Annotated in this window: 46 protein-coding genes and 1 riboswitch (1 of these 47 cut by a window edge); of the genes, 15 read left to right on the top strand and 31 right to left on the bottom strand. The window is 62.2% G+C overall.

Going from position 1 to position 50,825, the window contains the following annotated elements:
* Positions 1-989: 989 nt before the first annotated feature.
* From fba to tkt, 6 genes are all read right to left on the bottom strand, one after another.
* Positions 990-2,054 (bottom strand): class II fructose-bisphosphate aldolase, encoded by a 1,065-nt coding sequence (fba, locus tag AB4Z20_RS10180; RefSeq protein WP_003177554.1) that lies wholly within the window; start codon positions 2,052-2,054, stop codon positions 990-992.
* A 270-nt stretch (positions 2,055-2,324) separates the two neighbouring features.
* Positions 2,325-2,657: an MliC family protein gene (locus AB4Z20_RS10175; RefSeq protein ID WP_003206388.1), complete on the bottom strand. Its 333-nt coding sequence runs from the start codon at positions 2,655-2,657 to the stop codon at positions 2,325-2,327.
* Positions 2,658-2,713: 56 nt separating this feature from the next.
* A complete protein-coding gene (locus AB4Z20_RS10170; protein ID WP_214509942.1) occupies positions 2,714-2,938 on the bottom strand; it encodes a hypothetical protein in 225 nt (74 codons plus the stop codon).
* 31 nt (positions 2,939-2,969) lie between these two features.
* A complete protein-coding gene (locus AB4Z20_RS10165; protein ID WP_442089828.1) occupies positions 2,970-4,133 on the bottom strand; it encodes a phosphoglycerate kinase in 1,164 nt (387 codons plus the stop codon).
* A gap of 24 nt (positions 4,134-4,157) precedes the next feature.
* Positions 4,158-5,213: an erythrose-4-phosphate dehydrogenase gene (epd, locus tag AB4Z20_RS10160; protein WP_442089827.1), complete on the bottom strand. Its 1,056-nt coding sequence runs from the start codon at positions 5,211-5,213 to the stop codon at positions 4,158-4,160.
* Positions 5,214-5,364: 151 nt separating this feature from the next.
* A complete protein-coding gene (gene tkt / locus AB4Z20_RS10155) occupies positions 5,365-7,362 on the bottom strand; it encodes a transketolase (protein ID WP_253470115.1) in 1,998 nt (665 codons plus the stop codon).
* A 293-nt stretch (positions 7,363-7,655) separates the two neighbouring features.
* Here tkt and AB4Z20_RS10150 point away from each other — a divergent pair, with 293 nt between their 5' ends.
* A complete protein-coding gene (locus AB4Z20_RS10150; protein WP_253470117.1) occupies positions 7,656-8,651 on the top strand; it encodes an ArsR/SmtB family transcription factor in 996 nt (331 codons plus the stop codon).
* 19 nt (positions 8,652-8,670) lie between these two features.
* A complete protein-coding gene (metK, locus tag AB4Z20_RS10145) occupies positions 8,671-9,861 on the top strand; it encodes a methionine adenosyltransferase (RefSeq protein ID WP_258689595.1) in 1,191 nt (396 codons plus the stop codon).
* Between the two features lie 254 nt (positions 9,862-10,115).
* Here metK and AB4Z20_RS10140 read toward each other — a convergent pair whose 3' ends face one another.
* Positions 10,116-10,736, bottom strand: coding sequence for a LysE family translocator (locus AB4Z20_RS10140; RefSeq protein ID WP_014340629.1), 621 nt, complete (start codon positions 10,734-10,736; stop codon positions 10,116-10,118).
* A 206-nt stretch (positions 10,737-10,942) separates the two neighbouring features.
* Here AB4Z20_RS10140 and ligB point away from each other — a divergent pair, with 206 nt between their 5' ends.
* Together ligB and AB4Z20_RS10130 are read left to right on the top strand one after the other, a co-directional pair.
* A complete protein-coding gene (ligB, locus tag AB4Z20_RS10135; protein ID WP_442089826.1) occupies positions 10,943-12,616 on the top strand; it encodes an NAD-dependent DNA ligase LigB in 1,674 nt (557 codons plus the stop codon).
* Positions 12,617-12,706: 90 nt separating this feature from the next.
* Positions 12,707-13,102, top strand: a complete 396-nt coding sequence (locus tag AB4Z20_RS10130) for a DUF1090 domain-containing protein (protein WP_212797954.1) — start codon at positions 12,707-12,709, stop codon at positions 13,100-13,102.
* Positions 13,103-13,184: 82 nt separating this feature from the next.
* On the opposite strand, the gene AB4Z20_RS10125 is transcribed toward AB4Z20_RS10130, so the two are convergent.
* Complete coding sequence (locus AB4Z20_RS10125; protein WP_003206409.1) at positions 13,185-13,634, bottom strand: c-type cytochrome; 450 nt, start codon at positions 13,632-13,634, stop codon at positions 13,185-13,187.
* 125 nt (positions 13,635-13,759) lie between these two features.
* Between AB4Z20_RS10125 and mltA the strand changes: the two genes are divergently transcribed.
* Positions 13,760-14,947, top strand: coding sequence for a murein transglycosylase A (mltA, locus tag AB4Z20_RS10120; protein ID WP_214509949.1), 1,188 nt, complete (start codon positions 13,760-13,762; stop codon positions 14,945-14,947).
* 136 nt (positions 14,948-15,083) lie between these two features.
* Here mltA and AB4Z20_RS10115 read toward each other — a convergent pair whose 3' ends face one another.
* Positions 15,084-15,467: an MAPEG family protein gene (locus AB4Z20_RS10115; protein ID WP_253470121.1), complete on the bottom strand. Its 384-nt coding sequence runs from the start codon at positions 15,465-15,467 to the stop codon at positions 15,084-15,086.
* 52 nt (positions 15,468-15,519) lie between these two features.
* Positions 15,520-16,353, bottom strand: a complete 834-nt coding sequence (locus AB4Z20_RS10110; protein ID WP_214509951.1) for an EamA family transporter — start codon at positions 16,351-16,353, stop codon at positions 15,520-15,522.
* Between the two features lie 329 nt (positions 16,354-16,682).
* On the opposite strand from AB4Z20_RS10110, the gene AB4Z20_RS10105 reads away from it, so the two are divergent.
* Positions 16,683-17,843, top strand: coding sequence for an MFS transporter (locus AB4Z20_RS10105; RefSeq protein ID WP_253470125.1), 1,161 nt, complete (start codon positions 16,683-16,685; stop codon positions 17,841-17,843).
* Between the two features lie 55 nt (positions 17,844-17,898).
* On the opposite strand, the gene AB4Z20_RS10100 is transcribed toward AB4Z20_RS10105, so the two are convergent.
* A complete protein-coding gene (locus AB4Z20_RS10100) occupies positions 17,899-18,780 on the bottom strand; it encodes a formate/nitrite transporter family protein (protein ID WP_253470127.1) in 882 nt (293 codons plus the stop codon).
* A 189-nt stretch (positions 18,781-18,969) separates the two neighbouring features.
* Positions 18,970-19,371 carry an acyl-CoA thioesterase gene (locus tag AB4Z20_RS10095; RefSeq protein WP_057449563.1) on the bottom strand — a complete coding sequence of 134 codons (402 nt, stop codon included), beginning with the start codon at positions 19,369-19,371 and terminating at the stop codon, positions 18,970-18,972.
* 192 nt (positions 19,372-19,563) lie between these two features.
* Positions 19,564-19,671: riboswitch (S-adenosyl-L-homocysteine riboswitch) on the top strand.
* Positions 19,672-19,694: 23 nt separating this feature from the next.
* On the opposite strand from AB4Z20_RS10095, the gene ahcY reads away from it, so the two are divergent.
* From ahcY to AB4Z20_RS10070, 5 genes are all read left to right on the top strand, one after another.
* The gene (gene ahcY / locus AB4Z20_RS10090) at positions 19,695-21,104 is read left to right on the top strand and encodes an adenosylhomocysteinase (RefSeq protein ID WP_258689597.1); all 1,410 of its coding nucleotides are present in this window, start codon (positions 19,695-19,697) and stop codon (positions 21,102-21,104) included.
* Between the two features lie 184 nt (positions 21,105-21,288).
* Positions 21,289-22,134, top strand: coding sequence for a methylenetetrahydrofolate reductase [NAD(P)H] (gene metF / locus AB4Z20_RS10085; protein ID WP_018605035.1), 846 nt, complete (start codon positions 21,289-21,291; stop codon positions 22,132-22,134).
* 84 nt (positions 22,135-22,218) lie between these two features.
* Positions 22,219-23,301, top strand: a complete 1,083-nt coding sequence (locus AB4Z20_RS10080) for a hypothetical protein (RefSeq protein WP_253470132.1) — start codon at positions 22,219-22,221, stop codon at positions 23,299-23,301.
* An 89-nt stretch (positions 23,302-23,390) separates the two neighbouring features.
* Entirely contained in the window at positions 23,391-24,167 is a 777-nt protein-coding gene (locus tag AB4Z20_RS10075; protein ID WP_408980826.1) for a substrate-binding periplasmic protein, read from the top strand.
* 266 nt (positions 24,168-24,433) lie between these two features.
* Complete coding sequence (locus tag AB4Z20_RS10070) at positions 24,434-26,308, top strand: DEAD/DEAH box helicase (RefSeq protein ID WP_442089825.1); 1,875 nt, start codon at positions 24,434-24,436, stop codon at positions 26,306-26,308.
* A 247-nt stretch (positions 26,309-26,555) separates the two neighbouring features.
* Here the strand turns inward: AB4Z20_RS10070 and AB4Z20_RS10065 are convergent, their stop codons facing one another.
* The 3 genes from AB4Z20_RS10065 to AB4Z20_RS10055 form a co-directional block, all read right to left on the bottom strand.
* The gene (locus AB4Z20_RS10065) at positions 26,556-27,152 is read right to left on the bottom strand and encodes a YceI family protein (protein ID WP_003206427.1); all 597 of its coding nucleotides are present in this window, start codon (positions 27,150-27,152) and stop codon (positions 26,556-26,558) included.
* A gap of 32 nt (positions 27,153-27,184) precedes the next feature.
* Positions 27,185-27,736 carry a cytochrome b gene (locus AB4Z20_RS10060; RefSeq protein WP_253470136.1) on the bottom strand — a complete coding sequence of 184 codons (552 nt, stop codon included), beginning with the start codon at positions 27,734-27,736 and terminating at the stop codon, positions 27,185-27,187.
* 1,083 nt (positions 27,737-28,819) lie between these two features.
* The gene (locus AB4Z20_RS10055) at positions 28,820-30,574 is read right to left on the bottom strand and encodes a flavin monoamine oxidase family protein (protein WP_253470140.1); all 1,755 of its coding nucleotides are present in this window, start codon (positions 30,572-30,574) and stop codon (positions 28,820-28,822) included.
* Between the two features lie 247 nt (positions 30,575-30,821).
* Between AB4Z20_RS10055 and AB4Z20_RS10050 the strand changes: the two genes are divergently transcribed.
* Positions 30,822-32,228, top strand: a complete 1,407-nt coding sequence (locus tag AB4Z20_RS10050) for an adenosylmethionine--8-amino-7-oxononanoate transaminase (protein WP_253470141.1) — start codon at positions 30,822-30,824, stop codon at positions 32,226-32,228.
* A 206-nt stretch (positions 32,229-32,434) separates the two neighbouring features.
* Positions 32,435-33,154, top strand: coding sequence for a 16S rRNA (uracil(1498)-N(3))-methyltransferase (locus AB4Z20_RS10045; protein WP_442089824.1), 720 nt, complete (start codon positions 32,435-32,437; stop codon positions 33,152-33,154).
* Positions 33,155-33,265: 111 nt separating this feature from the next.
* Here the strand turns inward: AB4Z20_RS10045 and AB4Z20_RS10040 are convergent, their stop codons facing one another.
* Both AB4Z20_RS10040 and AB4Z20_RS10035 read right to left on the bottom strand, forming a co-directional pair.
* The gene (locus AB4Z20_RS10040; RefSeq protein WP_214509965.1) at positions 33,266-34,168 is read right to left on the bottom strand and encodes a transporter substrate-binding domain-containing protein; all 903 of its coding nucleotides are present in this window, start codon (positions 34,166-34,168) and stop codon (positions 33,266-33,268) included.
* Positions 34,169-34,189: 21 nt separating this feature from the next.
* Positions 34,190-35,431 carry a D-amino acid dehydrogenase gene (locus AB4Z20_RS10035; protein WP_442089822.1) on the bottom strand — a complete coding sequence of 414 codons (1,242 nt, stop codon included), beginning with the start codon at positions 35,429-35,431 and terminating at the stop codon, positions 34,190-34,192.
* Between the two features lie 105 nt (positions 35,432-35,536).
* Here AB4Z20_RS10035 and AB4Z20_RS10030 point away from each other — a divergent pair, with 105 nt between their 5' ends.
* The gene (locus AB4Z20_RS10030) at positions 35,537-36,460 is read left to right on the top strand and encodes a LysR family transcriptional regulator (RefSeq protein WP_442089821.1); all 924 of its coding nucleotides are present in this window, start codon (positions 35,537-35,539) and stop codon (positions 36,458-36,460) included.
* On the opposite strand, the gene trhA is transcribed toward AB4Z20_RS10030, so the two are convergent.
* Positions 36,457-37,074: a PAQR family membrane homeostasis protein TrhA gene (gene trhA, locus AB4Z20_RS10025; RefSeq protein WP_018609564.1), complete on the bottom strand. Its 618-nt coding sequence runs from the start codon at positions 37,072-37,074 to the stop codon at positions 36,457-36,459. The genes AB4Z20_RS10030 and trhA overlap by 4 nt on opposite strands.
* Positions 37,075-37,251: 177 nt before the next feature.
* On the opposite strand from trhA, the gene AB4Z20_RS10020 reads away from it, so the two are divergent.
* Complete coding sequence (locus AB4Z20_RS10020; protein ID WP_014340651.1) at positions 37,252-38,166, top strand: LysR family transcriptional regulator; 915 nt, start codon at positions 37,252-37,254, stop codon at positions 38,164-38,166.
* Between the two features lie 113 nt (positions 38,167-38,279).
* On the opposite strand, the gene madM is transcribed toward AB4Z20_RS10020, so the two are convergent.
* From madM to AB4Z20_RS09955, 13 genes are all read right to left on the bottom strand, one after another.
* Entirely contained in the window at positions 38,280-39,044 is a 765-nt protein-coding gene (madM, locus tag AB4Z20_RS10015; protein WP_253470149.1) for a malonate transporter subunit MadM, read from the bottom strand.
* A gap of 1 nt (position 39,045) precedes the next feature.
* Entirely contained in the window at positions 39,046-39,462 is a 417-nt protein-coding gene (gene madL / locus AB4Z20_RS10010; RefSeq protein ID WP_072405887.1) for a malonate transporter subunit MadL, read from the bottom strand.
* 67 nt (positions 39,463-39,529) lie between these two features.
* On the bottom strand, positions 39,530-40,450 hold the full coding sequence (mdcH, locus tag AB4Z20_RS10005) for a malonate decarboxylase subunit epsilon (protein ID WP_442089820.1): 921 nt from the start codon (positions 40,448-40,450) through the stop codon (positions 39,530-39,532).
* The gene (locus tag AB4Z20_RS10000) at positions 40,447-41,067 is read right to left on the bottom strand and encodes a malonate decarboxylase holo-ACP synthase (protein ID WP_442089819.1); all 621 of its coding nucleotides are present in this window, start codon (positions 41,065-41,067) and stop codon (positions 40,447-40,449) included. Before AB4Z20_RS10000 ends, mdcH begins: the two co-directional genes overlap by 4 nt.
* Positions 41,064-41,867 carry a biotin-independent malonate decarboxylase subunit gamma gene (gene mdcE / locus AB4Z20_RS09995; RefSeq protein WP_253470152.1) on the bottom strand — a complete coding sequence of 268 codons (804 nt, stop codon included), beginning with the start codon at positions 41,865-41,867 and terminating at the stop codon, positions 41,064-41,066. The genes AB4Z20_RS10000 and mdcE overlap by 4 nt, the downstream gene beginning before the upstream one ends.
* Positions 41,864-42,715, bottom strand: coding sequence for a biotin-independent malonate decarboxylase subunit beta (locus AB4Z20_RS09990; protein ID WP_442089818.1), 852 nt, complete (start codon positions 42,713-42,715; stop codon positions 41,864-41,866). The genes mdcE and AB4Z20_RS09990 overlap by 4 nt, the downstream gene beginning before the upstream one ends.
* Positions 42,708-43,007 carry a malonate decarboxylase subunit delta gene (locus AB4Z20_RS09985; protein ID WP_003206454.1) on the bottom strand — a complete coding sequence of 100 codons (300 nt, stop codon included), beginning with the start codon at positions 43,005-43,007 and terminating at the stop codon, positions 42,708-42,710. Before AB4Z20_RS09985 ends, AB4Z20_RS09990 begins: the two co-directional genes overlap by 8 nt.
* On the bottom strand, positions 43,007-43,882 hold the full coding sequence (locus AB4Z20_RS09980; protein ID WP_258689607.1) for a triphosphoribosyl-dephospho-CoA synthase: 876 nt from the start codon (positions 43,880-43,882) through the stop codon (positions 43,007-43,009). Before AB4Z20_RS09980 ends, AB4Z20_RS09985 begins: the two co-directional genes overlap by 1 nt.
* On the bottom strand, positions 43,883-45,553 hold the full coding sequence (gene mdcA / locus AB4Z20_RS09975; RefSeq protein WP_258689609.1) for a malonate decarboxylase subunit alpha: 1,671 nt from the start codon (positions 45,551-45,553) through the stop codon (positions 43,883-43,885). It abuts the gene before it with no gap.
* A 223-nt stretch (positions 45,554-45,776) separates the two neighbouring features.
* Positions 45,777-46,202: a hypothetical protein gene (locus AB4Z20_RS09970; protein WP_253470157.1), complete on the bottom strand. Its 426-nt coding sequence runs from the start codon at positions 46,200-46,202 to the stop codon at positions 45,777-45,779.
* Complete coding sequence (locus AB4Z20_RS09965; protein WP_442089817.1) at positions 46,165-46,794, bottom strand: nucleotidyltransferase domain-containing protein; 630 nt, start codon at positions 46,792-46,794, stop codon at positions 46,165-46,167. Before AB4Z20_RS09965 ends, AB4Z20_RS09970 begins: the two co-directional genes overlap by 38 nt.
* 772 nt (positions 46,795-47,566) lie before the next feature.
* The gene (locus AB4Z20_RS09960) at positions 47,567-48,049 is read right to left on the bottom strand and encodes a chemotaxis protein CheW (RefSeq protein ID WP_253470161.1); all 483 of its coding nucleotides are present in this window, start codon (positions 48,047-48,049) and stop codon (positions 47,567-47,569) included.
* Positions 48,042-50,825: the 3' end of an Hpt domain-containing protein gene (locus tag AB4Z20_RS09955; RefSeq protein WP_442089815.1), read on the bottom strand. It continues 3,144 nt past the right edge of the window; the window shows 2,784 of its 5,928 coding nt (coding positions 3,145-5,928); its start codon lies off the right edge, out of view; it ends in the stop codon at positions 48,042-48,044. The genes AB4Z20_RS09960 and AB4Z20_RS09955 overlap by 8 nt, the downstream gene beginning before the upstream one ends.

Here is a 50,825-nt window from a genome sequence, read left to right as displayed (position 1 = left end):
TGTGCCCTCACTCCGGCATTGCTCCGTGGGCCCGCCGCGAAGGGCCATCCATGGCCCAGCGCGGCTAACCCGGCATCCATGCCGGGTTGCCCACTCCACAATGCCTGCGTTCGGCCAGCGTGGTTAACGGGGCGCCGAGATCAACGTCCTTTCCGAGGCGGCCTAGTAGCCGACCTGGCTCTCCCGGTCGTACACCCATCAGATCTGTTTGAGCAGGACCTGTGGGAGCAAAGCTTGCTCGCGAGGCGGCCTAGCAGCCGACCTGGCTCTTCGGCCGTGCCTCGATCCTATTGTGGGAGCGAGCCTGCTCGCGAAGAGGCCGACAAACCCAGCATCCATGTGACTGAACCACCGCTATCGCGAGCAAGCTCGCTCCCACAAGGTTTACCGTTGATCAATCTGTGGCGTGATGGCTGGGCAGCTTTTGTGGCGAGGGAGCTTGCTCCCGCTTGAGTGCGCAGCGCTCATCGCTTTTGGGGGCCGCTGCGCGACCCAGCGGGAGCAAGCTCCCTCGCCACAGGACCGTGCCGCTCCCAAAAAGCTTGTGGTATCCAACATCACCTCAAACTGACCCTACGCTTTCGCGAGCAAGCTCGCTCCCACAGGAGGAACGCGATCTCACCAAGAGCCAGGTCGGCTATCAGGCCGCCTCGTGGTGGACGTTGATCTCGGCGCCCCGTTAACCACGATGGCCGAACGCAGGCATTGCGCAGTGGGCATCCCGGCATGGATGCCGGGATAGCCGCGCTGGGCCATGGATGGCCCTTCGCGGCGGGCCCACGGAGCAATGCCGGAGTGAGGGCATGCCGAGCCCTAGCGAGGCACCGAGTGGTGGGGCAAAAGCGTTTTGCTTACTTTTGCGCTTCTCAAAAGTGAGCCGCCGTAAGGGCGGAACCATAAGCAGCCGTTACCCAAAAAACGGATATACCCCCAAATCCCAAACATAAAAAAACCCGCATCACTGCGGGTTTTCTCACAACGCTAAAACATCAATTAACCTTAGCGTTCAACTCACCTTTCAGATACCGCTGATACATAGCCTCCAGAGAGATCGGCTTGATCTTGGAAGCATTACCCGCAGTACCAAACGCCTCATAACGCGCAATACACACATCACGCATCGCCGTCACGGTCGCACCGAAGAACTTACGCGGATCAAACTCGCTCGGGTTGGTCGCCATCAAACGACGCATGGCACCAGTAGAAGCCAGACGCAGATCGGTATCGATGTTGACCTTGCGCACGCCGTACTTGATGCCTTCGACGATTTCCTCAACCGGCACGCCGTAGGTTTCCTTGATGTCGCCACCGTACTGGTTGATGATCGCCAGCCACTCTTGTGGAACCGAGGAAGAACCGTGCATCACCAGGTGGGTGTTCGGGATGCGCTTGTGGATTTCCTTGATGCGGTCGATCGCCAGCACGTCGCCGGTTGGCGGCTTGGTGAACTTGTAGGCGCCGTGGCTGGTGCCGATGGCGATGGCCAGGGCGTCGACCTGGGTCTTCTTGACGAAGTCCGCCGCTTCTTCCGGATCGGTCAGCATCTGGCTGTGGTCCAGCACGCCTTCGGCGCCGATGCCGTCTTCTTCACCGGCCATGCCGGTTTCCAACGAACCCAGGCAACCCAGTTCGCCTTCCACCGACACGCCGCAGGCGTGGGCCATGGCGACGGTCTGCTGGGTGACGCGTACGTTGTACTCGTAGTCGGTCGGGGTCTTGCCGTCTTCGCCGAGGGAACCGTCCATCATCACCGAGCTGAAGCCCAGCTGGATGGAACGCTGGCAGACGTCCGGGCTGGTGCCGTGGTCCTGGTGCATGCACACCGGGATGTGCGGGAATTCTTCGATCGCAGCCAGGATCAGGTGACGCAGGAACGGCGCGCCAGCGTATTTGCGGGCACCGGCCGAAGCCTGGACGATCACCGGAGAGTCAGTCTTGTCAGCGGCTTCCATGATGGCGCGCATCTGCTCAAGGTTGTTGACGTTAAAGGCTGGAACGCCGTAGCCGAACTCGGCTGCGTGGTCCAGCATCTGACGCATGCTGATAAGTGCCATTGTGTCTCTCTCCCGGTCGAGGGTCGTTAATCGTGCCAGCCTGCCGGAGCGGCGGCGGCTATTCAAGTCATTGCGGATCGGGGGTCGGTCCCGGTCTGCGTGTTCGGTATCGCTAAACCCAGATACTGACGCAATCCCTGTGGGAGCGAGCTTGCTCGCGATGAGGGCGGCACATGCAACATCACTGTCGCCTGCTACACCGCTATCGTGAGCAAGCTCGCTCCCACATGGGTTCTGTTCCAGCCTCTGGATCCGTGTGGATCAATCTTGTCACTCGGCCTTGCAGCCGCGCCCAATCAAATCATTGGTGGCGACCCAATAAACCAGGCCTTCCTCACCCTTGACGTGAAACGCCAGCATGTCATCGCTGTACAGTGAACCTTCAGCACCCGGTTCAAGCTTGAGGCGATAAACCTTATCGGCGCCGCCCAGGCGTACATCGACTTCCTTGTGGGCGGTGTCGGTGTAGCGCCAGAGCACCTTGGCCTCGCTGTCACAGGTCCAGGTCGTCCAACCTTCAACAGGTTCGGACGTGTGCAAAAAGTCCAACTGCGCACAACCGCCCAGCAATGCCAACGCCACGACGGCGATCAAGCCTTTCATCCGTGTTCCTCGACGGACGGCACACGCCGCCAGCCATGAGTTAAGAGTCAGACCCGTCAAGGACAACCATGTTCCTTGGTCGGGGTTTGCGTCTCGTATTTGTCCAGGCCGTCCGGTCCGGAACGCTTGTTCAGCACCGGGTTGGTCTCGGCCTGCCAGTCGGCCTGATAACAGCCGTCTTCGGGCGCCGGCGTGCCGGGTTGCGAGGCCGGAGCCTGCGGGCCGCTTGAGCAGGCCACCAGCATCGTCGCCGCCAACAGCAACGGGATCGTCTTGACCATCAGAACACTCCTTTGCCTGGTCAATGCAGCTTCAGGCCTTGGCCCGGCTTTCCAGGACTTCCACGGCTGGCAACACTTTGCCTTCGACGAACTCGAGGAATGCGCCACCGCCAGTAGAAATGTAGGAGATCTGCTCGGCCACGCCATATTTGTCGATGGCCGCCAAGGTGTCGCCGCCACCGGCGATGGAGAACGCAGCGCTTTCGGCAATGGCCTGGGCCAGCACCTTGGTGCCGTTGCCGAACTGGTCGAACTCGAACACGCCGACCGGGCCGTTCCACAGGATGGTCTTGGAAGATTTCAGCAGTTCGGCGAAGTTGGCTGCGGTTTGCGGGCCGATGTCGAGGATCATGTCGTCCTCGGCTACGTCATCGATCAGCTTGACGGTGGCAGTGGCGCTTTCTGCGAACTCCTTGGCCACGACCACGTCCACTGGCAACGGTACGCTGACCTTGGCGGCGATTTCCCGAGCGGTGTTCAGCAGGTCCGGTTCGTACAGGGATTTACCGACCGGGTGACCCGCAGCGGCGAGGAAGGTGTTGGCGATGCCGCCACCGACGATCAACTGGTTGCAGACCTGGCTCAGGCTGTTGAGCACGTCCAGCTTGGTGGAGACCTTGGAGCCGGCAACGATGGCGGCCATCGGCTGGGCCGGGGAGCCCAGGGCCTTGCCCAGTGCGTCCAGCTCGGCAGCCAGCAACGGGCCCGCGGCGGCGACTTTGGCGAACTTCGCCACGCCGTGGGTCGAGCCCTCGGCACGGTGGGCGGTGCCGAACGCGTCCATCACGAACACGTCGCACAGGGCGGCGTATTGCTGGGCCAGTTCGTCGGCGTTCTTTTTCTCGCCCTTGTTGAAGCGCACGTTTTCAAACAGCACGACATCGCCGGCTTTCACGTCCACGCCGCCCAGGTAGTCAGCGACCAATGGCACTTCACGGCCCAGGGCACGGCTCAGGTAATCGGCCACAGGCTTGAGGCTGTTTTCCGCCGAGAACTCGCCTTCGGTCGGACGGCCCAGGTGGGAGCAGACCATCACGGCCGCGCCTTTTTCCAAGGCCAGCTTGATGGTCGGCAGCGAGGCCAGGATGCGCGCGTCGCTGGTGACAACACCGTCCTTGACGGGGACGTTGAGGTCTTCGCGGATCAGTACGCGCTTACCTTGCAGATCGAGGTCGGACATCTTCAACACGGTCATGGGTCGCAATTCCTGGGTAACTGTTTAGAGAGCAGGTTTTTTAGAAGCGGTTTGCAGGTAATGCTCGGCAACGTCCAGCATTCGGTTGGCAAACCCCCATTCGTTGTCGAACCAGGCCAGGATGTTCACAAGCCGAGGCCCGGAAACACGGGTCTGGCTGGCATCGACGACGGCCGAATGTGGGTCATGGTTAAAATCACAACTGGCATGAGGCAACTCGGTGTAGGCCAGAAGGCCTTTGAGCGGACCGCTGGTGGCGGCTTCGCGCAGGATCCGGTTGACCTCGGTGGCGTCGGTATCGCTCACGGTCTGCATCGTAATGTCGAGACAGGACACGTTGACCGTCGGCACCCGCACGGCTTTGGCCTGAATTCGCCCCGCAAGTTCCGGCAACAGCCGTTCGATGCCGCGCGCCAGACCAGTGGACACCGGAATCACCGATTGGAACGCCGAACGGGTGCGGCGCAAGTCCTCATGGTGGTAAGCGTCGATCACCGGCTGGTCGTTCATCGCCGAGTGAATGGTGGTGATCGACACGTATTCCAGGCCAATGGCCTGGTCCAGCAGGCGCAACAGCGGCACGCCGCAGTTGGTGGTGCAGGACGCGTTGGACACCAGCAGCTCTTCGCCGGTCAGGCAATCCTGGTTCACGCCGTAGACGATGGTGGCGTCCACGTCCGCTTCACTGGCCATCGGCTGGGAGAACAACACCCGTGGCGCGCCGGCAGCGAGAAAACGCTGGCCGTCTTCGCGGGTGTGGTAGGCGCCGGAGCACTCGAGCACCAAATCCACATCCAGGGACGCCCAATCGATGCCTTCGGGGGTGGCGCTGCGCAAGACCTTCACGCAGTCGCCATTAATATGCAGACAATCGCCCTCGACCCGCACTTCGCCGGGAAACCGGCCGTGGGTGGAGTCGAAGCGTGTCAGGTATTCGATACTGGCCATGTCGGCCAGGTCATTGATCGCCACAATCTCGAAACCGGCCTTGGCCCCCCGTTCGAACAACGCACGCAGGACGCAACGACCTATCCGGCCGTAGCCGTTGAGTGCAACTTTGTAGGGACGCGGTTGGGGCATGGGGTTCTCGATTAGCGGGGTGAATCCTTCAATCCTGCATGGCCTGGACTGGCGCTATCGCGAGCAAGCTCGCTCCCACATGGGATTGCATTCCAAATGTGGGAGCGAGCTTGCTCGCGAAGGCGTCAGTTCAGACGACGCAACTTTCGGATCAGTCTTCCAGCAGCTCTTCAGCCTGACCCAGGATGTTTTCCAGGGTGAAACCGAATTCCTCGAACAGCGCCGGCGCAGGCGCCGATTCGCCGTAGGTGGTCATGCCGATCACACGACCTTCCAGGCCCACGTACTTGTACCAGTAATCGGCGTGAGCAGCCTCGATGGCGATCCGCGCACTGACCTGCAGCGGCAACACCGCTTGCTTGTAGCCGGCATCCTGGGCATCGAACACGCTGGTGCAAGGCATGGACACTACGCGCACGTTGCGGCCCTGCTCGGTCAGCTTGTCGTAGGCCTGGACGGCCAGGCCGACTTCAGAACCGGTGGCGATCAGGATCAGCTCAGGCTCGCCGATGCAGTCCTTGAGCACATAGCCGCCACGAGCGATGTCGCCGATCTGGTCGGCATCGCGGTTCTGGTGCTGCAGGTTCTGGCGGGAGAAGATCAGCGCCGATGGACCGTCGTTGCGCTCGATGGCGTGTTTCCAGGCCACCGCCGATTCCACGGCATCGCATGGGCGCCAGGTGTCCAGGTTCGGCGTGCAACGCAGGCTCGCCAGTTGCTCAATCGGCTGGTGAGTCGGGCCGTCTTCGCCCAGGCCGATGGAGTCGTGGGTGAACACATACAGGATGCGTTTTTTCATCAGCGCCGACATGCGCACGGCGTTGCGGGCGTATTCCATGAACATCAGAAAGGTCGCGCCGTAAGGCACCAGGCCGCCGTGCAACGCCACGCCGTTCATGATCGCGCTCATGCCGAACTCGCGAACGCCGTAGTACATGTAGTTGCCGCTGGCATCTTCAGCGCTGACGCCTTTGCAGCCTTTCCACAGGGTCAGGTTGGAACCGGCCAGGTCGGCCGAACCGCCCAGCAGTTCCGGCAACAATGGGCCGAAGGCGTTCAGGGTGTTCTGGCTGGCCTTGCGGCTGGCGATGGTTTCGCCCTTGGCGGCGACTTCAGCGATGTACGCCGAGGCTTTTTCGGCGAAGTCGGCCGGCAGCTCGCCGCTGAGGCGACGCACCAGCTCATTGGCCAGCTCAGGGAATTCGGCGGAATACGCAGCGAAACGCTGATCCCATTCGGCTTCGACCGCGCGACCTTTTTCCTTGGCATCCCACTCGGCATAAATGTTGGCCGGGATTTCGAACGGGCCATGGTTCCACTTCAACGCGGCGCGGGTCAGGGCGATTTCCTCGGCACCCAGTGGCGCGCCGTGGCAGTCTTCCTTGCCTTGTTTGTTCGGCGAGCCGAAACCGATGGTGGTCTTGCAGCAGATCAGGGTCGGCTGGGCGCTTTTGCGGGCGGTCTCGATGGCGGTCTTGATCTCTTCCGGATCGTGGCCGTCGACGTTGCGGATCACCAGCCAGTTGTAGGCTTCGAAACGCTTGGGAGTGTCGTCGGTGAACCAGCCTTCGACTTCGCCATCGATGGAGATGCCGTTGTCGTCATAGAAGGCGATCAGCTTGTCCAGGCCCAGGGTGCCGGCCAGGGAGGCGACTTCATGGGAAATGCCTTCCATCATGCAGCCATCACCCAGGAATACGTAGGTGTGGTGATCGACGACGTTATGGCCGGGGCGGTTGAATTGCGCCGCCAGGACTTTTTCTGCCAATGCAAAACCTACGGCGTTGGCCAAACCCTGGCCCAATGGACCGGTGGTGGTTTCCACGCCTGGGGTGTAGCCGTATTCCGGGTGGCCCGGGGTGCGGCTGTGCAGTTGACGGAAGTTCTTCAGGTCATCGATCGACAGGTCGTAGCCGGTCAGGTGCAGCAGCGAGTAGATCAACATCGAGCCGTGACCGTTGGACAGTACGAAACGGTCACGGTCGGCGAAGGCTGGGTTGCTCGGGCTGTGCTTGAGGTAGTCGCGCCAAAGCACCTCGGCGATATCCGCCATACCCATGGGGGCACCGGGATGGCCGCTGTTGGCTTTCTGCACGGCATCCATGCTGAGGGCACGAATGGCATTGGCACGCTCACGACGGCTGGGCATCGCTGTTCTCCTGCGGGTATTGAATCGAGAATGAATAAAAATGGAACTGAAAAAAGGCGAGCATTTTCCCTCACCCACCCGCCCCGGGGCAATGACAGATAGTCATCCTTGGGCGTTTTTCCGGTGGATAAAGTCGCATTAGCCAGGTGAAACCTTTCCGCTGATGGCTTGTAGAGTCAAGCACAGGTTGGGAAGTGCCATTTATCCACCAATATCAAAACTTTTTGATATTGAACTTGCGATGATCCAAACCCCTCACTAGACTGCCCCACTATGAAACAGACTGCCGCACTATGAACTTACCTGCGCCGTCCATTCGCCATGACGACTGCGATGAACTGGCGGCCCTTTGCAAGGCCGGCGGCGATCCGTTGCGGCTCAATGTATTGCGCGCCCTGGCCAACGACTCGTTCGGCGTGCTGGAACTGGCGCAGATCTTCGGCATCGGCCAGTCCGGCATGAGCCACCACCTCAAGGTCCTGGCCCAGGCTGACCTGGTGGCGACCCGCCGGGAAGGCAACGCCATTTTCTATCGCCGCGCCCTGCCCCACACCGACCTGCTGGGCGGCAAGTTGCACGCCGCGCTGCTGGACGAAGTGGACGCGCTGAACCTGCCGACGGACGTGCAGGCTCGCATCGCCCAGGTACACGGGCAACGGGCCGCCGCCAGCCAGGACTTTTTCGCCCGGGTCGCCGAGAAATTCCGCGCCCAGCAAGACCTGATCGCCGGACTGCCGCAATACCGCGAAAGCGTCGTGGCGCTGCTCGATAAACTAAGCTTCGAAGCCACGGCCACGGCGATCGAAGTCGGCCCCGGCGATGGCGCCTTTCTGCCGGAGCTGGCGCGACGCTTCAGCCAGGTGACGGCGCTGGACAACAGCCCGGCCATGCTTGAGCTGGCGCGCCAGGTGTGTGAACGCGAGGCCCTGGCTAACGTCAGCCTGCAACTGGCCGACGCCCTGGATGGCATGAGCCTGCAGGCCGACTGCGTAGTATTGAACATGGTGCTTCATCATTTCGCCGCGCCGGCCGATGCACTCAGGCACATGGCCGCCCTGCTGCAACCGGGCGGCAGCCTGCTGGTGACGGAGTTATGCAGTCACAACCAGAGCTGGGCCAGGGAGGCCTGTGGCGATCTCTGGCTCGGTTTCGAACAGGACGACCTGGCCCGCTGGGCCACCGCTGCGGGCCTCGTGCCCGGGGAAAGCCTCTATGTAGGCTTACGTAATGGTTTCCAGATCCAGGTCCGCCACTTTCAGCGGCCGACTGGCGACACTCACCAACGGTAACTTGTAGGAAAACATCGAGATGAGCGAATACTCCCTTTTCACCTCCGAGTCCGTGTCTGAAGGGCATCCGGACAAAATCGCCGACCAGATTTCTGATGCGGTGCTGGACGCCATCATTGCTGAAGACAAGTTCGCCCGCGTGGCGTGCGAGACTCTGGTGAAAACGGGCGTGGCGATCATCGCCGGCGAAGTCACTACTTCGGCCTGGGTCGACCTGGAACAGATCGTCCGCGACGTGATCCTGGGCATTGGCTACAACAGCTCCGACGTCGGCTTCGACGGCGCGACCTGCGGCGTGATGAACATCATCGGCAAGCAGTCCCCCGACATCAACCAAGGCGTTGACCGGGCCAAGCCGGAAGACCAGGGTGCCGGCGACCAGGGCCTGATGTTCGGCTACGCCAGCAACGAGACCGACGTGCTGATGCCGGCCCCGATCACCTTCTCGCACCAGTTGGTTCAACGCCAGGCCGAGGCCCGTAAATCCGGCCTGCTGCCTTGGCTGCGCCCGGACGCCAAGTCCCAGGTGACCTGCCGTTACGAAGGCGGCAAGGTGGTGGGTATCGATGCCGTTGTCCTGTCGACCCAGCACAACCCCGATGTGTCCTACAAAGACCTGCGCGAGGGCGTGATGGAACTGATCGTCAAGCACGTGCTGCCTGCCGAGTTGCTGTCCAAGGACACCCAGTTCCACATCAACCCGACCGGCCAGTTCATCATCGGCGGCCCGGTGGGCGACTGCGGCCTGACCGGTCGCAAGATCATCGTCGACAGCTACGGCGGCATGGCCCGTCACGGCGGCGGCGCGTTCTCCGGCAAGGACCCATCGAAGGTTGACCGTTCGGCGGCCTACGCCGGTCGTTATGTCGCCAAGAACATCGTCGCCGCCGGCCTCGCCGAGCGCTGCGAGATCCAGGTGTCCTACGCCATTGGCGTGGCCCAGCCTACGTCGATCTCGCTGAATACCTTCGGCACCGGCAAGATCGGCGATGACAAGATCATCAACCTGGTCCGTGAAGTGTTCGACCTGCGTCCATACGCCATCACCACCATGCTCGACCTGCTGCACCCGATGTACCAGGAGACCGCCGCCTATGGCCACTTCGGTCGTACGCCGCAGACCAAGACCGTGGGTGACGATACCTTCACCACCTTCACCTGGGAAAAAACCGACCGCGCCGACTCCCTGCGCGCCGCTGCCGGCCTGTAATACCGGCGGGTAAAGAAAAGCCCCTGGCGACTCGGTCGCCAGGGGCTTTTTCATGCCTTTGTGTTTTCATGCTTTTGTGGCGAGGGAGCTTGCTCCCGCTGGGCTCTGTAGGAGCTGCCGAAGGCTGCGATCTTTTGATCTTTCGCTTGAGACTCAAGTGTCCGGAGAAAGATCGCAGCCTCGTTGCACTCGACAGCTCCTACAACGCAACCCAGCGGGAGCAAGCTCCCTCGCCACTGGGCTGGTCATCGAATTCAAGCCCGCCGTGCCACCAGCAAAAACGAAGCCGCACTGGCGAGCAGCCCCGCACACATCCGATTGAACAGGCGCTTGCCACTAGGCCGGGCGAACAGCCGTCGCGCGTAAATGCCCATGTAGCAATACAAGCCGATGGCGATGCACTCCAGTGCCAGGAACAAACCACCCAGCACGGCGAATTGTTGAGTGACGGTGCCTGTACGGTCGACGAATTGCGGCAGGAACGCGGTAAACAACAGGATCGCCTTCGGATTGCCGATCGCCACCAGGAACTCCTGGCGCGCCAGGCCGGCCCGGCTCATCGACGCGACCGCGGCTTCACTGCCGGCCTCGGGCTGGGCCCGCCACAATTGCACCGCCAAATAGAACAGGTAACCGGCACCGACGAGCTTGATCCCCAGGAACAGCAACTCCGAGGTGTGCAGCACCGCGGTAAGCCCCACCGCTGCCAGGGCGATCATGATCGCAAATGCCAGCAATCGACCAATGCCGCCACTGCACGCCCGGACGAAGCCATAACGTGAGGCGTTACTGATGGACAGCAGGTTGTTCGGCCCCGGCGCCATGTTCAGCGCAAAGCAGGCCGGGATGAAAACAGCGAGCGTCGACAGTTCCATCGGGAGCATTCCAGGCAGCGGCGAATCGAAAGCCCATTCTGCGCCGGCCGTTGCCGAGGACAAGGCACAGTTGCGCGGCTAAATCGCCCCGCACTGTACCGCCGCGATTTTGCCACCAGGCTCCGCAAAATCCGGTAACGCTCCGGGCCTCGCAACTTCCGGGACGGTGGCTAGCCTTCAGTACTCAACCCAGCAAGGATGCTTCGATGCCACCGTTTTTGTATGCACTCGCCTGTCTTGTCTTCATTGCCATTCCTGCGCTCGCCGCGCCCTGTCCCGACTGGCCCGCTGAACGCGCCCGGGCCGAGATCGCCGCGCTGCAACAGCAAATCGACACCTGGGACGACAGCTATCACCGCCTCGGCCAATCGCTGGTGGCCGACGAACTGTATGATCAGTCCCGCGCACAGTTGGGCCAATGGCGCAGTTGCTTCAACCTCGCGGCGCCCGACGATCCCCTGGGCTCAGCGGGCGGAAAACTGCCGCACCCCGTCGTCCATACCGGCCTGGAAAAATTGAAGGATGCCGAGGCTGTGGGGACCTGGCTGCACGGTCGAGAGGACGTCTGGGTCCAGCCGAAGGTCGACGGCGTGGCGGTAACCCTGGTCTACCGCAAGGGTCACCTGCATCAGGCAATCAGCCGTGGCGATGGCGTCCAAGGGCACGACTGGACCACGAATGCGCGCAAGATCGCCGCCATCCCGCATCGACTCCGCCAGCCTGTGGACCTTGTCGTTCAGGGCGAGCTGTACTGGCGCCTGCTGGATCATGTCCAAGCCAACAATGGCAGTGTGAACGCCCGGGGCACCATGGCGGGTTTGATGGCACGCGGCAGCTTGACGGTGCACGATGGGATATATATCGGCCTGTTTGTCTGGGAGTGGCCTGACGGACCGGACACCCTGCCCGAGCGAATGGCCGCTCTGAGGGAGTTGGGTTTCGCCGACACCCTCGACTACAACCAACCTGTGCGGACATTGGCCGATGCCGAGCAGTGGCGCGATCACTGGTACCGCACACCGCTGCCATTCGCCAGCGACGGGATCGTCCTGCGCCTGAGCCGCCGCCCACCCGCCGACCGCTGGCAAGCCAGGGCGCCATTCTGGAGCGTCGCCTGGAAATACCCGTATGCCCAGGCGCTGGCCGAAGTGCGCAAGGTGCACTTCAAAGTCGGTCGTACCGGGCGCATCACGCCCGTACTGGAGCTTGAACGCATCCGGCTCGACGACCGGTGGATTCGCCGGGTAAGTGTCAGTTCCCTCCAGCGTTGGGAGGAGATGGACATTCGTCCCGGCGACCGGGTCGCCATCAGCCTGGCCGGGCTGACCATCCCACGGCTCGACAGCGTCGTGCTGCGCAGCGTCGAGCGGCAGGACCTCAACGCCCCTGCGCAAACCGATTACCACTTCTTGAGTTGCTGGCAACCGACAGCCGGCTGTGAAAGCCAGTTCCTCGCACGACTGGGCTGGCTCAGCGGCAAACAAGGGCTTGCCCTGCCCCACGTCGGCCCGGGCACCTGGGAAAAGCTGCTGGCCGCCGGACGACTCGACGGATTGCTGGATTGGATGACCCTCGATGCCGCCGAGCTTGCTAACATTGCCGGCTTCGGCGAACACAGCAGCACCCGCCTGCTCGCCAGCCTGCACAGCGCCCGGCAACGCCCTTTCGCGCAATGGCTCAAGGCCCTGGGCCTGCCGCCCGCTGGTGAGGCCCGGCTGGAAGGGCCGTGGCAGGTGCTGGCCGAGCGCAGCACCGAACAATGGCAAGCCGAGGCCGGCATCGGACCGGGACGCGCCGCGCAACTGAGCGCATTTTTTCGCGACCCGCAGGTGCTGGCCTTGAGTGACGTATTACGCACTGCCGGGGTCGACGGTTTTTAATCCGGGCCCTGTGCGGTTGAACCCAAGGGGCAAGCATGCGTTCCAACAGCGCATCTGTACCGACCGCTCGCGATTTTTTACGGAGTTGCTATGAATTTCCTGTCCCCCGTTGCCCTGCTGGTCTTATGCAGTGCCATGGCCGCCCCCTTGATGGCGGACGAGCAAACCCCGGAGCTCACCGGTTGCGCGGCCAAGCGCCAGGGCATCATCAACCAGATCGAACTGGCCAAGTCCCGTGGCAACCAGGACCAGCAGGCAGGCCTGGAAACCGCGTTGGACGAAGTCACCAGCCATTGCACCGATGCGTCCTTGCGCAAGGAGCGTGAAAACAAGGTGCTCGATGCCAAGCACGAGGTCAGTCGGCGTCAGGCCGACCTGGAAAAGGCCATGAAGAAAGGCGACGCCGAGCGGATCAACAAACGCAAGGACAAGCTGGCAACCTCCCGCAAGGAGCTGCAGGAAGCGGTGGACGAGCTGGACAAGTGAACCTTGAAAAGATCGCAGCCCCCTACAGGTTGAATACGATTCCCCGTAGGTGCTGGCAAAGCCTGCGATCTTTCAAGACATGTCAATGATCGCGAAACTCCTTATGACACGCACTGCACGCATCCTCGACCTTTTGCACCGCCGGCCCCAAGTAACTGGCCTTGTAGGGTTGGACGTTGCTGGCGGTCACCAACTCACCGGTGGCGGCTTCAAGGTTGCGGGCCATTTCCTGGAAACGCGCCTGCTTTTGCCAGACTTCATCCCGGGCGCTGGTGTGGTCTTGCTCGCGCACTTGCGGGAAGTGTTTCCACGGCTCATGAGAGAGTTGATCCAGTTGCGCCGCGCCTTCGGCAAATCGTGGACCATCGAACGGGACTCGCCCACGCAACATGCCGCCCAACTCTTCGTTGGTCTTGAGCATCTGCTTGAAGATCGCCTTGCGCTGGCCAAGGGGAGAATTGGGATCGACGCCACCACAGGCGGACAACATCAGGCAGGCCAGTACGGCCATGGAAAATCGTTTTACAAACATCTTGGCCTCGGGGCAGGAAACGGCAGTTAGTATCCTCGGGTCATCGGTAAAGACCAATGGCCCTATCAACAATACGGGTTGTTCGAGCGCCTGACAGCGTTCGAATGACTGCAAAGGAAATCTTCATGAACAGCTGCATCAAGACCTGGCACAAAGGCCTGGCATTGACCCTACCGCTGATCGCACTGTTGGCCGGTTGTAATCGCGGCGAAAAGGTCGAAGAACCTCAGACCCACGCCCTCGCCACCTATGTCAGCGCACCGTGGGAGGCGTTGCCGTCGGTGTCCGATGCAGACCTGCTGGCCGGTTTCGGCTCCTGGCGCAGTGCCTGCACCCGGCTCAAGGCCGATGCGACCTGGGGCCCGACCTGCGCGGCAGCGGCCAATGTGCCGCAAACCGCACAGGATGTACGCAATTTCCTGAAACAGAACCTGGACGTCTATGGCCTGCGCTCGGGAGACAACAGCCCCAACGGCCTGATCACCGGCTACTACGAGCCGGTCTACCCCGGCAGCCTCACCCAGACCGCCACGGCGAATATCCCGGTCTACGGTGTGCCGGAGGACATGATCATTGTGTCGCTGGACAGCATTTACCCTGAACTCAAGGGCAAACGCCTGCGTGGCCGCCTCGAAGGTCGAGTGCTCAAGCCCTACGACGACGCGGCCACCATCGAAACCAACGGCGTAAAGGCACCGGTCATCGCCTGGCTGACCGACCCCATGAACCTGCAATTCCTGCAAATCCAGGGTTCGGGACGCATTCGACTCGCCGATGGCCGCCAGCTGCGCATCGGTTATGCCGACCAGAACGGCCACCCTTACCGTCCCATCGGGCGCTGGCTGGTTGAACAGGGCGAACTGAAGAAAGAAGACGTGACCATGGGCGCCATCAGTGCCTGGGCCAAGGCCAACCCGAACCGTATTCCCGAATTGCTGGGCAGCAACCCCAGCTACGTATTCTTCAACCGTAACCCCGACAGCAACGAAGGCCCGCGAGGCTCGCTGAATGTACCGCTGACAGCCGGCTACAGCGTGGCGGTGGACCGCAAGGTGATTCCGCTGGGCAGCCTGCTCTGGCTATCCACCACCCGACCCGACGGCAGCACCTTGAACCGGCCCGTCGCCGCCCAGGACACTGGCGGTGCAATTGCCGGCGAAGTGCGGGCGGACCTGTTCTGGGGCACGGGCGAGGCGGCCGGGCAACTGGCCGGGGACATGAAGCAACAAGGGCAGATCTGGATGCTCTGGCCCAAGGGCATGGCGTTGCCGCAAGTGCCACAGGTGGCGAATGCGGTTACCGCCAATCCCTAGGATCCCAATCGCGAGCAAGCTCGCTCCCACTTTGGATCGGGTGTGTACACAAAATATGTATTCACCCAGATCAACTGTGGGAGCGAGCTTGCTCGCGAAGAGGCCCGCACAGACGCCAGAAATTCACCAGCCAGATTCAGACCGAAACAAAGAAGAAACTCAAGACCAACCCCACCCCCACGAACCACACCAGCGAACGCAGGATCGCCCAGTCAGCCAGATAGCAAATGATGTAGAGCAGGCGACTGGTGATGAACAGCACCGCCAGCACATTGATGGTCACCAGCTCGGCATTGCCGGCCAGGTGCGCGACGATCACCGCGGCGGCAAAAAACGGGCTGATTTCAAAGCTGTTCAGTTGCGCAGCGTATGCCCGCCGGGGAGCGCCTTCGAGTGTTTCCAGAAAGTCCCGAGGGTCGTGGTTATCTGCCAACCTGTATCGTCCACCAATCTTGGCAATGGCGATGCACAGATAAGGCAGGAGAAAGGCAATCAAAATACACCACAGGGCAACCGTCATTGACGCAGTTCCTTCTTTGAGTTTTATAGAAAATCGCGAGTTCGGGCGCCGGTCAGAACTTCATCACCAGCATGCCAACCAACACCAGCCCGCAGGCTAAGAGCCGCGGCAAGCCGAAAGGTTCTTTCAAGTAACGCATGCCGAACAGCACCACCAGGATCACGCTGATCTCCCGCAGCGCCGCCGCTTCGGCGATCGAGCCCAGTTGCATGGCCCACAGCACCAGAGCGTAGCTGAACAATACGCAGAATCCGACCGCCAACCCCAACCGCCACTGCTCACGCCAGAACCGCATGAAGGCCGGCCGCTTGCTCACCAGCGCCAGCAACGGGAACGGCCAGGCACTGAGCAGCGTGACCCAGACCAGGTAATCCAGCGGATGGGACCAGCGCCGCAGAGCGTGACCGTCGATAAAGGTGTAGCAACCGATGCACAGGCCGATCAGCGCCACCACCGGCAGCATCGACCAGGGCAGCCGCTCGCCACCACCGCCCTGCCACAACAGGCAAAGCATGCCGAACGGGATCAGCAAAATGCCGATGACCTGCTGGGTCGTCAGGGCTTCACCGGCGAACATAAATGTCAGCGCCAGCACCACCAGCGGCGACAGGCCGCGCATCAGCGGATAGACCAACCCCAGGTCACCGACCCGATACGCCTGGATCAGCAAATAGCGATAGAGCAACTCGAACGCCGCCGACGCCAGGATCCACGGCCAGATCTCCAACGGCGGCAAGGCCACGAAACCCAGTGCCAACGCGACGAACAGCAAGGCGACGCTGTCCATGCATGCCACCACCAGCAAGCGCTCGCCACTGAACTTGATCAGCGTATTCCATGCCGCATGCAACAGCGCCGCGACCAACACCAAGGCCGTTGCAAGCACGGCACGCTCCTTATCTTGTCCCCCGCCCCGTAGGAGCCGTAGGAGCTGTCGAGTGCAACGAGGCTGCGATCTTTTGATCTTTCACTCCAGACTCAATTGTCGGTGGAAAGATCGCAGCCTCGTTTGCACTCGACAGCTCCTACAGCTCCTACGCTCGGTAAGGCTCATGAACTGATTCGCTATCGTTTATACTGCAAACCGACCACGCCGCACTCAGTTGCGCATACACCTATTCCAATAATCTCGCTGTTGCCCCGCTCATTCGAAGGGGGGCGCCGGCATGCGTATGCCTGATCAGAGCGTCAAGACTACAGACAGAGACCTTGCGCATGCCACTCGCCTTGCTTGCTTTGGCCGTCGCCGCTTTCGGCATCGGCACGACTGAATTCGTCATCATGGGCCTGTTACCCGATGTCGCCCGGGACCTGGCCGTGAGCATTCCCCAGGCCGGGCTGCTGATCACTGGCTACGCCCTGGGCGTGGTGTTCGGCGCGCCGATCCTGGCGATTGGCACCGCCAACATGCCGCGCAAGGCCACGCTGCTGGGCATGACCCTGATGTTCATCCTCGGCAACGTGCTCTGCGCCCTGGCGCCGAACTACGCCACGCTGATGGCCGCCCGGGTCATTACTGCACTGTGCCACGGAGCGTTCTTTGGCATCGGTTCGGTGGTGGCGGCCGGGTTGGTGGCGCCGAACAAACGGGCCCAGGCGATTGCCATGATGTTCACCGGCCTGACCCTGGCAAACGTGCTGGGCGTACCGTTGGGCACGGCTTTGGGGCAATTCGCCGGTTGGCGTTCGACGTTCTGGGCGGTATCGGTGATCGGCGTGATCGCCGCCATCGCCCAATGGGTCTGGCTGCCCAGGGAAATCCCCATGGAGAGGGCCAACCTGGCCAGCGAATTCAAGGTGCTGGGCAAGGTCAACGTGTTGCTGGCCCTGGGCATGAGCGTACTGGCCTCCACCAGTTTGTTCAGCGTGTTCACCTACATCGCGCCGATCCTGCAGGACATCACCGGTGTCAGCCCCCACGGCATCACCGTCATGCTGCTGTTGTTCGGTGTCGGCCTGACAGCGGGCAGTTTCCTCGGCGGGCGCCTGGCGGACCGGCGCCTGCTGCCTGCGCTGGTGGGCATGGCCCTGGCCGTGGTGCTGGTGCTGGCCGCGTTCAGCCAGACCAGCCAGTCGGTGATTCCGGCGGCGATCACCCTGGTGCTGTGGGGGATCTTCGCCTTCGCCCTGTGCCCGATCCTGCAACTGCTGATCATCGACCAGGCCCACGAAGCACCGAACCTCGGCTCCACACTCAACCAGAGTGCATTCAACCTGGGCAACGCGGCCGGGGCCTGGATGGGTGGGTTGGTGGTGGCCAGTGGTGCCGACCTGGCGGATTTGCCATGGACCGGAGCAGCGGTCGGCGGCCTCACGGTATTGACCGCCTTGTTCTTCATTCATCGCCAACGACGCTTGGCCGCAGTCGCTGTTTGAAGGCCTGGGCAATCAACCCTGCCCGTGAGCGGGGCGCCTGGTAACAGGTTCGCGCCTACTCCGAGTCGCTGCGCCGTGCTGGCGTAGCGGATGATTTATCCTTGGGCAGGCCGACTTCGCTGCGAATCTGCGCATGGCTGATCAACGCAAAGATAAAACTCCCGCCAACGATATTGCCTGCCAACGTCGGCCCGGCGAACACCATCCAGAAGTCCTCCCAGGACAACTGGCCAGCGAACACCAGGTAGGACACCTCGGCCGAACCGACGACGATGTGGGTGAAATCCCCGAGCGCCATGAGGTAGGTGATCAGAATGATGATCCACATCTTGGCGCTTTCCATGGACGGGATCATCCAGACCATGGTGGCGATCATCCAGCCGGAAATGATGCCCTTGGCGAACATCTGGCCGGTGTCGTTTTCCATGACCTTGCGGCCGATCTCCAGGAAAGCCTGGTCGGTGCGCTGATCGAAGATCGGCAAGTGCAACATCACGTAGGCCACCAGCAAGGTGCCGCACAGGTTGCCCACCAGCACCACGCCCCAGAGCCGCAACAGCCGGCCGAAGTTGCCCAGCGTGGGTTTGCTCATGATCGGCAGCACGGCGGTCAGGGTGTTTTCGGTGAACAGTTGCTGGCGGGCCAGGATCACCGCGAGAAAGCCGGCGCAGTAACCGAAACTGGCGATCACCTTGAAGCCTTCGTGGTCCGGCAGCCGGGAGTTGAGCAACCCCATCGCCATCAGCGACAGGCCCATGGTCAAACCCGCCGCCAGGGCCGACCACCAGAGCGCGGCGATACTGCGCTCCAGCTCCTGATTGCCCTGGGTGCGGATGATTTCGTGCAGCACCGCAGCCCGCGGTGGCTGGTTGCGGTCGACTTCGTGCTGTTCCTGGGCTGAAAGGTCAGGGGTCTTGCCTTCTTCATGGGTGTCCATACAGCTCCTGAACCGGTGGCGTGATGTACCTACGACACGCGGCGATCAGCGCTGTTCAGTTACCTCAGCCTCAAACCGCTATCGCGAGCAAGCTCGCTCCCACAGGGGGACGGCGGTGAACACAAATCCCGTGATCACCCCGAAATCAATGTGGGAGCGAGCTTGCTCGCGATAGCAGCGCCGCCGATCTCACTCGACGACAGCATCCTTGAACTGATCCTTGACGTATGTGATCTCGGTCCGCCCGTGAGGCGCGGGCAGGCCGTCTTCGCCGAGGTTGACGAAGACCATCTTCTCCACGGTCAGGATGCTCTTGCGGGTGATTTTGTTGCGCACCTCGCAGGTCAGGGTAATGGAAGTACGGCCAAACTCGGTGGCGGTGATGCCCAACTCGATGATGTCGCCCTGGCGCGAAGCGCTGACGAAATTGATTTCCGAGATGTACTTGGTGACGACGCGCTGGTTACCCAGCTGGACGATGGCGTAGATCGCCGCCTCCTCGTCGATCCAGCGCAACAGGCTGCCGCCGAACAGCGTGCCGTTGGGATTGAGGTCTTCGGGCTTGACCCATTTGCGGGTGTGGAAATTCATGATCACTCCTGAGTGTCTGGCCGTTGGATTGCTGCATCATGGCAGACCGCACGGTCAGGCTCTACGTCGCGGCCCCTATAACGGTCATCGACAATTTCGATTTGCCGACAGAAACCCTTTTGGAAGATCCGATTAGCCCGTTATAATCGCCACCGCTTTACCTCGGTCCACCCTTTGGACCGTTCCCGCCACCTGTCCGAGGGGCGCTGCAGCAGGCTCGACCTGTCAGGCTCGGATGGGGCGTTGTTTGTACGGGGACTCCCCGCACGGACACTAAACGCACAACGGCGCCCATTCGCATACATTACGAATGGAGACTCTTCATGAGCGCTGTTATCACGCCTGCCGATTTTACCGACTACAAAGTCGCCGACATGTCCCTGGCTGCCTGGGGCCGTCGCGAAATCATCATCGCCGAATCCGAAATGCCAGCCCTGATGGGCCTGCGCCGCAAGTACTCTGGCGAACAGCCATTGAAGGGCGCAAAAATCCTCGGCTGCATCCACATGACCATCCAGACCGCCGTGCTGATCGAAACCCTGGTTGCCCTGGGTGCCGAAGTGCGCTGGTCGTCCTGCAACATCTTCTCGACCCAGGACCAGGCCGCTGCCGCCATCGCTGCCGCCGGCATCCCGGTATTCGCCTGGAAAGGCGAGACCGAGCAAGAGTACGAGTGGTGCCTGGAGCAGACCATCCTCAAGGATGGCCAGCCGTGGGACACCAACATGATCCTCGACGACGGCGGCGACCTGACCGAGCTGCTGCACAAGAAGTACGCAGCCGTGCTGGAAAATGTCCACGGCGTGACCGAAGAGACCACCACTGGCGTGCACCGCCTGCTGGACATGCTGGCCAAGGGCGAACTGAAGATCCCGGCCATCAACGTCAACGACTCGGTGACCAAGAGCAAGAACGACAACAAGTACGGCTGCCGTCACAGCCTCAACGACGCCATCAAGCGCGGCACCGACCACCTGTTGTCGGGCAAGCAGGCACTGGTGATCGGCTACGGCGACGTGGGCAAGGGCTCGGCCCAGTCGCTGCGTCAGGAAGGCATGATCGTCAAGGTGTCCGAAGTCGATCCGATCTGCGCCATGCAGGCCTGCATGGACGGTTTCGAACTGGTTTCGCCGTTCATCGACGGGATCAACGACGGCACCGAAGCTAGCATCGACAAGGCTCTGCTGGGCAAGATCGACCTGATCGTGACCACCACCGGCAACGTCAACGTCTGCGATGCCAACATGCTCAAGGCCCTGAAGAAGCGCGCCGTGGTCTGCAACATCGGCCACTTCGACAATGAAATCGACACCGCTTTCATGCGCAAGAACTGGGCATGGGAAGAAGTGAAGCCGCAGGTCCACAAGGTGCATCGCACCGGCACTGGCAGCTTCGACCCACAGAACGACGACTACCTGATCCTGCTGGCTGAAGGCCGCCTGGTTAACCTGGGCAACGCCACCGGCCACCCAAGCCGCATCATGGACGGCTCGTTCGCCAACCAGGTCCTGGCCCAGATCTTCCTGTTCGGCCAGAAATACGCCGACCTGTCGCCAGCCCAGAAAGCCGAGCGCCTGACCGTGGAAGTACTGCCCAAGAAACTCGACGAAGAAGTGGCCCTGGAAATGGTCCGCGGTTTCGGCGGCGTGGTCACCAAACTGACCAAGCAACAGGCTGAGTACATCGGCGTCACCGTCGAAGGCCCGTTCAAGCCGCACGCTTACCGCTACTGATCGGCGCTGCTCCCCCTGCGGGAGCGGGCTCTCTTGTGGGAGCGAGCTTGCTCGCGATGCAGACACCTCGACTCAGCTGTCAGACCGAGGCGATGCCAATCGCGAGCAAGCTCGCTCCCACACAAGCCCGCCTCTCAAGGCTTGTGCAGGCCTCTCCGGCTTACGAGTTTCCAAGGATATGACCATGTCCCAAGACCGTCGCTACAGCTTCGAGTTCTTCCCGACGAAGACCGATGCTGGGCATGAAAAACTGATCGCCACTGCCCGTCAGTTGGCCAGCTACAACCCCGACTTCTTCTCCTGCACCTATGGCGCCGGCGGCTCGACCCGTGACCGCACCCTGAACACCGTGTTGCAGCTTGAAAGCGAAGTCAAAGTCCCGGCCGCCCCTCACCTGTCTTGCGTGGGTGACAGCAAGGACGACCTGCGAAGCCTGCTGACCCAGTACAAGGCCGCCGGCATCAAGCGCATCGTTGCCCTGCGCGGCGACCTGCCGTCAGGCATGGGCATGGCCAGCGGCGAGCTGCGCCACGCCAACGAACTGGTTGAGTTCATTCGTGAAGAAACCGGCGATCACTTCCACATCGAAGTGGCTGCGTATCCGGAAATGCACCCCCAGGCGCGCAATTTCGAAGACGATCTGCGCAACTTCGTGCGCAAGGCCAACGCTGGCGCCAGCAGCGCGATCACCCAGTACTTCTTCAACGCCGACAGTTATTTCTACTTCGTCGAGCGCATACGCCAGTTGGGCGTCGACATTCCTGTGGTGCCGGGGATCATGCCGATCACCAACTACAGCAAGCTGGCGCGCTTCTCCGACGCGTGCGGTGCAGAAATCCCACGCTGGATCCGCAAGCAGTTGGAAGCCTACGGCGACGACTCCTCCAGCATCCAAAGCTTTGGCGAGGAAGTCATCACGCAAATGTGTGAGCGTTTGTTACAAGGTGGTGCACCGGGGCTGCATTTCTATACCCTTAACCAGGCCGAACCCAGCCTCGCGGTATGGAACAACCTCAAGCTGCCGCGCTGAATGACTTAATGCGGTGGTACAAAGAGGCCTTGGCGAAAACCAAGGCCTTTTTTTTAAGCAAGGAAATCCGGAGGATTGCAATAGATGCCTAATGGTCACAGGCTAACGACCCCACAACTCATTTACCTGGTCTACGGGGCCGAAACCTATCACCAGGAAGCGTTGTTCAGCATCGCCAGCGCGGTGGCCGGCCTGCGCAAGACGCCGGACGAAGCATTGGATATCCAGGTATTCACCGACAATCCCACGCCGTACGAAGGGCTGCCAGTGCGTTTGCGCCCGTTGGACAACGAGACCCGCCAGGCCTGGATCGAACCCTACGGTTATCATTTCCGCGCCAAGCATGTGGTGATGCAGAAAGTCCTTGAAGAAGCCGAAGTGGCGCTGCTGATCGACACCGACACTTTTTTCCACTGCTCGCCCCTCGAACTGTTCCGCCGTGTGCAGCCTGGCACGCTGCTGTGCAACGCCTTCGGCATGAATTATGGCGCCAACAAGGATGCCGGGCTGTACCAGACACTGGCCGACACACTGCGCCAGCGGCAATTGGCAGACGACGACATGCCCTTGTTGAACTCGGGGGTCATTGGGCTCAACTGCGCCGATGCGTCAGTCCTGGATCGCTCGATCGCCCTGATGGATGAACTGTATCCATTGGCGCAGGGTGCCTACACACTCGAAGAGTTCTGCCTTTCGGTGGCCGCCTATCGCTCGGTGCAGGTGCGCGAATGCCCGGATCTGATCCATCATTACTGGAGCCGCAAGCAACTGTTCCGCGCCAAGACCAAAGCCTGGCTCGACAAACACCGTGACGCGCCGGTCTGCCAACAGGCTCTGGATGAAACCGGCCAAGTGACTGCGACGCTGCCCCGGCCGCCGGGCCTCCAGCGCCTGGCCTACAAGTTCATCACCCTGGCACTGCCCAGCCATAAACGCCAATTCATGCGCGAGATCCTCTACGGCTGCTATCGCCACACCAACCAGTTCGATCAAGCCTGCGCCCCGGTCTGGTGGGAAAAGGCCCTGGAGAACGTCGAACAGCGGCTGAAAAAACCATTGCACGACCATGAGCTCAAGCGCTGGTTCAATCATCCACTGATTCGCCTGGTACTGGGCCAGCGCCGCGAAGCCATCTACGAGCACCTGATGCAGGCGAAGGGCAATTAGTGGCCTGTGTGGTTAGTTCGTTAGTTGCCACTAGGGCGCAGGCCAGAGCGCTCTAGCTATTTGATGAGCTCTCGTCGTAACCTCAGGCCATGCCCGTCATTGTCCAGCTGCTGACCGCCCTTCTTCTCTTGTGCCTGAGCATGGTTGCCCGGGCCGAGAAGTTGCGCATTGTCACCGAACCCTGGGCCCCGTATGTCTACGAAGAGAACGGCAAGATGCTGGGCCTGGACTACGAAACCACGGCCATCGTCTTCAAGCGCCTGGGTATCGACGTGGAATGGCAGTTCCTGCCGTGGAAGCGTTGCCTGGTGATGCTGGAGCAGGGATTGGCGGACGGTGCGCTGGACATTTTCCACAGCGATGAACGCGATTCCATGCTGCTTTACCCCAGCGAACCGCTGTCGGACGTAGAGTTCGTGATGTTCTACGCCAATGCCCGGCCCCATCCGTTTCGCACACTTGATGACCTGGGCGGCCTGACCGTCGGCACCTCACCCGGTTATCTCTACAGCCAGGCCTTCAGTGAGTCGACCCTGTTCACCCGGGAAACGGCGCCCACCCACGAAGCCAATTTCGGCAAGTTGCAGCTGGGACGCATCGACCTGCTCATCACCGACCGCAGGGTGGGCCGATATGTACTCGAACAAATGCAGTTGGGCGACCAGATCACCGAAAACCCGACGGTCGTGAGCCGCCAAAGCCAATACCTGGCGGTGCGGCGCAACGCCGGGATGGATTTGCTGGTGCAACGCTTCAGTGCCGAACTCAAGCGTTTCAAGCGCGAACCCGCCTATGCCGAACTGAGCGCCCGCTACGGTGCCGGCCCAGTGGCCAAGGTCATCTCGCCGGACCTGGGTCAACGTTGAAATAAACCGTTGAGCAGCAGGAAAGCGGCGCACGGCGTTTGCTCTGTTATACTCCGGCCTTCCCGCCAGGCTCACGCCCGGACGCCCGGCCTTGCAAAAGGCATCCCGACACCGCTACAGCGCCGCCTACGGCCCGCGCGAGCCTTGTCCGGATCCGCCTTCGAGGCCCGGCAGGACCGGACGGGATGACGTCTTTTTGTTGAACGTCATTCGCGCCAGGCAAGACTATCCCATTGGGCCAGGCCCTCACTAAAACAGGATTACTCATGTCCTTTGCTTCCCTCGGTCTCTCCGAGGCTTTAGTCGGCGCCATCGAAGCCGCCGGCTATACCCAGCCTACCCCAGTGCAACAGCGGGCCATTCCCGCCGTGTTGCAAGGTCGCGACCTGATGGTCGCGGCGCAGACAGGTACTGGTAAAACCGGCGGTTTCGCCCTTCCGATCCTGGAGCGGTTGTTCCCCAACGGTCACCCAGACAAGTCCCAGCGTCATGGTCCGCGCCAACCGCGCGTACTAGTCCTGACCCCAACCCGCGAACTGGCGGCCCAGGTACACGAGAGCTTCAAGGTCTACGCTCGCGACCTGAAGTTCGTCAGCGCCTGCATTTTTGGCGGCGTGGGCATGAACCCCCAAGTCCAGGCCATGTCCCGTGGCGTCGATGTACTGGTTGCCTGCCCCGGCCGCCTGCTGGACCTGGCCGGCCAGGGCAGCGTCGATTTGTCCCACGTGGAAATCCTCGTGCTGGACGAAGCCGACCGCATGCTCGACATGGGCTTTGTCCATGACGTGAAGAAAGTCCTCGCTCGCCTGCCCGCCAAGCGTCAGAACCTGCTGTTTTCGGCGACGTTCTCCAAGGACATCACCGACCTGGCTGGCAAGCTGCTGCACAACCCGGAGCGCATCGAAGTCACGCCACCGAACACCACGGTCGAGCGCATCGAGCAACGCGTCTTCCGCCTGCCGGCCAGTCACAAGCGCGCCCTGCTGGCGCACCTGATTACCGCCGGCGCCTGGGAACAGGTCCTGGTGTTCACCCGCACCAAGCACGGCGCCAATCGCCTGGCCGAGTACCTGGACAAGCACGGCCTGCCGGCTGTGGCGATCCACGGTAACAAGAGCCAGAACGCCCGCACCAAAGCCCTCGCCGACTTCAAGGCCGGCGAAGTGCGCATCCTCGTGGCCACCGACATCGCGGCCCGTGGCCTGGACATCGACCAGTTGCCTCACGTGGTCAACTTCGAACTGCCGAACGTCGATGAAGACTACGTGCACCGTATCGGCCGCACCGGCCGGGCCGGTCGCTCGGGCGAAGCGATCTCGCTGGTCGCACCGGACGAAGAAAAACTGCTCAAAAGCATCGAGCGCATGACCAAGCAGAAAATTGCCGACGGCGACCTGATGGGCTTCGATGCCAGCACCATCGAGGCCGAGAAGCCTGAAGTGCGCGAACGTCCGGACGTGCGCAATCCGCGCAATGCCCGTGGCCCGCGCGGCGACGGTCCGAATGGCGGCGGCGGCGGTGGTGGTGGCGGCCGCAAAGACAAAGGCAAGGACAAGGGCAAGGAAAAATCGGCCAGCAACAGCAATGGCCGCGGCGAACGCCCAGCCCGCGAACAGAAGCCCCGCGAAGGCACGCCAGCCCGTGAACAGCAGCGTCCAGCCCCGCGCGCCGCAGCCGATCGTGCCCCGGACGAGTTCCTGGATGACGACGTCGACAACTTCGGTAACCGCGTCGACTACGTGCCACAGCAGAAACCGGCCCAGGGCCGTGGTCGTCGCCCGGGTGCCCCGGCACAGGGTGCAACTGCAGGCGCGCCGCGCAGTGGCCAGCCACAAGGCCGCCAGAATGGTCCGCGCAACAGCAACGGCTCGTCTACCGGCACGCCACCGGCCAAGCGCAGCGGCCCACGCAACGGTGCCCCGCGTGACGGCCAGGCTCGTCGCGATGACACCCGCCCGCGCCGCCCGGCCCATGACGACCAGCCTCGTCAGGAACCCGCCGTGCAGAACCCGCGCGGCAGCCAGCCGAAGATCATGCACAAGGAGTCGAAAGCCGATCGCTTCCCGACGCCTGAACAGCTGGATCAACTGCCAAGCCGTCCACGGGGCGAAAAACCGGCATTGCTGACGCGCAATCGCTGAGTTTTTTCCAAGCCTTGAAAAATGCCCCGGGTCTCGCGACCTGGGGCTTTTTTTTGGGTGATACCGATCTAACCCCGTGGGAGCGAGCCTGCTCGCGATAGCGTTGGGTCAGTCAATATCTGTATGGCTGATCCGGCGCAATCGCGAGCAAGCTCGCTCCCACAGAGGATCTCTGTGTTGCCGGAATCCGGGTAATAAAAAACGCCCCTGATCGCAAGACCAGGGGCGTTTTTTGCCAGTGCGAAGGTTACTTCGCTTTGACACCTTCAAACGAGATGTACAGCTCAACGGCGTCGGATTGTGGGCCCAGGTCCATCATCTTGCCGAAGTCGGAACGCTTGATGCTGGTGGTGCCCTCGAAGCCAGCACGGTAGCCGCCCCATGGATCCTTGCCTTCGCCCAGGAACGTGGCCTTGACCACGATTGGCTTGGTCACGCCGTGCAGCGTCAGGTCACCCGTCACGTCTGCAGTGTCTTTACCATCAGCGTTCTTGCCGGTGGACTTGACGCTGGTGGACACGAACTTGGCATCGGCGAACTTGCCTACGTCCAGGAAGTCCTTGCTGGCGATGTGCTTGTCGCGCTCGGCGTGGTTGGTGAACACACTGGCGGTACGTACGTTGAACTCGATCTTGCTGGCCTCAGGCTTGGCGGCGTCAAAGCTGAACTTGCCGTCGATGTCCTTGAAGGTACCGGTGATGTAGCTATAGCCCAGGTGGCTGATCTTGAAGTCGACGAAGGCGTGCTGGCCTTCCTTGTCAACCACGTAGTCAGCAGCCATGGCCTGGCCGGCTGACAACAGGGCAGAACCGATTGCCAGGGCGGCGAGCGTCTTTTTCAACATGCTTTCTATTCCTTTGGAGTCGAGGTTGAACATCAGGCTTGGCGCCCCAGCATTCGCTTGAGGGTCGCGTCACGGTCGATAAAGTGGTGTTTCAATGCTGCCAACGCATGAAGGCCGGAGAAAATTACCAACGCCCACGCCAGGTAGAGGTGAATCTGGCCAGCGACGTCTGCCTGATCGGGCAGTCCGGACACCAGCGCGGGTACTTCAAACAAACCAAACACCGGGATCCCGACACCGTCTGCGGTGGAAATCAGGTAACCGGCAATCATCACGGCGAACAACCCGAGATACAGTGCGCTATGACCGAGCTTGGCGCCGACGCGGGTCAGGCGGCCATAGGTTGGCAGGGTCGGTGGCGGCGGGCTGACAACGCGCCAGATCACCCGCAGCAGCATGACCGCCAGTAGCACCAGGCCAATGCTCTTGTGCAGGTCCGGTGCGTCTTTGCGCCAGGTGCTGTAGTAATCCAGGCCAACCATCCACAGGCCCAGGGCAAACAGCCCATAGACCGCCAGCGCAACGCCCCAGTGCAAAGCGATACTGACCCAGCCATAGCGAGAAGAAGAGTTGCGTAGCTGCATTGCTCATTTCCTGTAAAAACTGCGATCAAGACTAGCGAGTTATCTATCGATTTAAAGCGGAAAATTTCGCTTTGAAATATCGAGAAATACGATCATCAGTCTGGAGGGGGTGGGTTAAGGAAAGATTAAAGGGGAAACGGTGGGTGATGGCGAGGGGGTCAGGCAGCCTTTAGGGGCCTGCATGGACCTCATCGCGAGCAGGCTCGCTCCCACAGGAGACCACGCTGGGGCTGTCACCGCCGCCCAACTATTTTTGCCATGCAATATATATGTATCGCCATTTCCACTTTTACCCTTGATCAAATGAGCACTCAACAACTCATTGAACAAGGTGAACAAAATGGCTGTTCGTTATACCCCTTTCAAAGCTAGCGGCTCGCCGCAACTACCGCCTAATCAAACAATGTCCCCGGGGCAATACCTAAAATCCAGCAATGGGCGGTTCCGATTGAGCGGATCAAAACTTTATTTGAGAACTTTGAAATTAAAACTTGGTCGTTTTCGCTGCCGCCTCTCTAGAGTCACTTATTGACGCACTCAGGCCGGTAAGGATCCATGTCGCATCTATAAACTAATTGAGGATCGTGCTTTTTCAGCACCATACGGCCATCAGCAGTGCAACCACTGACACCGAATACTGCCAATAGCATTAAAGCCGCTATCAATTTCATGTTAACTCCAGCTTTCACGAGGTGGAAATTTTGAATTATTAGTTTACCGAGCACTCAGGCCTATATGGATCGATGGAGCATTTGTGTGCTAGCTGCGGATCTATTTTTGGAATCATCGGAATCGTCAAAGGATCTCGGCATTCGCCATACACACATCCATATATCGAAGCCAATACGACCACTGCCATTAGTATTTTCATACGCGCTCCTGTTTTTGGAGGAGCCTAGATTTGTGGCTTGGTGCGGGCTATCGCCTGCTTCCGGTTAAAGGGTGGGAAGTTTCCGATATATCGCCAAGACGTGTAGGACGTAGCGCTTATTAAGCGATGCCGGGCTTTGAGAGGCGCCGCCGGTACGCTTGATGCTGGATAAAAAAACGCGGCCCTTGAGCCGCGTTCTTTCCACCTGATCGTTACTGAGCCTTCGTCTCAGTCGCCGCCGGCGTTGTCGCTGCCGGCTTGGCCGCCGGTTTCTTCGCCGGAGTGGCTTTCTTCACTGGCGCTTTTTTAGCCGGGGTCTTGGCCGCTGGTTTTTTCGCCGCTGGTTTGGCCGCTGCTTTCTTGGCTGGCTCAACCTTTGCCGGGGCTGGTGCAGGTGGTTCCACCGGTGCCGGCGCAGGAGCGGGTGCAGGTGCTGGAGCCGGCGCTACCGGTTCCGGTGCCTTGACCGGCTCTGGCTTCTTGTCATCGTCCGAGCCACCAAACAGGTTGCTGAAGAAGTTGCCCTTCTTCGCCGCCACTGCACCAGCCGCCGCCGTTGCAGCAGGCGCGACCTTAGGAGGTTCAAACGACTTGCCCGCCGCCAGGTCTTCAACCTGGCTGGCGGCCCGCTGGCCGCTGCGCAGCGCGCCTTCCAGGGTGCCCGGATACAGGGTGTCGGTGTGTTCACCGGCAAAGGCTACGCGCTGCAGTGGCTTTTCCCACAGGCGCCAGTACTTGCTGATCTGGCCCGGGCCAAAGGCCAGGTACGCGCCACCCATGGACGGGTCGGTGCTGTAGCGGCGGATTTCGTAGCCGGTGAACGCGCCACGGGCCTGTGGATAAAACGCGTGCAGGCGGATCAGTACCTGATCGACCATCTGCTTGTCGCCGAAGGCCTGCATCACCCGGGCGTTGTCGCCGGACAGGTTGATGACCACGTTGGCACCGCCCTTCAAGGCCGGTTCGATCCACATCATGCCCAGGCCGGCATTGCTGTAGATCTCACCCGACATGCGCGCCTTGCTGTCCCAGACCGGGGTCTTGAACTTGAGCATGATCTGGTCGCGCCAGCCGTAGTTGGTGCCCTTGATCGCGCCTTGATGCTGGGCGTCCAGGGCCGGGGTCAACTGGATCTTGTTCAGGGCCCGCAGGGGCACGGCCAGCACCACGTAGTCAGCCTGGTAGCCAACGGCGCCAACCTTGACGGTCACCCCGTCCTTGTCCTGGGAGATGGCCGACACGGGCGAATTGGTCTTGATGGTTTTCAGTTGCTTGACGAACGCCTGGGCCAGGACCTGGCTGCCGCCGAGCAGGCGCGAGGCCCGCAGGTCGCGGTCGGACACGCCGCGATAGACGCGGTTCTGCTGGGCGAAATACAGCAGCGACAGACGCGAAGGTTCGTCATAGCGGGTGCGAATCTCTTGGTTCACCAACTGCCGCGCCGTGGCCGGCAGTTGCAGACGGTCGAGCCAGTTGGACACAGTGATCTGGTCCAGCGCATGCAGCGTGCTGGTCGCCGCCGGGTTCTGCGGGTCTTCGATGGAGCGCGCCAGGTCGTCCAGGGTGGTTTCGTAGCGCTTGAGGGCTTCGGCGGTGGCCGGCTGTTTGGTCGCCAGGTCCGCAGCGGTGAAGTAGGTGCCGTCGATCAGATAGCTGGGGGTACGCACGAACTCCGGCGCCGGCGTGGTGCCCAGCTTGAATGTGGAGACGTATTTGTTCAGCACCGGCTGGGTCTTCTCGTTGCCGATCCACTCGCTGGTGGCCATGCCCGAACGACCGCCCAGGTCCGGCTTGGCTTCCAGCAGCGTCACGGCCCAGCCTTTGTTCTGCAACTCGTAGGCTGCGGTGAGCCCCGCCAGGCCGCCGCCAATCACGATGGCCGTCGGTTGTTTGTCCTTGGCCAGCGCCGAAACGCTGAACAGCCCTATCATCACCAGCGCACAGGCGCGCAGCCAACCAGCAGACATTCAACGAACTCCGGATTAAAACGTAGGAAATTTCAGTTTTCGAGCCAGGCGGCTCTCGGTTTTTCGAGCCAGTCGGCTCAGGGAACGGCGAAGAATACGTCAGCCATCAAAACGCCGCCAGCGACGTCTATCGCCTCGTTCAAAGTAGTGGGAATGACACAATGGGTTGTCCCCAGGGCCGCCATTGCATAGGCTTGCGCGATTGTTTTGCCCGCGCCCGCCGCGAGCCGCCTCGAGGAGACTGTAAATGGGCCTGAATAACCAGTGGATGCAACGCGACCTCGCGGTGCTATGGCATCCCTGCACCCAGATGAAAGACCACGAACAGCTGCCGCTGATCCCCATCAAGCGCGGTGAAGGCGTGTGGCTGGAAGATTTCGAAGGCAAGCGCTATCTCGATGCCGTCAGCTCCTGGTGGGTCAACGTGTTTGGCCACGCCAATCCGCGCATCAACCAGCGTATCAAGGACCAGGTCGATCAGTTGGAGCATGTGATTCTCGCCGGCTTCAGCCACCAGCCGGTGATCGAGCTGTCCGAGCGCCTGGTGAAGATGACGCCCGAAGGCCTGACCCGGTGTTTCTACTCCGATAACGGCTCGTCCTGCATCGAAGTGGCGATGAAGATGAGCTTCCACTACTGGATCAATCGCGGCCGGCCGGACAAGAAGCGCTTCGTCACCCTGAGCAACAGTTACCACGGCGAAACCATCGCGGCGATGTCGGTGGGCGATGTGCCGTTGTTCACTGAAACCTACAAGGCGTTGCTGCTGGACACGATCAAGGTGCCGAGCCCCGACTGCTACCACCGCCCTGAAGGCATGGGTTGGGAAGAACATTCGCGCAACATGTTCGCGGCCATGGAACAGACCCTGGCCGAGCACCACGACACGGTGGCGGCAGTGATCGTCGAACCGCTGATCCAGGGCGCCGGCGGCATGCGCATGTACCACCCGGTGTACCTGAAGTTGCTGCGCGAGGCCTGCGATCGCTATGGCGTGCACCTGATCCACGACGAAATCGCCGTCGGCTTTGGCCGTACCGGGACGATGTTCGCCTGTGAGCAGGCCGGCATCACGCCGGATTTCCTCTGCCTGTCCAAGGCCCTGACCGGCGGTTACCTGCCGCTGGCCGTATGCGTGACCACCGACGAGGTCTACAGCGCGTTCTACGACGACTACCCGACCCTGCGCGCCTTCCTGCATTCCCATAGCTACACCGGCAACCCGCTGGCCTGCGCGGCGGCCCTGGCGACGCTGGATATCTTCGAAGAAGACAACGTCATCGAAAACAACCAGGCCCTGGCCCAGCGCATGGCGAGCGCCACCGCGCACCTGGCCGATCACCCGAACGTCGCCGAAGTGCGCCAGACCGGCATGGTGCTGGCCATCGAGATGGTCAAGGACAAGGCCAGCAAAACCGCTTATCCGTGGCAGGAACGGCGCGGCCTGAGTGTGTTCCAGCATGCCTTGGAGCGCGGTGCCTTGCTGCGTCCGCTGGGCAGCGTGGTGTATTTCCTGCCGCCGTATGTCATTACCCCCGAGCAGATCGATTTCCTGGCCGAAGTGGCCAGCGAAGGCATCGACATTGCCACCCGGGACAAGGTCAGCGTGGCGGTGCCGAAGGACTTCCACCCGGGTTATCGCGATCCGGGCTGAATCCCGGCTTTCTGTTGAAACACTGTTGTGGTGAGGGGATTTAGCGAAACGTCGCACCGCACCGCGGGACTCTGTAGGAGCTGGCGAAGCCTGCGATCTTTTGATCTTTCGCTTGAGACTCAAGTGTTTGGGGAAAGATCGCAGCCTCGTTGCACTCGTCAGCTCCTACACAGCTCCTACACATTTAACTTTTCCAGAGATTCAGCATGAGACTGTCCCGCTTCTTCATCGACGCGCCCCTGAGCCTCGGCGACCACGAACTGCCTGAAGCCCAGGCCCACTACATCGGCCGGGTGCTGCGCATGGCCGAGGGCGATGCGGTGCAGGTGTTCGATGGCTCGGGCCAGGAGTTTCGCGGCACCCTGGCCGAGGTCGGCAAGAAACGCGTGCGGGTGCAATTGGACGAGCAGTTCGCCGGACAGCCTGAATCGCCGCTGCGCATTCACCTCGGCCAAGGCCTGTCCCGAGGCGAGCGCATGGATTGGGCGATCCAGAAAGCCACGGAGCTGGGCGTCAACGAGATCACGCCGATTTTCAGCGAACGCTGCGAAGTGCGCCTCAAGGACGAGCGCGCCGACAAGCGCCTGCTGCACTGGCGCCAGGTGGCAATCAGCGCCTGCGAGCAATGCGGGCGCTCAAGCGTGCCGGTCATCCACCCGCCCCTGCTGCTGGCCGACTGGCTGAAACAGACCGAGGCCGAGCTCAAACTGGTGCTGCATCCGGTGGCCGAGCCGCTGGTCAGCCATGACAAACCGTCGACGCTGGCGTTCCTGATTGGTCCTGAAGGCGGTTTGTCGGACGCCGAAGTCGAACAGGCCAAGACCGCCGGCTACCACGCCGCCCGCCTCGGCCCTCGCGTGCTGCGCACCGAAACCGCGCCGGTGGTGGCACTGGCGGTGGCGCAGCAGTTGTGGGGGGATTTCTGAAGTCGGATATAAACCCCATGTGGGAGCGAGCTTGCTCGCGATAGCAGTGGGTCAGTCAACATCGATGCTGACTGATCCGGCGCTTTCGCGAGCAAGCTCGCTCCCACAGGCCTACTGCACCGGCTCGCTAGTGGGCTTGGCAATGATCGCCTTCAACTCGCTGGTCATCGGGAATTCCAGGTTCAGGCCCTTGGGTGGGATCGGTTTCTGGAACCAACGGTCGTAAATGTCGTTGATCTCTCCCGACTTATACAAATCGGCCAGGGTCGCGTTGACCAGCGCCAGGAATTGCGGGTCGTCCTTGCGCACCATGCAGCTGTAGATTTCCCGCGATTGCTCTTGCCCCACCACCACCCATTTGTGCGGGTCGCGAGCCTTGGCCCGTTCGCCGTATAGCAACGCATCATCCATGTAGAACGCCGCCGCCCGGCCTGTCTCGAGCATCTGGAAGGATTCGCCGTGGTCCTTGGCGCTGATGATGAACATGTCGGCCTTGTTGTCCTGGTTGTAGCTTTTCAGGAAGCGTTCGTTGGTGGTGCCGGCGGTGGTCACCACGTTCTTGCCGCGCAGGTCGGCGAAGCTGTGGATGCCGCTGTCCTTGGCCGTCAGCAACTGGCCCTTCACGTAGATGAAGCCGTAGGAAAACGCCACTTGCTTCTGCCGCTCGGCCGTCACCCCGGTAGAGCCGCACTCCAGGTCCACGGTGCCGTTCTGCACCAGTGGAATGCGGGTCTGGGACGTGACCAGGTTGTACTTCACGTTCAGTTGCGGCAACGCCAGTTGGGTCTTGATGCGCTCGACAACCTTGCCCGCCAGTTCCACCGAGTAACCCATCGGTTGGCCGCTGCTGTCACCGACGTAGGAAAACGGTACCGAAGCGTCGCGATAGCCCAGGGTAATGCTCCGGGTGCTGGCGATCTTGCCCAGTGTGCCAGCCGGGGGGGCTTCATTGGCATGGGCCTGGACGCTTAACAACAGGCTCAGGGTGCAGCCGATCAACGTGATTTTTTGCATTGTTATTCTCCGTTGGGTGGGTCAGGCGGCGCGGGGCGTCAGGCCCTGCAAGTCGATGGAAGGCGTGTGCTGGCCGATCAGCTCGCTGAGCAAGCGAGCGCTGCCACACGCCAGGGTAAAGCCCAAGGCCCCATGGCCGAGGTTGAGCCACAGGTTACGGTAGCCGGTGGCGCCGATCAGCGGCACGCCGCTGGGGGTCGCCGGGCGCATGCCGGCCCATTCGACGGCACGCGAATAATCCCCACCCAGAGGGAAGGTTTCCAAGGCCTGGCGCTTGATCAGGGCCAGGCGCTTGGGGTCCGGCGCCGGGTCGAAACCGACGATGTCCACCATCGCCGCAACGCGCAGTTGTTCGCCGATGCGCGCGTAGACGACCTTGCGGTCATAGTCGGTGATGCTCAACTGCGGTGCCCGATGCCGTGGGCCAATGGGCGCGGTCAAGCTGTAGCCCTTGAGCGGATACAGCGGCATCCGCACGCCGGGCAATGCGAGCGCTGCGCTGCGGTGGCCGGCGGCAATCACCAGTTGCTCCACCGGCAGCCGCTGCCCGTCCAGCACAATGGCCTGCACCGCACCGTCGGCGTGCTCGATGCCGCTGACCGGGTGCCCCAACAGGAACTCGCAGCGCCCCGAAGCCCGCAAACGTGCCGCCAATTGCTGACAGAAGGCATGGCAATCGGCGACTTCCTCAGCCGGCGTGTAGATCCCGCCCACGTACGGTACGCCGGCCAGCGCCGGTTCCAGGCTCGCGCACTCGATGGGGCCAAGCACCTGCTGGTGGGCACTGTCCAACAACCCCTGCCGCGCACGCTGGAAATGCCTCGCGTCGCGAAATGTCACCAGCTTGCCGTTGCGCCTCCAGTTGAAACCGTCGAGGCGGTCTTGCTCGCGCCAGTCCTGCAAGGTGGCCTGGCTCAACAGTGCCAGGCGCAACAGGTGGGCGCCGTTACGCCGGTTGACCGAGCTCCGGCAGGCGCCGATGAACGCGGCCATCCAGCGCCACTGCGCCGGATCCAGGCGCGGTCGCAACTTGAGCGGCGAATCACCGCGCAGCATCCAGCCCAGCGCCTGCCAGGGCACCCCGGCGTCCGCCAGCGGGGTGACGTAGCGATAAGACAACTGGCCACCGTTGGCGAAACTGGTTTCGCTGCCCAAGGTCTCCCGAGCCTCCACCAGCGTCACGTCGACGCCGTCGCGCGCCAGCGCATAAGCCGTCGCCAGCCCGACCACGCCACCACCGATGATGCAAACCCGCTGAGCCATGTCCATCTCACGTCCGTTTTCAGTGGCTTGAGGTTAGGGCCAGGTGACAGGCCTCGAACAATGAATAAAGATGGACTCCCTATAAACAAAGGTTATGGGCTCGCCATGCGTCTTCGCCATATCGAGATCTTCCAGGCCATCCGCCAGGCCGGCTCCATCAGCGGTGCGGCCCAACTGCTGCACGTTTCGCAACCGGCGGTGACCAAAGTGTTGCAGCATGCCGAGCAGCAATTGGGGTTTGCGTTGTTTCTGCGGGTACGCGGCAAGTTGCAGGCCACGCCCGAAGCGCTGGAACTGGAGCGCGAAGTCGATAAGGTCAGCGAGAGCCTGCAAGGTGTCCGGCGCCTCGCCCAGAGCCTGCGGCGCGAGCCGGGTCACAGCCTGCGGATCGGCGCGACACCGGCCCTGGCCCTGTCGCTGCTGCCGGCGGCGGTTCATCAATGGACGCAGCGCTATCCGGACATCGTCTGCGAGTTGTCCAGCGCCCACAGCCGCGAACTGGTGCAGAACCTGCTGATGCGCGAAATCGACGTCGCCCTGACCCTGCAACCGCCCGATCATCCGGGACTCAAGGCCCAGGCCCTGGCCAGCGGTGTGCTGGTGGCCCTGGCGCCGAGCGGGCATTGGACCGAAGCACAGGTGGGCCAGCCGATGCCGTTGCAGGCACTGGCCGATGCACCGTTGATCGGCCTGTCCAGCGCCGACCCGCTCTCGGCCAGGCTGGACAGCTATCTCAAGGCCGTGGAACCGCCGCCGCGCATCAGCATCGCTGTACAGACGTATTCACTGGCCCGGGCCATGGTCGAGTCTGGTGCCGGGCTGGCGGTGATCGACCCGTTCACGGCCCTCGGCGCCTCGAGCACCCGCACGGCCATCCGACCGTTGTCGCCACCGCTGCCCATTTCCCTGTATGCCGTGACCCGGGCCAACGAGGCCCCGGTGCACACCCTCGGCGCGTTGCTGGAGATTTTCGCCAGCCAGGCCCAGGCACAACTGGATCGCCTGTTCGCGGTGGCTGAACGTGGTTAGAGCACGTAGAACAGGATTGCCACGAAGTGCAGCAAGCTGCCGGCAATGACAAACAGGTGCCAGATACCGTGGGCGTGGCGCAGCCGATGGTCGAGGGCGAAGAAGATAATGCCCACGGTGTACAACACGCCGCCCGAGGCCAGCCAGGCAAACCCGGCGCTGCCCAGGGCCGCCAGCAGCGGCTTGACCGCCACCAGCACGATCCAGCCCATCACCGCGTAGATGACGATCGACAGGATCCGCGCTTCGGAGCGCGGCTTGATCTCCTGCAGTATCCCGATCAGCGCCAGCCCCCAGACGATCCCGAACAAGGTCCAGCCCCACGGCCCGCGCAGCGTCACCAGACAGAATGGCGTATAGCTGCCGGCGATCAGCAGGTAGATCGAAAAGTGATCGACCTTCTGCATGATTGCTTTTTTGCGCCCGCGCACGCTGTGGTAAACCGTCGAAGCGCTGTACAGCACCAGCAGGGTGAACCCGTAGATCGCCACGCTGACGATCTTCCACGGATCGCCCGCCATCCCGGCAATCACCAGCAACCACACCGCCCCGATAAAAGCCGCCACCGCCCCGACCAAGTGCGTCCAGGCGTTGAGTCGTTCCCCGTGATACATCCAGTCCCACCTCACATTCCAGAACAGACGCCAAGGCTCAGGCCTGGCGCTTTAAAGTGCAATGTTTTGCTTGCTGTGAAAGCAAGGCTAATGATCGTTCCCACGCTCCGCGTGGGAACGATCACATCCCAAGGCCGATTGGGGCACAATCGGGCCATACGAATAAGAGTCCGTCCCATGCTGATCGACGAAGAATTGACCCTGAAGAAACTCGAGGTGTTCCTGGCCTTCATGCGCACCGGCAACCTGGCGCGGGCGGCAGCCGAGTTGCAGACCAGCAATGTCAGTGTGCACCGGGCTATTCACTCGCTGGAGAGCGCCCTGCGCTGCCCGTTGTTCAAGCACGAAGGCCGCAACCTCACGCCGCTGGAAAGCGCTTACGTGCTCGAAGAGCGGGCGCAGAAGCTGATCCAGGACGTGGTCGAAAGCGTACGCCTGACCCGCGAAGCCGCTGGCTTCTCCGCCGAACGCTTCAAGCTCGGCTCGCTGTATTCGTTGACGGTCAAGACCGTGCCACAACTGATCATGGGCCTGAAAATCCGTCGCAGCGAGCTCAATATCGACCTGATCCTGGGCTCGAATATCGACCTGCTGTACAAGCTCAAGAACATGGAGGTGGACGCGATCCTGATCTCCCTGGACGACAGCGTGAACGACCCGGACTGCGAGCATATCGAGCTGTTTTCCGACGACATCTTCCTCGCCACGCCGGCCGATTCACCCTTTGCCCAGCGCAGCGAGGTCGATCTGGCCGAGGTGCGTGACGAGACGTTCATCACCCTGACCCAGGGTTTTGCCACGCACCAGGACGGTATCCGAGTGTTCAAGCAGGCGGGGTTCGAGCCGAAGGTGGCGATGCAGGTCAACGACATCTTCACCCTGCTGAGCATGGTCAGCTCCGGGGTGGGCTATGCGTTGCTGCCGGGACGAATTGCGGCGGTGTATGAAAACCGGGTGAAATTGATCCCGTTGCAGGAAAGGTATCGGCTACAACAGCGCATTGGCGTGGTGTTCCTGAAAGCCAAGGAGCGTGATCCGAATCTGCTGGCGCTGCTGGCTGAGTGCCGGATGTATGCCAATCGCCAGGCATAGGACGTTGTGGCGAGGGAGCTTGCTCCCGCTGGGTGGCGCAGCCGCCCCAGAATTTTGTGAGCGCTGCGCACTCAAGCGGGAGCAAGCTCCCTCGCCACAAAAGCAGTTGCCGATTAGCCGACAATCCCACGCACAATGAAGTACAGCAACGAAGGCCCCAGCAAGCACCCAAGCCCGGTGTGGAACGTCGCCGTCAACGCGCCATACGGCACCAGCCGCCGGTCCGTCGCGGCCAGGCCGGCCGTCACGCCACTCACGGTTCCGGCCAGGCCGCCGAATACCATGGCCGAGCGCGGGTTATCCAGGCCCATCCAGCGCGCTGCCATGGGGGTACCGACCATCACGATGATCGCCTTGATCAAGCCGGTGGCAATCGACAACGCCATCACATCGGACGTGGCGCCAATCGCGGCCCCGGTCACAGGCCCAACGATATAAGTCACTGCACCCGCGCCGATGGTGGTCATGCTCACCGCGTCGCGATAGCCGAACAGCCAGGCGATGCTCGCTCCGACAATGAATGGCAACACCGTGCCCAGCAGCAGCGCGATGACGCCAATCAGCCCAGCCTTTCTCGCTTCGGTGGCCTGCACTTCGAAGGCCGTGGCGACGATGGCGAAATCCCGCAACATCGCCCCGCCCATCAAGCCGATGCCGGAGAACAGGGACAGGTCCGCCAGGCCTTTTTGCCCGCCGGTCATGGTGCCGCCCACCCAGGCCAATACCAGGCCGATGACAATGGCAATCGCCGAACCGTGGATCCGTCCATAGGTCAGGCGCTTGGACAGTATCACCGACACCCACATGATCACGCCCACGAACGCGAACGCCGTGATCAACCCGTTATTTCCCAGGCCTTTCTCGATGAGATCCCACATATCAGCGGCCTCCTGCTGGCGTGCCCAGCGGGGTCAGTTCCGCCGGCTCATCAGGCAAGGGTTCGCCTTTGTGGGTCCGGCTGATCAGCGCGATGGTGCAACCGCACAGCACCACCGAACCGATGGCCGCCAACACCGCCACCGGGCCGCCGTGCAGGGCCGTAACCACGTTCTGTTGCGCCGCCATCGCCACCACCACCGGAATGTACATGGCGCCCCAGAAGGCCACGCCCATCTCGCAATCCTTGGTCATGCCGCCGCGTTTCTGCGTCCACAACCGCGCGCAGATCAGCAGGATCATCGCAATGCCGACCCCGCCCACATTGGATTTGACGCCCAGCAACACGCCGAGCATGTCGCCCAGGATCACCCCTGTCAGCGTACAGATCGCCAACAGCGCCACACCATAAATAATCATTGTTGTAGTCCTCAAAGTGCATCGTCGAAGTTGTTGTTTTTGTGCTTCGCCAGCTTGAGTCGGTGGTTTAGGGTTGGCGGTTTCCCTCCTCACGCAACAGCGCCTGCAAGGTGTCGAGCCGGGCGCCGTCGAAAGCCATGACAGTACCCTGCTCGAATACCCGACGCGCCAGGGCGGTCAGCACCGCGCCGGGCGGCAGTTCGATCTGTAGTCGCACGCCGCGCTCGTAGGCGCTTTGCACCGTGCCGCGCCAATCCACCACGCGGCACATGTTGAGCGCCAGGTCGTCGCGCAAGGCCTCGGTGTTGATCAGCGGTCGCGCGCGGCTACCGCTGAGATAACCCAAGGCCGGTGCTTTCAACGACACGTCGGCAAATGCCTGGGCCAATGCCCGGGCCGGTGCTTCCAGCAACGGGCAATGGGACGGCACGCTCACCGCCAGCCGACAGGCCTTTGCGGCGCCCAGGCTTCGCGCCTGCCTGGCAACGTTGCTCATGGCCTCGTCACTGCCGGCGATGACCACCTGGTTATCCGCGTTGATGTTGGCCAGGTAGACCGGGGTGCGGTCGCTGTGCACCTGCGCCAGCAATGCCTCCACTGCCGCGAGGTCCAGGCCGATGATCGCGGTCATGCCGTAGCCTTGCGGATACGCCCGCTGCATCAATTCGCCCCGCAGGTTGACCAGCCGCAAAGCATCCTCGAACCCCAGCGCCCCGGCCACCACCGCCGCTGGATAAGCACCGATGGACAGCCCCGCCACGTAGTCCGGGGCAGGTGCCTGCTCCAGCAGTTGCCGGGACGCCGCCACGCCGGCGATCAACAAACACAGCTGCACGGCGCGGGTCGATTGCAAGGCCTCGGCGCTGTCCAGTTGCAACACGTCCTCACCGAGTACATCACCCGCCTCGTCGAGTACGTGCGGCGCCAGGCCGTGGAGCATGCCCGCGCGCTGCGCACCCTGGCCGGGAAAGACGAAGAGGCTGCTCACGCGACTTGCTCCAATGAAGGCTGCCAAGGATCGCTCACCAGCCGTGCCTGCACGTCATCCTTGAGCAAGACCCGCCGCGACGAACCCGCCCACTCGCGCAAGGCGACGGCACCGCAGGGCGTTTGCAATTGCATATCCACGGCGCAAACCGAGGCATCCAGTTGCGCCAGCAAATCCCTGGCCTGGAGACGATCGAGAAAATGCGGCAGCCGCAGAATCAAATCCAGGTCGCTGCGTTCATGCAACGCCTCGATACCCGTGGCGAGCTCGAAGCCGGCGCTGCCGCTGACGCCCCAGGCCCAGCCACTGGCATCGAGCAGCGGACGCAGGCGGGACAGCGCTCGCAGGGCTGGCAAGTCGCGAGTCGACGCAACGTGACCAAGGTCTTCCGGCCTCACACGACGGGCAATCGCCGCGACCGCCATCGACGTTGCATAACGCTGCTCGCGCAAGCGCCCGCGCACGCCGACCGCGATTTGGCCCGGCGCTGTCAGCGAGCGCCGAACCACCACCGGTTGACCGGCGGCAATCGATTCGACCACCCATGCCGGCGCTCCCGCAGGCACCTGCTCCGGGGTCATCCCCCAGAGCAGGTCATGGGCCAGATACGTATTCACCACTGCGCTCTCAGCAGCTGGCGCACGGTGCTGGAAGCCGCGCGATGGGTCGCACCGAGGCGACTGCTCAAGTCGCGAGGCGCAGCGGCTACATCGTTGATCGCCTGCTGCACGCAATCCGTCACCCGGGCAAGATCTGCCGCCGTCGGTTGCTCGATCTGCTCCACCGACAAGGTTTCCCACAGCAGACCCAGGCTGGCAAAGCTGTCGATGTCATAGGCCATCGGCGGCACGCTGGCAGCCAACGCCTCAAGCTCCTCGACGCTGCGCAGGGTGACCCGCGCCGCCGAGGCCTTGCCCATGGCGTGGACCATCACGCCCGGGTCGCGCAGGGCGATCAGGCGGTTGGCCTGATAACCGTGGGCCAGGAACGCCCCGGACATGGCCTTGCCCACCAGCAAGCCGATCACCGGATGCCCGGCCAGTCGCGCACGGGCATAGCTGTCCGCCGCACCGGCCAAGGCCTGATGAATGCCCAGGGCTTCTTCGCGCCGGCCGTAGGCCTGGCTCGGTACATCGACAATGGCGATCAGCGGACGCTTGTTGACTGCATCGCGGTCGGCATCGATGGCGTCATCCACTGCCTTGGCCAAACCCCAGCCCTCCAGCAAACCGACTTCGCCCTGGCGAGCACGGGGAAAGCGACTGTCGGGATCCGCCACCACCGCCAGCAGGCGCACGGTTTGCTCGCCCAGCCGGACGTCAGCGGCTTTCAACGAAGCCGGCAGGCCTTCCAGCGGTCTGGCGTCGCCACCCAAGGCTTCGAACCAGCGCAAGCCTCTCAATGAATACGAACTCATGGGCGTTCTCCCTGATACAGCTGACGAACCGTGGCCGGCTCGATTTGCACTTCAGTGTCCAAACGGGCCAGGCGTTGCAGGAACAGCTCGGCCTGGCCGCTGCGGTGTTGCGCGGGAACGCCCAGGTGCAACAACTGGCCAACCTGTTGGCGGATCTGCGCCACATCATCGGCGACGTAACGGTCCACCAGCCCACTGGCGAAACGTTGTTCGCCGCCGGTCAGGCTCCAAATGAACGGCCGGTCGCGGGAGTCGTATTCGTCGATCCCGGCCTCCTGTTCGATCACTTGTGGGCCGTTCAGGCCCAGACGCGCTTCCTGGGTCACCAGCAGATAACTGCACAGCCCGGCGGCGATGGACATGCCACCAAAACAGCCGACGCTGCCGGCCACCACGCCGACCACCGGTTGGTATTGGCGCAGGTCGACAATCGCCGAATGAATCTCGGCGATCGCCGCGAGCCCGAGGTTGGCCTCCTGCAAACGCACGCCGCCGGTTTCCAGCAGCAGCACGGCGCGGGTCGGAATGCCCTTGCGGTTGTCCTCGGCGGCCAGTTCCAGCGCCCCGGCAATCTTCGCCCCGCCGACTTCGCCGAGGCTGCCGCCCTGGAACGCGCCTTCGATGGCGGCGATCACCACGGGCAGGCCATCGAGCGTACCCTTGGCGATCACCACGCCGTCATCGCTTTGCGGCACAACGCCCTGGCGCAACAGCCACGGCGACATGATCCGCTGGAACGGGTCGAGCAGTTCGCGGAAAGTGCCGTCATCGAGCAAGGCCTTGGCCCGCTGCCGGGCGCCGAGTTCGACGAAGCTGTGCTTGTTGAGCAACGCTGCACTGTCAGTCATGCCCGATCTCCTCGAAGCCTTGCTCCAGGCGCAAACGCACCACGCCGGGGGTGGCGCCGAAATCGTGGATGTCGATAGACAAGGCCGGCGGTGTCTGGCCGTCGAACATGCGGGCGAACAGGTGCTGCCAGCGTTGTTCACTGCCGTTGACCGAGGTCTGCACCTGAATGGTCAACTTGCCCGCCAGGCCGGGTTCGATCAGCACTTCAAGGTCGCCCGAGCCGACACAGCCCACCAGCGCCCGGCCGCGTGGCGGCTGCCCGGCGGGGAATTCAAAGGATAAGGTTTCCATCAGCACACTCCAGGGAAGAGGCCATCGCCGCGTTCGATACGATCGAGGAACAGGCAGGCGGCGAGCAGGTCGGCAGCGCCGCCGGGCGAGGCGTTCAAGGCAATCAGTTGTTGGTCCAGCGCGTGCAAGTGGCGACGACCACCCAGGCTCGCACTGCCACCGGCATCGAGCACCGCCTTGGCGCCCTGTTGCATGGCCTGCAAACCCGGCTCGCCGGCGCGGTAGAGCACGCAGGTGTCGGCCAGGGTGGTCATGATCGCCAGCAAGGCATCAAGCCGGGCGTTCTGCTCCCCCGCGCCCGCCGCGCGACTGCGCTTGAGCTGCGGCAGACCCAGGCCAGTCACCGCTGGGAACGCCAGTTGCGCTTCTTCCCGGGCGCCGCGCACGCCGTAGCGTTCGGCTACCTGGGCGCCGTGGCTCAAAGGTTGGGGCGCATAGCGGTCGTTGAGCAAGGCCAGGCGGGCAGCACGTAAAGTCACGGCACCAGCGACGCTGGATTCAGGTTCCAGCGCTGCCGCAGCGACCAACAGGCCCAAGGCCCAGATCGCCCCGCGATGGGTATTCACCCCACCAGTGGTGGCGAGCATCGAGGCTTCCCCCTCACGGCCGATGCGCCCGAGGGCTTCGCGTAGCGGCAAGCCGATCTCGCCACAGTCGAGGGCGGCTTCGGCCATTTCCTTGAACGCCGGCCACAGCGACAGTGCCGAAGCATGCATCAGGCCCAGGTGCAGATCGGTGTGGGCGCCATTGCCACGACGGTCCACCAAGGCCGGTTTAGGCGACAGGTCGGCTTCGTCGATCAGCGCGTCCACCGCCATATCCGCCAGGCGCTCGGCCAAGGACAGTTTTTTCGGTTGCAGGTTAAAGGCGTGCATTTACCAGCTCCTGAACTTGGCGGGCGGGTTGTAGAGGCCACCGGACCACTCCACCAGATCGGCCACGCTCTTGGCCGCGAGCAACTCGCGGGTGGCGTCGGTGCGACGGATGCCGAGGTCTTCGGGCAAGGCGATCAGCCCTTCGCGGCGCATGCGCGCGGTGTCTTTCGGGTCATGGCGCAGGCCAATGGCAGTGACGCCGGCCACGGCCGCGATCATCGCCTGACGCTCTTCCAAGGTGCGGGCCTTGTAGAGGTAGGCGATGCCCTCTTCGGTCAGCAGGTGGGTGACGTCGTCGCCGTAGATCATGATCGGCGCCAGGGGCATGCCGGCTTTCTTCGCCACGTCCACCGCGTCGAGGGTGTCGACGAAGGTCGGTTTACCGCCCTCCTGGAACGTCTCGACCATCTGCACCACCAGCTTCTTGCCGCGTTCGAGCAACGGCGCCTCGCCATCGCCATGGCGCATGTCGAGCCAGGCTGGCGTGCCGTGACGGCGACCGCGCGGGTCGTGACCCATGTTCGGCGCCCCACCGAAGCCGGCCAAGCGGCCACGGGTCACGGTGGAGGAATGGCCATCGCCGTCCACTTGCAGGGTGGCGCCAATGAACAGGTCCACTGCGTACTGCCCGGCCAGCTGGCAGACCATGCGGTTGGAGCGCAGCGAGCCGTCGTGGCCGGTGAAGAACACGTCCGGCCGGGCGGCGATGTAGTTTTCCATGCCCAGCTCGGTGCCAAAGCAATGCACGCTCTCGACCCAGCCGCTTTCGATGGCCGGGATCAAGGTGGGGTGCGGATTGAGGGTCCAGTTGCGGCAGATCTTGCCCTTCAGGCCGAGGGATTCGCCGTAGGTCGGCAGGATCAATTCAATCGCAGCGGTGTTGAAGCCGATGCCGTGATTGAGGGATTGGACGTTGTGTTTTTCGTAGATCCCGCGGATCGCCATCATCGCCATCAGCACATGCACAGGCTTGATGTGGCGCGGGTCGCGAGTGAACAGCGGCTCGATGTAGAACGGCTTGTCGGCCACCACCACGAAATCGACCCAGGACGCCGGGATGTCGACGCGCGGCAGGTCGCTGACGTCGTCTACCAGCTGATTGACCTGGACAATGACGATGCCATCGCTGAAGGCCGCCGGCTCGATCAGCGCCGGTGTGTCTTCGGTGCTGGGGCCGGTGTAGATATTGCCGGCGCGGTCGGCCATGAAACCGGCCGAGAGCACCACATTGGGGATCAGGTCCACCACCAGCCGGGCATAGAGTTCGATGTAGGTGTGGATCGCGCCGATTTCCAGCAGGCCGTCTTCGAGCAACTGGCTGATGCGCAGGCTCTGGGTACCGGCGAAGGAGAAGTCGAGCTTGCGGGCGATGCCGCGTTCAAACAGGTCCAGGTGCTCGGACCGCCCGACGCTGGGCATGATCATGTGCAAATCGTGCAACTTCGAAGGGTCGACTTTCGCCAGGGAGCGGGAAAGGAAGTCCGCCTGCTTCTGGTTATTGCCCTCCAGCACCACACGGTCACCGGGCAGGATCAACGCCTCCAGCGCAGCAACGATCTTGTCGGTGGGCAGCACCACACCGTCGGCAAGCCCCTTCACCAGCCCGAGACGCCGCTGCTTCTCGCTGCGCCGCCGCGTCCAGCGCGAGTCGGGGGATATTGTTGTTGTCATGACCACTCCACGGGTTCGCTGTCGTGGGAGTCACATTAGGAGTGTTATGGCGGGGGCATCAATCAAGCTCGACGGCGGATCGTTACGGTTGGAGTAATGGTTGAATGCCGCAGCGGACAATGCTTTTGTGGCGAGGGAGCTTGCTCCCGCTCGGCTGCGCAGCAGTCGTCGCTTTTGGGGCCGCTTCGCGGCCCAGCGGGAGCAAGCTCCCTCGCCACGGATATCAAGTCTTGGCCATCAATTGCCGGACCCGTTCGAGCAGTTGCGCAGCGCTCTCAATCAGTTGGGTAAGAAGTGCATCATCTTCATCCATGTACCCCTCGTACTCGGCAAGGTTGCGCCGCTCATGACACAACGCGAATAACCGGACCTGCACATTGCTGATTTCCGTCGTGTGAATCAGGCACTGGAAGACCAGATAGCGCTTGTCCGACCGATAACCACTCAAGCGTAGCGCCGTGAGCGCCAAGGCATGGGCAGCGTTGTATGCCAGGTCGAACCGGCTGGCGAAAGAAAGGGAAGTTGTTTGTGCATCCTTCAAGCGATCCGTTGCCGAACGCATCAGGCCCTCGCATTCCTGACGATCCGATGGTTCAGCTTTCAGGCCGCCACTACGTAGCAGATTCTCCAGGTTTTCTTGCTTGCCCATCCTTGGTTTCCAAAGGGTCTGCACCCAGCAAATTGATCTTGTCCTGTTGCGCTACACGCACCACGAAACTGTTGCCAGCGGCAAGTTTCGTGGCCCAGTCCTGGGGGGTGTAGAGCGTTGGGTTTAGCGGGCGGCCCAGTTGCTCTTCCAGAGGTAGAAGCCGCTCCATCACTTCACTGTAGTGCAGGCCTTCGCCGATCAGCATGAGATCTATGTCACTGGATGCGTTTGCCTGGCCCTTGGCGATAGAGCCATAGACGAACGCCCAGCGCAGTTGTTCTGAAAAAGGCTCCAATGCCTGGCGTAACGGTTCGGCGATGCCGATGGTTTTGCGCACGATGCCTAGCAGCTCAGCGTAAATCGGGCAGTGTGGGTTGGCTTGATAATGGGTCTGATTGCCCAGACGAGTCATGGTGAGCACGCCTGAGCGTTGCAGGCGTTCCAACTCTCGCATGAGGCTGCCTTTACCTATTTGGGCCCAGCGGGCAATTTCGTTGGCATAGAAGCTTTGGTCCGGCTTACCAAACAACAAGCCCAAGACCCGTTGCTGAGTGGCCGTGAACAGCGCGTCGCTGAGAGAAAGGTGGTTCATATAAGCAACACAAAGTCCCAAAAAGGGAACGATAGGTCCCTTATTGGGACTTAGCAAGTCTTGTCGCTTAATCCGGTCCCATAAAGGGACTTAACAGACCCTTTATGGGACCTATCTATCAAGCGCGACAGAGAAGGTATTACTTGTGATAGCTGCGGCATACTCAATATTGATGTCGCCTGACCAACCGCTATCGCGAGCAGGCTCGCTCCCACAGGTCCTGCGCACACAAGTCTGATTGGGGCACAGCCACAAGAGCCAGGCCGGCTATCAGGCCGCCTCGCGAGCAAGCTTTACTCCCACAGGTCCTGCGCACACACGTCTGGTTGGGGTACAGCCGCAAGAGCCAGGTCGGCTATAAGGCCGCCTCGGCGTGGACGTTGATCTGGGGCGCCCCGTTAACCACGATGGCCGAACGCAGGCATTGCGCAGTGGGCACCTCGGCATGGATGCCGAGGTAGCCGCGCTGGGCCATGGATGGCCCTTCGCGGCGGGCCCACGGAGCAATGCCGGAGTGAGGGCATGCCGAGCCCTAGCGAGGCACCGAGTGGTGGGGCAAAAGCGTTTTGCTTACTTTTGCGCTCTTCAAAAGTGAGCCGCTGTAAGAGCGGAACCCTAAGCCGCCGTTACCGCAGCAATGGATATGTACCCGATCAACAAAATCCTGGCCAGCTGTCAGGCAGCCATCGCGAGCAAGCTCGCTCCCACAGTTTGATCAAGTACAACCGGGAGAAACAGGTCGGCTCGCTCCCACATCGGAACTTCGTATATCTCAGGTGTTGTAGGGTTGAATCAGGCCCGCAGCCATCACCAACTCCTCCAGCGCCAACAGGTCCGGCACTTTCGCCACGTGGTCCCCGACCTGCACTGCAGCCTGTTCCAACCCGCACAGCGGCACGTCGACATAGCTCAATTGGCTGTCGAGCTTGTAGGAGCGCGGGATGCCTTGCACCAGCAGGGCAATGAAACGCAGCTCCGACCGTCCGCCGAGGGCGTTGAGCACGACGATGCGCGCTCGCTCGCCAATCACGGTCTTCTGGCCGCAGGCCGACTCGAAGCTCAACAACGGGATTTGCCGTTCGCGCCAGCTCACCCAACCCAGGAACCACGGCGGGGTGTCCATATCGAATACGCTGCTCTGGTAGTCGATCAGTTCGGCCACGGCCACGTTGGGCAACACCAGGTGCCGGTCAGCCAATGGCAACAACAGGCCGGTGAGCGGGCTGGTGCGCGAGTGAAGATGCAGGTCATGCATGGGTTTTGCTCCAGTACGCGATGCTATCGAGCAGCACCGATTCCTGGTACGGCTTGCCCAGGTAGTCGTTGACGCCGATGGCCATGGCGCGGTCGCGGTGTTTCTGGCCGGTGCGGGAGGTGATCATGATGATTGGCAAGTGCGCCAGGCGCGGGTCGTTGCGCACTTGGCTGGCCACTTCGAAGCCGTCCATGCGCGGCATCTCGATGTCCAGCAGCATCAGGTCCGGGGCGTGCTCGGCCAGCAGCGCCATGGCATCCACGCCATCCTTGGCAGTCAGGACGTGCATGCCGTGGCGCTCCAGCAGGCGACTGGTGACCTTGCGCACGGTCACCGAGTCGTCCACCACCAGCACCAGCAACGGCCGTTGCGGTTCGCCCTCGCCTTCTACCGGCACCTGGCGACGCGGGACCTGGTGGGGCAAGGCGCGGATCGGCGCGAGCAGGTCGAGAATCAACACCACCCGGCCGTCCCCCAGGATCGTCGCCCCGGACAGGCCCTGTACCGCCGAGAACTGCGGACCGAGGCTCTTGACCACGATCTCCCGGGTCCCGACGGTAGCGTCCACCTGCACCGCGACATGCCGCTCGTTGCACTGCACCAGCAGCACCGGCAAGGGTTGGCTCTGGCCCAGCAGTTTCGGCCGGGCGCCGGTTTTCAATAGCTCACCGAGGTAGCACAACTCGTAACGCTGCCCGGCGTAGGTATAGGTTGGCGGATCGAGCTGGTAATGGCCGTCCAGTTCGGCGGGCAACACCCGGACAATGCTCTCGATAGTGTTCAGCGGGATCGCATACTGGTCTTCGTGACAGTGCACCATCAACGCCCGGTTCACCGCCACGGTAAACGGCAGGCGAATGCGGAAATGCACGCCCTGCCCCGGCGTGGAATCGATGACCATGCTGCCGCCCAATTGCCGCACCTCTTCGTGGACCACGTCCATGCCGACGCCGCGCCCGGAGATCTGGGTGATTTTCTCGGCCGTGGAAAAGCCTGGTTGCAAGATGAACTGCAGCACGTCGCGGTCGCTGATGTCGCTGTCCGGTGCCAGCAAGCCACGCTTGATCGCCTTGTTCCGCACCGCCTCCAGCGGCACGCCGGCGCCGTCGTCGCGGATGTCGAAAATGATGTCGCCGCCTTCCCGGGACAGGTCGAGGCTGATACGTCCTCGTGCCGGCTTGCCGGCGGCAATGCGCACGTCGGCCGGCTCCAGGCCGTGGTCGACGGCGTTGCGCAGCATATGTTCAAGCGGTGCAGCCATGCGCTCCAGCACGTTACGCTCCATCTCGCCGTCGGCATTGCCGACCAGGAATTCCACGTCCTTGCCCAGCTCCTGCGCCACTTGCCGGACGATGCGCTTGAGCCGGGGCAGCATGCGCTCGAACGGCACCATGCGCGTACGCATCAGGCCTTCCTGGAGCTCGGTGTTGATACGCCCCTGCTGCTGCAGCAGGACCTCGGCATCGTGATTGCTGCGATCAAGGGTTTCCTTGAGCTCGAGCAAGTCCGAGGCGGACTCGAACAGTGCCCGGGACAGCTGCTGCAACTGGGAATGGCGGTCCATCTCCAGCGGGTCGAACTCTTCATAGCCCAGGCGCTCGGCCTCGACCTGTTGCCGGCTGAGAATCCGCCCCTGGGTTTCGGTATCCAGGCGCCGCAACTGATCGCGCATGCGCTCGATGGTGGTTTCCATTTCGCCCAGGGCCACACGTGCGTCGTTGACCTGCTGTTCGATACGCCCACGGAAGATCGACGTTTCGCCCGCCAGGTTCACCAGGTCGTCGAGCAGTTCGGCGGAGACCTTGACCATGTCCGCACCGTCGCCCGGTGCACTGGGATCGAGTCTTGCGGGCGCCGTTGGCGGTGCCACGACGGGCACCGGTTCCGGCGCCGATTCAGCCTGCGGCGCAGCGTTCTCCTGGGGATGATTCACCGCCTGGATCTGTGCGATCAGTCGGTCGGCCAGCGGGCACGGGTGACCGGCGCGCACGGCGTCGAGCATCTGCGCCAGTCGGTCATGGCTGCTTTGCAACAAGGCGAACAGCGCCGGGGTCGGCTGAAGCAGACCGGCCGACAGGCCTTCATAGAGGTTTTCCAACTCGTGGGCCAGGTCGCCGATGGGCACGATTTCCACCATGCGCGCACCGCCCTTGAGGGTGTGCAAATCCCGTAGCAAGGTTTCCACGGCCTGGCGATTCGACGGTTCTTCCTGCCAGCGCAGCAGCGCCGCGCCCGAGCTGTCGAGGATGTCGAAGCCTTCCTCAAGGAAGATTTCCAGCAACTCGGGATCATGGCCGGCGCCGTCGGCCTGGGCCGCTGCGCTCGTCTCGATGGCGTTCGGCTTGTCCTGGCGGAACCGTCGAATGGCGTCGATCAGCGCAACGGGATCGCCCAACGGCTGGCCCTGCTGCAACTGCCCGAGCAACAGGTCGAGGCGTTCATGGCTGCTGGCGAGCAGTTGCGCCAGTTCCTCGCTGTAGCTGTAGCGCCGGTCCACCAGTCCTTCGTAAAGGTTTTCCAACTCCTGGGCCAGATCGCTCACCGGCCGGATGTCGGCCATTCGCGCACCGCCCTTGAGGGTGTGCAAGTCACGTTGCAGCGAAGACAGCGGTGCGCCGTTATCCGGATCGGCCAACCAGCGTTGCAAGGCCTGGGCGGCGCTTTCGAGGATGTCTTGGGCTTCTTCGAGGAAAATCGCCGCGAGGTCATCATCCATCGAGGTATCGACGGGCGCGTCACGCTCCATTTGCGCCGTCGCGTGGCCCAGTTCGCGGAT

It is taken from the genome of Pseudomonas sp. KB_12 (assembly GCF_052114545.1).
GTDB classification, from domain to species: domain Bacteria; phylum Pseudomonadota; class Gammaproteobacteria; order Pseudomonadales; family Pseudomonadaceae; genus Aquipseudomonas; species Aquipseudomonas brassicacearum.
This window is presented reverse-complemented; position numbering and strand designations above follow the sequence as displayed.

Bases quoted from the DNA above. Each gene is read 5' to 3' on its own strand.
- fba (WP_003177554.1), bottom strand. From the start codon at position 2,054: ATGGCACTTATCAGCATGCGTCAGATGCTGGACCACGCAGCCGAGTTC.
- AB4Z20_RS10175 (WP_003206388.1), bottom strand. From the start codon at position 2,657: ATGAAAGGCTTGATCGCCGTCGTGGCGTTGGCATTGCTGGGCGGTTGT.
- AB4Z20_RS10170 (WP_214509942.1), bottom strand. From the start codon at position 2,938: ATGGTCAAGACGATCCCGTTGCTGTTGGCGGCGACGATGCTGGTGGCC.
- AB4Z20_RS10165 (WP_442089828.1), bottom strand. From the start codon at position 4,133: ATGACCGTGTTGAAGATGTCCGACCTCGATCTGCAAGGTAAGCGCGTA.
- epd (WP_442089827.1), bottom strand. From the start codon at position 5,213: ATGCCCCAACCGCGTCCCTACAAAGTTGCACTCAACGGCTACGGCCGG.
- tkt (WP_253470115.1), bottom strand. From the start codon at position 7,362: ATGCCCAGCCGTCGTGAGCGTGCCAATGCCATTCGTGCCCTCAGCATG.
- AB4Z20_RS10150 (WP_253470117.1), top strand. From the start codon at position 7,656: ATGAACTTACCTGCGCCGTCCATTCGCCATGACGACTGCGATGAACTG.
- metK (WP_258689595.1), top strand. From the start codon at position 8,671: ATGAGCGAATACTCCCTTTTCACCTCCGAGTCCGTGTCTGAAGGGCAT.
- AB4Z20_RS10140 (WP_014340629.1), bottom strand. From the start codon at position 10,736: ATGGAACTGTCGACGCTCGCTGTTTTCATCCCGGCCTGCTTTGCGCTG.
- ligB (WP_442089826.1), top strand. From the start codon at position 10,943: ATGCCACCGTTTTTGTATGCACTCGCCTGTCTTGTCTTCATTGCCATT.
- AB4Z20_RS10130 (WP_212797954.1), top strand. From the start codon at position 12,707: ATGAATTTCCTGTCCCCCGTTGCCCTGCTGGTCTTATGCAGTGCCATG.
- AB4Z20_RS10125 (WP_003206409.1), bottom strand. From the start codon at position 13,634: ATGTTTGTAAAACGATTTTCCATGGCCGTACTGGCCTGCCTGATGTTG.
- mltA (WP_214509949.1), top strand. From the start codon at position 13,760: ATGAACAGCTGCATCAAGACCTGGCACAAAGGCCTGGCATTGACCCTA.
- AB4Z20_RS10115 (WP_253470121.1), bottom strand. From the start codon at position 15,467: ATGACGGTTGCCCTGTGGTGTATTTTGATTGCCTTTCTCCTGCCTTAT.
- AB4Z20_RS10105 (WP_253470125.1), top strand. From the start codon at position 16,683: ATGCCACTCGCCTTGCTTGCTTTGGCCGTCGCCGCTTTCGGCATCGGC.
- AB4Z20_RS10100 (WP_253470127.1), bottom strand. From the start codon at position 18,780: ATGGACACCCATGAAGAAGGCAAGACCCCTGACCTTTCAGCCCAGGAA.
- AB4Z20_RS10095 (WP_057449563.1), bottom strand. From the start codon at position 19,371: ATGAATTTCCACACCCGCAAATGGGTCAAGCCCGAAGACCTCAATCCC.
- ahcY (WP_258689597.1), top strand. From the start codon at position 19,695: ATGAGCGCTGTTATCACGCCTGCCGATTTTACCGACTACAAAGTCGCC.
- metF (WP_018605035.1), top strand. From the start codon at position 21,289: ATGTCCCAAGACCGTCGCTACAGCTTCGAGTTCTTCCCGACGAAGACC.
- AB4Z20_RS10080 (WP_253470132.1), top strand. From the start codon at position 22,219: ATGCCTAATGGTCACAGGCTAACGACCCCACAACTCATTTACCTGGTC.
- AB4Z20_RS10075 (WP_408980826.1), top strand. From the start codon at position 23,391: ATGCCCGTCATTGTCCAGCTGCTGACCGCCCTTCTTCTCTTGTGCCTG.
- AB4Z20_RS10070 (WP_442089825.1), top strand. From the start codon at position 24,434: ATGTCCTTTGCTTCCCTCGGTCTCTCCGAGGCTTTAGTCGGCGCCATC.
- AB4Z20_RS10065 (WP_003206427.1), bottom strand. From the start codon at position 27,152: ATGTTGAAAAAGACGCTCGCCGCCCTGGCAATCGGTTCTGCCCTGTTG.
- AB4Z20_RS10060 (WP_253470136.1), bottom strand. From the start codon at position 27,736: ATGCAGCTACGCAACTCTTCTTCTCGCTATGGCTGGGTCAGTATCGCT.
- AB4Z20_RS10055 (WP_253470140.1), bottom strand. From the start codon at position 30,574: ATGTCTGCTGGTTGGCTGCGCGCCTGTGCGCTGGTGATGATAGGGCTG.
- AB4Z20_RS10050 (WP_253470141.1), top strand. From the start codon at position 30,822: ATGGGCCTGAATAACCAGTGGATGCAACGCGACCTCGCGGTGCTATGG.
- AB4Z20_RS10045 (WP_442089824.1), top strand. From the start codon at position 32,435: ATGAGACTGTCCCGCTTCTTCATCGACGCGCCCCTGAGCCTCGGCGAC.
- AB4Z20_RS10040 (WP_214509965.1), bottom strand. From the start codon at position 34,168: ATGCAAAAAATCACGTTGATCGGCTGCACCCTGAGCCTGTTGTTAAGC.
- AB4Z20_RS10035 (WP_442089822.1), bottom strand. From the start codon at position 35,431: ATGGCTCAGCGGGTTTGCATCATCGGTGGTGGCGTGGTCGGGCTGGCG.
- AB4Z20_RS10030 (WP_442089821.1), top strand. From the start codon at position 35,537: ATGCGTCTTCGCCATATCGAGATCTTCCAGGCCATCCGCCAGGCCGGC.
- trhA (WP_018609564.1), bottom strand. From the start codon at position 37,074: ATGTATCACGGGGAACGACTCAACGCCTGGACGCACTTGGTCGGGGCG.
- AB4Z20_RS10020 (WP_014340651.1), top strand. From the start codon at position 37,252: ATGCTGATCGACGAAGAATTGACCCTGAAGAAACTCGAGGTGTTCCTG.
- madM (WP_253470149.1), bottom strand. From the start codon at position 39,044: ATGTGGGATCTCATCGAGAAAGGCCTGGGAAATAACGGGTTGATCACG.
- madL (WP_072405887.1), bottom strand. From the start codon at position 39,462: ATGATTATTTATGGTGTGGCGCTGTTGGCGATCTGTACGCTGACAGGG.
- mdcE (WP_253470152.1), bottom strand. From the start codon at position 41,867: ATGAGTTCGTATTCATTGAGAGGCTTGCGCTGGTTCGAAGCCTTGGGT.
- AB4Z20_RS09990 (WP_442089818.1), bottom strand. From the start codon at position 42,715: ATGACTGACAGTGCAGCGTTGCTCAACAAGCACAGCTTCGTCGAACTC.
- AB4Z20_RS09985 (WP_003206454.1), bottom strand. From the start codon at position 43,007: ATGGAAACCTTATCCTTTGAATTCCCCGCCGGGCAGCCGCCACGCGGC.
- AB4Z20_RS09980 (WP_258689607.1), bottom strand. From the start codon at position 43,882: ATGCACGCCTTTAACCTGCAACCGAAAAAACTGTCCTTGGCCGAGCGC.
- mdcA (WP_258689609.1), bottom strand. From the start codon at position 45,553: ATGACAACAACAATATCCCCCGACTCGCGCTGGACGCGGCGGCGCAGC.
- AB4Z20_RS09970 (WP_253470157.1), bottom strand. From the start codon at position 46,202: ATGGGCAAGCAAGAAAACCTGGAGAATCTGCTACGTAGTGGCGGCCTG.
- AB4Z20_RS09965 (WP_442089817.1), bottom strand. From the start codon at position 46,794: ATGAACCACCTTTCTCTCAGCGACGCGCTGTTCACGGCCACTCAGCAA.
- AB4Z20_RS09960 (WP_253470161.1), bottom strand. From the start codon at position 48,049: ATGCATGACCTGCATCTTCACTCGCGCACCAGCCCGCTCACCGGCCTG.